General features: G+C 69.2%; 44 protein-coding genes and 4 pseudogenes. 18 read left to right on the forward strand and 30 right to left on the reverse strand.

Annotated elements, in window-relative coordinates:
- From VJT49_RS21775 to VJT49_RS21790, 4 genes are all read left to right on the forward strand, one after another.
- Positions 1–923 (forward strand): hypothetical protein (locus tag VJT49_RS21775; protein WP_324166734.1); only part of this gene is annotated, 923 nt, incomplete at its 5' end.
- 26 nt (positions 924–949) lie between these two features.
- Positions 950–1,294, forward strand: coding sequence for a hypothetical protein (locus VJT49_RS21780; protein ID WP_324166735.1), 345 nt, complete (start codon positions 950–952; stop codon positions 1,292–1,294).
- Positions 1,295–1,498: 204 nt separating this feature from the next.
- The gene (locus tag VJT49_RS21785) at positions 1,499–2,818 is read left to right on the forward strand and encodes an MFS transporter (protein WP_324166779.1); all 1,320 of its coding nucleotides are present in this window, start codon (positions 1,499–1,501) and stop codon (positions 2,816–2,818) included.
- A gap of 4 nt (positions 2,819–2,822) precedes the next feature.
- On the forward strand, positions 2,823–5,150 hold the full coding sequence (locus VJT49_RS21790) for an FdhF/YdeP family oxidoreductase (RefSeq protein WP_324166736.1): 2,328 nt from the start codon (positions 2,823–2,825) through the stop codon (positions 5,148–5,150).
- A gap of 148 nt (positions 5,151–5,298) precedes the next feature.
- Here the strand turns inward: VJT49_RS21790 and VJT49_RS21795 are convergent.
- The 7 genes and pseudogenes from VJT49_RS21795 to VJT49_RS21820 all read right to left on the reverse strand — a co-directional run.
- Positions 5,299–5,586: pseudogene (locus VJT49_RS21795) on the reverse strand (MarR family transcriptional regulator); the annotation flags it as partial.
- Positions 5,528–5,686, reverse strand: a complete 159-nt coding sequence (locus VJT49_RS21800) for a hypothetical protein (RefSeq protein WP_324166737.1) — start codon at positions 5,684–5,686, stop codon at positions 5,528–5,530. The gene VJT49_RS21800 and the pseudogene VJT49_RS21795, both read right to left, overlap by 59 nt.
- A 12-nt stretch (positions 5,687–5,698) precedes the next feature.
- Complete coding sequence (gene menC / locus VJT49_RS21805; protein WP_324166738.1) at positions 5,699–6,805, reverse strand: o-succinylbenzoate synthase; 1,107 nt, start codon at positions 6,803–6,805, stop codon at positions 5,699–5,701.
- Positions 6,802–7,629: a GNAT family N-acetyltransferase gene (locus tag VJT49_RS21810; RefSeq protein ID WP_324166739.1), complete on the reverse strand. Its 828-nt coding sequence runs from the start codon at positions 7,627–7,629 to the stop codon at positions 6,802–6,804. Before VJT49_RS21810 ends, menC begins: the two co-directional genes overlap by 4 nt.
- Positions 7,626–8,735 carry a M20 family metallopeptidase gene (locus tag VJT49_RS21815; protein ID WP_324166780.1) on the reverse strand — a complete coding sequence of 370 codons (1,110 nt, stop codon included), beginning with the start codon at positions 8,733–8,735 and terminating at the stop codon, positions 7,626–7,628. Before VJT49_RS21815 ends, VJT49_RS21810 begins: the two co-directional genes overlap by 4 nt.
- Positions 8,736–8,754: 19 nt before the next feature.
- Entirely contained in the window at positions 8,755–8,862 is a 108-nt protein-coding gene (locus tag VJT49_RS35385; RefSeq protein ID WP_414636056.1) for an MFS transporter small subunit, read from the reverse strand.
- Between the two features lie 55 nt (positions 8,863–8,917).
- Entirely contained in the window at positions 8,918–10,276 is a 1,359-nt protein-coding gene (locus VJT49_RS21820; RefSeq protein WP_324166740.1) for an L-lactate MFS transporter, read from the reverse strand.
- A gap of 128 nt (positions 10,277–10,404) precedes the next feature.
- Here VJT49_RS21820 and fdhD point away from each other — a divergent pair, with 128 nt between their 5' ends.
- Positions 10,405–11,259 carry a formate dehydrogenase accessory sulfurtransferase FdhD gene (gene fdhD, locus VJT49_RS21825; protein WP_324166741.1) on the forward strand — a complete coding sequence of 285 codons (855 nt, stop codon included), beginning with the start codon at positions 10,405–10,407 and terminating at the stop codon, positions 11,257–11,259.
- Between the two features lie 53 nt (positions 11,260–11,312).
- Complete coding sequence (locus tag VJT49_RS21830) at positions 11,313–12,251, forward strand: alpha/beta hydrolase-fold protein (RefSeq protein WP_324166742.1); 939 nt, start codon at positions 11,313–11,315, stop codon at positions 12,249–12,251.
- 31 nt (positions 12,252–12,282) lie between these two features.
- Here the strand turns inward: VJT49_RS21830 and VJT49_RS21835 are convergent, their stop codons facing one another.
- The 5 genes from VJT49_RS21835 to tig all read right to left on the reverse strand — a co-directional run bounded on the left by VJT49_RS21835 (position 12,283) and on the right by tig (position 17,105).
- Complete coding sequence (locus tag VJT49_RS21835) at positions 12,283–12,675, reverse strand: hypothetical protein (protein WP_324166744.1); 393 nt, start codon at positions 12,673–12,675, stop codon at positions 12,283–12,285.
- 62 nt (positions 12,676–12,737) lie between these two features.
- Complete coding sequence (gene clpX / locus VJT49_RS21840; RefSeq protein WP_324166745.1) at positions 12,738–14,033, reverse strand: ATP-dependent Clp protease ATP-binding subunit ClpX; 1,296 nt, start codon at positions 14,031–14,033, stop codon at positions 12,738–12,740.
- A gap of 210 nt (positions 14,034–14,243) precedes the next feature.
- Positions 14,244–14,873, reverse strand: a complete 630-nt coding sequence (locus tag VJT49_RS21845) for an ATP-dependent Clp protease proteolytic subunit (RefSeq protein ID WP_324166746.1) — start codon at positions 14,871–14,873, stop codon at positions 14,244–14,246.
- Between the two features lie 26 nt (positions 14,874–14,899).
- Positions 14,900–15,514, reverse strand: coding sequence for an ATP-dependent Clp protease proteolytic subunit (locus tag VJT49_RS21850; protein ID WP_324166747.1), 615 nt, complete (start codon positions 15,512–15,514; stop codon positions 14,900–14,902).
- Positions 15,515–15,689: 175 nt separating this feature from the next.
- A complete protein-coding gene (gene tig / locus VJT49_RS21855; protein WP_324166748.1) occupies positions 15,690–17,105 on the reverse strand; it encodes a trigger factor in 1,416 nt (471 codons plus the stop codon).
- Between the two features lie 418 nt (positions 17,106–17,523).
- On the opposite strand from tig, the gene VJT49_RS21860 reads away from it, so the two are divergent.
- Together VJT49_RS21860 and VJT49_RS21865 are read left to right on the forward strand one after the other, a co-directional pair.
- Positions 17,524–19,074 carry an FAD-binding oxidoreductase gene (locus tag VJT49_RS21860; RefSeq protein WP_324166749.1) on the forward strand — a complete coding sequence of 517 codons (1,551 nt, stop codon included), beginning with the start codon at positions 17,524–17,526 and terminating at the stop codon, positions 19,072–19,074.
- 178 nt (positions 19,075–19,252) lie between these two features.
- Complete coding sequence (locus tag VJT49_RS21865; RefSeq protein WP_324166750.1) at positions 19,253–20,764, forward strand: HAMP domain-containing sensor histidine kinase; 1,512 nt, start codon at positions 19,253–19,255, stop codon at positions 20,762–20,764.
- 151 nt (positions 20,765–20,915) lie between these two features.
- Here the strand turns inward: VJT49_RS21865 and VJT49_RS21870 are convergent, their stop codons facing one another.
- The gene (locus VJT49_RS21870) at positions 20,916–21,308 is read right to left on the reverse strand and encodes an alpha/beta hydrolase (protein ID WP_324166751.1); all 393 of its coding nucleotides are present in this window, start codon (positions 21,306–21,308) and stop codon (positions 20,916–20,918) included.
- On the opposite strand from VJT49_RS21870, the gene VJT49_RS21875 reads away from it, so the two are divergent.
- Positions 21,274–21,777: a multicopper oxidase domain-containing protein gene (locus tag VJT49_RS21875; protein ID WP_324166781.1), complete on the forward strand. Its 504-nt coding sequence runs from the start codon at positions 21,274–21,276 to the stop codon at positions 21,775–21,777. The two genes, VJT49_RS21870 and VJT49_RS21875, sit on opposite strands and share 35 nt — an antisense overlap.
- Before the next feature lie 35 nt (positions 21,778–21,812).
- On the opposite strand, the gene VJT49_RS21880 is transcribed toward VJT49_RS21875, so the two are convergent.
- Genes VJT49_RS21880 through VJT49_RS21895 form a run of 4 tightly spaced genes read right to left on the reverse strand, consistent with a single transcriptional unit; the run spans position 21,813 to position 26,350 of the window.
- Positions 21,813–23,246 (reverse strand): GH1 family beta-glucosidase, encoded by a 1,434-nt coding sequence (locus VJT49_RS21880; RefSeq protein ID WP_324166752.1) that lies wholly within the window; start codon positions 23,244–23,246, stop codon positions 21,813–21,815.
- Between the two features lie 7 nt (positions 23,247–23,253).
- On the reverse strand, positions 23,254–24,081 hold the full coding sequence (locus tag VJT49_RS21885; protein WP_324166753.1) for a carbohydrate ABC transporter permease: 828 nt from the start codon (positions 24,079–24,081) through the stop codon (positions 23,254–23,256).
- Positions 24,078–25,046, reverse strand: coding sequence for a sugar ABC transporter permease (locus VJT49_RS21890; RefSeq protein ID WP_324166754.1), 969 nt, complete (start codon positions 25,044–25,046; stop codon positions 24,078–24,080). Before VJT49_RS21890 ends, VJT49_RS21885 begins: the two co-directional genes overlap by 4 nt.
- Positions 25,047–25,066: 20 nt before the next feature.
- Entirely contained in the window at positions 25,067–26,350 is a 1,284-nt protein-coding gene (locus VJT49_RS21895; protein ID WP_324166755.1) for an ABC transporter substrate-binding protein, read from the reverse strand.
- A gap of 93 nt (positions 26,351–26,443) precedes the next feature.
- Here VJT49_RS21895 and VJT49_RS21900 point away from each other — a divergent pair, with 93 nt between their 5' ends.
- The 3 genes from VJT49_RS21900 (at position 26,444) to VJT49_RS21910 (ending at position 31,986) form a co-directional block, all read left to right on the forward strand.
- The gene (locus VJT49_RS21900) at positions 26,444–27,514 is read left to right on the forward strand and encodes a LacI family DNA-binding transcriptional regulator (RefSeq protein WP_324166756.1); all 1,071 of its coding nucleotides are present in this window, start codon (positions 26,444–26,446) and stop codon (positions 27,512–27,514) included.
- Positions 27,515–28,494: 980 nt separating this feature from the next.
- The gene (locus VJT49_RS21905) at positions 28,495–30,735 is read left to right on the forward strand and encodes a hypothetical protein (RefSeq protein WP_414636057.1); all 2,241 of its coding nucleotides are present in this window, start codon (positions 28,495–28,497) and stop codon (positions 30,733–30,735) included.
- Positions 30,736–30,891: 156 nt separating this feature from the next.
- Complete coding sequence (locus VJT49_RS21910) at positions 30,892–31,986, forward strand: CaiB/BaiF CoA-transferase family protein (RefSeq protein WP_324166758.1); 1,095 nt, start codon at positions 30,892–30,894, stop codon at positions 31,984–31,986.
- A gap of 1 nt (position 31,987) precedes the next feature.
- On the opposite strand, the gene VJT49_RS21915 is transcribed toward VJT49_RS21910, so the two are convergent.
- The 5 genes from VJT49_RS21915 to htpG form a co-directional block, all read right to left on the reverse strand.
- A complete protein-coding gene (locus VJT49_RS21915) occupies positions 31,988–34,093 on the reverse strand; it encodes a (Fe-S)-binding protein (RefSeq protein ID WP_324166759.1) in 2,106 nt (701 codons plus the stop codon).
- A 130-nt stretch (positions 34,094–34,223) separates the two neighbouring features.
- Complete coding sequence (locus VJT49_RS21920) at positions 34,224–34,619, reverse strand: hypothetical protein (protein WP_324166760.1); 396 nt, start codon at positions 34,617–34,619, stop codon at positions 34,224–34,226.
- Between the two features lie 57 nt (positions 34,620–34,676).
- Positions 34,677–35,678, reverse strand: a complete 1,002-nt coding sequence (gene pip / locus VJT49_RS21925) for a prolyl aminopeptidase (RefSeq protein ID WP_324166761.1) — start codon at positions 35,676–35,678, stop codon at positions 34,677–34,679.
- Entirely contained in the window at positions 35,675–37,912 is a 2,238-nt protein-coding gene (helR, locus tag VJT49_RS21930; RefSeq protein WP_324166762.1) for an RNA polymerase recycling motor ATPase HelR, read from the reverse strand. Before helR ends, pip begins: the two co-directional genes overlap by 4 nt.
- 530 nt (positions 37,913–38,442) lie before the next feature.
- Positions 38,443–40,323 carry a molecular chaperone HtpG gene (gene htpG, locus VJT49_RS21935; RefSeq protein WP_324166763.1) on the reverse strand — a complete coding sequence of 627 codons (1,881 nt, stop codon included), beginning with the start codon at positions 40,321–40,323 and terminating at the stop codon, positions 38,443–38,445.
- 935 nt (positions 40,324–41,258) lie between these two features.
- Here htpG and VJT49_RS21940 point away from each other — a divergent pair.
- Positions 41,259–42,281, forward strand: coding sequence for a LacI family DNA-binding transcriptional regulator (locus VJT49_RS21940; protein ID WP_324166764.1), 1,023 nt, complete (start codon positions 41,259–41,261; stop codon positions 42,279–42,281).
- A gap of 4 nt (positions 42,282–42,285) precedes the next feature.
- On the opposite strand, the gene VJT49_RS21945 is transcribed toward VJT49_RS21940, so the two are convergent.
- The gene (locus VJT49_RS21945) at positions 42,286–43,023 is read right to left on the reverse strand and encodes a sugar phosphate isomerase/epimerase family protein (protein ID WP_324166765.1); all 738 of its coding nucleotides are present in this window, start codon (positions 43,021–43,023) and stop codon (positions 42,286–42,288) included.
- Between the two features lie 131 nt (positions 43,024–43,154).
- Between VJT49_RS21945 and VJT49_RS21950 the strand changes: the two genes are divergently transcribed.
- The 3 genes from VJT49_RS21950 (at position 43,155) to VJT49_RS21960 (ending at position 46,361) form a co-directional block, all read left to right on the forward strand.
- Positions 43,155–44,306 (forward strand): Gfo/Idh/MocA family oxidoreductase, encoded by a 1,152-nt coding sequence (locus tag VJT49_RS21950; RefSeq protein ID WP_324166767.1) that lies wholly within the window; start codon positions 43,155–43,157, stop codon positions 44,304–44,306.
- A 103-nt stretch (positions 44,307–44,409) separates the two neighbouring features.
- On the forward strand, positions 44,410–45,573 hold the full coding sequence (locus VJT49_RS21955; RefSeq protein ID WP_324166768.1) for a dihydrodipicolinate synthase family protein: 1,164 nt from the start codon (positions 44,410–44,412) through the stop codon (positions 45,571–45,573).
- Positions 45,573–46,361 carry a sugar phosphate isomerase/epimerase family protein gene (locus tag VJT49_RS21960; RefSeq protein WP_324166770.1) on the forward strand — a complete coding sequence of 263 codons (789 nt, stop codon included), beginning with the start codon at positions 45,573–45,575 and terminating at the stop codon, positions 46,359–46,361. The genes VJT49_RS21955 and VJT49_RS21960 overlap by 1 nt, the downstream gene beginning before the upstream one ends.
- Positions 46,362–46,488: 127 nt before the next feature.
- On the opposite strand, the gene VJT49_RS21965 is transcribed toward VJT49_RS21960, so the two are convergent.
- From VJT49_RS21965 to VJT49_RS21980, 5 genes and pseudogenes are all read right to left on the reverse strand, one after another.
- The gene (locus VJT49_RS21965; protein ID WP_324166771.1) at positions 46,489–48,786 is read right to left on the reverse strand and encodes an ATP-binding protein; all 2,298 of its coding nucleotides are present in this window, start codon (positions 48,784–48,786) and stop codon (positions 46,489–46,491) included.
- A gap of 345 nt (positions 48,787–49,131) precedes the next feature.
- Positions 49,132–49,251: pseudogene (locus tag VJT49_RS35390) on the reverse strand (hypothetical protein); the annotation flags it as partial.
- Positions 49,252–49,422: 171 nt separating this feature from the next.
- Complete coding sequence (locus VJT49_RS21970; RefSeq protein WP_324166772.1) at positions 49,423–50,205, reverse strand: FAD:protein FMN transferase; 783 nt, start codon at positions 50,203–50,205, stop codon at positions 49,423–49,425.
- Positions 50,202–50,669, reverse strand: a complete 468-nt coding sequence (locus VJT49_RS21975; protein WP_324166774.1) for an FMN-binding protein — start codon at positions 50,667–50,669, stop codon at positions 50,202–50,204. The genes VJT49_RS21970 and VJT49_RS21975 overlap by 4 nt, the downstream gene beginning before the upstream one ends.
- A 3-nt stretch (positions 50,670–50,672) precedes the next feature.
- Positions 50,673–52,088 (reverse strand): ferredoxin reductase family protein, encoded by a 1,416-nt coding sequence (locus VJT49_RS21980; RefSeq protein WP_324166775.1) that lies wholly within the window; start codon positions 52,086–52,088, stop codon positions 50,673–50,675.
- A 941-nt stretch (positions 52,089–53,029) separates the two neighbouring features.
- On the opposite strand from VJT49_RS21980, the pseudogene VJT49_RS21985 reads away from it, so the two are divergent.
- Positions 53,030–53,347 (forward strand): annotated as a pseudogene (locus tag VJT49_RS21985) (DUF6623 family protein); the annotation flags it as partial.
- A gap of 208 nt (positions 53,348–53,555) precedes the next feature.
- Here VJT49_RS21985 and VJT49_RS21990 read toward each other — a convergent pair.
- Together VJT49_RS21990 and dnaK are read right to left on the reverse strand one after the other, a co-directional pair.
- A pseudogene (locus tag VJT49_RS21990) lies at positions 53,556–54,304 on the reverse strand (hydantoinase/oxoprolinase N-terminal domain-containing protein).
- A gap of 141 nt (positions 54,305–54,445) precedes the next feature.
- Positions 54,446–56,305: a molecular chaperone DnaK gene (gene dnaK, locus VJT49_RS21995; RefSeq protein WP_324166777.1), complete on the reverse strand. Its 1,860-nt coding sequence runs from the start codon at positions 56,303–56,305 to the stop codon at positions 54,446–54,448.
- A gap of 275 nt (positions 56,306–56,580) precedes the next feature.
- Here dnaK and VJT49_RS22000 point away from each other — a divergent pair, with 275 nt between their 5' ends.
- Entirely contained in the window at positions 56,581–56,850 is a 270-nt protein-coding gene (locus tag VJT49_RS22000; protein WP_324166778.1) for a GntR family transcriptional regulator, read from the forward strand.
- The last annotated feature ends 821 nt before the right edge of the window (positions 56,851–57,671 follow it).

Raw genomic sequence — 57,671 nt, forward strand, 5'->3', positions numbered from 1 at the left:
GCCGGAAGCGCCGCCGGGCCAGGCGGGGCAAGCGGCTCGCGTGGACCGCCGTCGTGCTGGTCGCCCTGCTCGGGGCCGGTTTCGCCGTCTACCGCTGGGGAAAGGCGACCTCCGAGCACTACGACGCGGACGCTCCGGCGACCACAACGACCCCGTCGGCGCCCACCGTGCTGCCGGAGATCGCGCGCGTCGATCTGTCCAAGCCCTTCGACAACACCCCGGCGCAGGCGTGGGGCGACAGCGTGGACGGGCTGTCCGAGCTCCCGGCGCAGAAGATCGGCGGCTTCTCCGCGGCCCAGGTCCAGGACACCCACAACAAGGTCAAGGACGTGATCCACGCCTCGCGCCTGGACCGGCGGATGCTGGAAGGCCATGACACCTCGGCCTATCTCGTGCTGCTGGCCCCGAACGAGCAGAACCGGCTGCGGCCGATCCTCGCGGACCGGGGCAAAACCGATTTCTCGAGCTATGTCACGATGTTCGCCGACGGTTTCCACCTCCTGCCCGCGGTGCCGCCGAGGATCACCGGCAGGCTGAGCGCCCGGGTCGATGATCGCGACGAGCTGATCGTGCACGCTGAATACCTGGTCGGCTACGCCTTCGATCCGGGAAGTTACGGCCCGATCACCAGACCCGCGGACATCGAATCCTTCGAACGGCTCGACGAAGAGTTCGTGATCCGCACGAGCCACCTACCGGAAAAACGATGTCGGACCGGGGCTCGGTGGCGGCACGGGCTTCACCTATTCGATGGCCTGCGGCCCGGACAAGGCGGGCTATCTCGCGCCGACCTACCGCGAACAGTCGACGGGGGGCGCCCCGGATTCCGACGAGGCCGCGATGTTCGACGTGAACAAGCCGATGCCGACCGGTCCAGGCACTTGCTGACCTGGTGGCTGGTCGCGGGGGTGCCGCCCGGCTAGCGTGGTTCGGGGAGGTACCGGGACCGATGAGCGAGAACGATCCGCACGTCCACGTCGAGCGGCAGGTGTTGCTTGCCGGCGCCGCCGCCCGCGACGCGGTCGCGTCGCTGCTGGGCGTCGTGACCGATCTACCGAGCGTCGTCACCACCGCTTGCGGGCTCCGGGTCCCGTATGCGATGACCTCCCCGCGCCCGGAGAGCGTCACCTGCCTGCCCTGCCGGGAGCACGCTCACCAGGAATGCCTGCGCTACGTGGAGCAGGTCGACAGCCTGAGCCGGATGCCTGGCATGAACATCACCAGCGACCAGGCGGCCAAGGCCGCGGAACGGGTCCGGGACCTCGCGAAGAGATTCGCGGGCCAGACCGACTAGCGGCTGGACCGCGATGGTCCGGCGCCCCAGGCCCAGCTCGCGGCGGCACTCGCGGCCGAGTTCACCGAGGAGGAACGCCGGGGCGCTGCCGCTTTCGCGAAGGCCGGCGAACTGGGACACCACAGGAGGTTGAGCACCACGAGCACCACGAGCACCGCGACCACCACCCGGACCACCTTCGGCCCCCGGCTGGTCACCCCGCTGGTGGCCAGTGCGGTACTCAACCCGATCAACTCCACGCTCATCGCGGTCGCCCTCGTCCCCATCGGGCAGACCTTCGGCGCCGGCCCCGCGCAGACCGCCTGGCTGGTCACCTCGCTCTACCTCGCCACCGCCGTCGGGCAGCCGGTCGTCGGGCTGTTCGTGGACCGCTTCGGCGCGCGCCGCGTCCTGCTGACCGGCGCCCTGCTGGTGATGACCGCCGGAATCGCGGGCATGTTCGCGTTCTCCCTCGGCTGGCTGACCGCCGTGCGCGCGTTGCTCGGCATCGGCACCTGCGCGGGGTTCCCGGCGGCGATGGCGGTGTTGCGCGGCCGGGCGGACGCCGCGGGGCAGGGCGTGCCGAGCCGCGTGCTCTCGGTCCTCGCGATGTCCGCGCAGACCGTCATGGTGATCGGCCCGACGCTCGGCGGCGCCCTGATCGGGCTGTCCGGCTGGCCCGCCATCTTCGCGGTGAACGTCCCCATGGCGGCGGTCGCCCTGGTGCTGGCGCTGCGCTGGCTGCCCGAGGACCGGCCGGAAGGCTCCGCGGGCCGGATCGACGTGCTCGGGATCGTGCTGTTCTCCGGGATGCTCCTGGCCGTGCTGCTGTTCGTGATGAACCCGGCCGTGGGCGACGCCTACCTGCTCGCGGTGGCGGCGGTGGCGGCCGCCGGATTCGTGTGGGCGGAAACGCGGTCGGCGAGCCCCTTCATCGATTTGCGGATGCTCGCCGGGAACGGCCCGCTGCTGCGCACCTACCTGCGGCAGGCACTGGCCTTCCTGATCGTCTACTCGATCATGTTCGGGTACGTGCAATGGCTCGAGTCGGCGCGTGGCCTGAGCGAGTCGGGTGCCGGCGCGCTGCTGCTGCCGATGTCGGTGGTCGCGGTCGTCGCCGCGGGTGTCTCCGGCAGGCCGACCGGCGTCAAGGCCCGGTTGATCGGCAACTCGCTCGCCCTCTCCGCGGGCTCGGCGCTGCTGCTGTTCACCGGCGTTTCGACCCCGCTCGCCGCGCTCGTGGGGCTCGCCGCGGTGTTCGGCGTGGGCCAGGGACTGGCGAGTGTGACGAATCAGACCGCGCTCTACGGCCAGGCTCCCGCCGCGTGGATGGGCACCGCGAGCGGACTGTTCCGCACCGCCCAGTATCTCGGCGCGATCGGCGCATCGGCGCTGATAGCGCTGTGTTTCGGCGCGCACGCGACCTCCGCGGGGCTGCACACGCTGGCCTGGATCCAGCTCGGCGTGGGCGCACTGCTGTTCACGGTGACGATCTTCGACCGGGCCCTGGGGTCTCGCGGAGAATCCGTTGCGCAGGCAGGATAAGCGGGTGACTCGCTCCGCTCCCAGGGAAGACATCGACGAGGCCGGTCTCGAAGTCCACCGGCCCAAGCAGTGGGCGGCCGGCGTGCCCGGGGTCGCGGTGTCGCTGCTGCGCAGCGTCGAGCAGATGGGCACCGGCCGTACCGTCCGCACGCTGCGCCTGCTCAACCAGCGCGAGGGCTTCGACTGCCCCGGCTGCGCCTGGCCGGAAGCGCAAGCCGCGGACGGTGAACACCGCAAGCTCGTCGAGTTCTGCGAGAACGGCGCGAAGGCGGTCGCGGAGGAGGCCACCAGGCGCCGGGTCGGGCCGGAGTTCTTCGCCGCGCATCCGGTCGCCGACCTGGCCGGCAGGACCGGCTACTGGCTCGGGCAGCAGGGCAGGCTGACCCATCCGATGGTGCTGTGTCAGGGTGCCACCCACTACGAACCGATCTCCTGGGACGGCGCGTTCACGCTCATCGCGGACAAGCTGCGCGAACTGTCCGATCCCGACCGAGCGCTCTTCTACACCTCGGGCCGCACGAGCAACGAGGCCGCGTTCCTCTACCAGTTGCTGGCCCGTTCGTTCGGCACCAACAACCTGCCGGACTGCTCGAACATGTGCCACGAGTCCTCGGGTGCCGCGCTGTCCGAGGCGACCGGCATCGGCAAGGGCTCGGTGAGCCTGGCCGACCTCCACCACGCCGACCTGATCGTGGTCGTCGGCCAGAATCCCGGGACCAACCATCCCCGGATGCTGTCCGCGCTGGAACGGGCCAAGGCGAGTGGCGCGCGGATCATCGCGGTGAACCCGTTGCCGGAGGCCGGGTTGATGCGGTTCAAGAACCCGCAGACGCCCGGCGGCGTGCTCGGCAAGGGCACCGCGCTGGCCGACGAGTTCGCGCAGATCCGCCTCGGCGGTGATCTCGCGCTGTTCCAGGCGATCGGGCATCTGCTGCTGTCCTGGGAGCAGGCCGCCCCGGGCACCGTGCTGGACCACGAATTCGTCGGCGGTTCGACACACGGCTTCGACGACTACGCGAAGAGCCTGCGCGAACTGGACTGGACAGCCGTCGACGCGGCGACCGGGCTGTCCCGCACGCAGATCGTGAAGATCGCGCGGATGATCGCCGAGTCGGAGCGCACGGTGTACTGCTGGGCGATGGGCGTCACCCAGCACCGGCACGCGGTCCCGACCATCCAGGAGATCACGAACGTCGCGCTGCTGCGCGGCATGATCGGCAAGCCGGGCGCGGGCCTGTGCCCGGTGCGCGGGCACTCGAACGTGCAGGGCGACCGGACGATGGGCGTCTGGGAGAAGATGCCGGATTCGTTCCTGACCGCGCTGGAAGCGGAGTTCGGCGTCGAGGTTCCGCGAAAGCACGGTCTGGACACCGTGGACGCGATCCGCGCCATGCGGGACGGCCGCGGCAAGGTGTTCGTCGGCATGGGCGGCAACTTCGCCGCCGCCACCCCGGATTCGGCGCTCACCGAGCGGGCCCTGGCCTCGTGCGAGTTGACCGTGCACGTGTCCACGAAACTCAACCGTTCCCACGTGGTGCACGGGAAGACGGCGCTGATCCTGCCGACGCTCGGGCGTACCGAACGGGACGTACAGGCCGGCGGCGAACAGTTCGTCACCGTCGAAGACTCGATGTCCTGCGTGCACGCCTCGCGCGGGCGGCTGCGTCCGGCGGGTGAGCACCTGCTGTCCGAGGTGGCGATCATCTGCCGGCTGGCGCGGGCGCTGCTGGGCGAGGACCACGTGGTGCCGTGGCACGAGTTCGAACGTGACTACGACCGCATCCGGGACCGGATCGCCCGGGTCGTTTTGGGCTGCGAGAACTACAACGCGCGGGTGCGCGAACCCGACGGCTTCGTGCTTCCCCACGCTCCCCGCGACTCGCGCCGATTCGACGGGACGGCGACCGGGAAGGCGCACTTCACCACCAGTGTCCTGGAGTTCCCGGAGGTCCCGCCCGGCCGTCTGCTGCTGCAGACCCTGCGCAGCCATGACCAGTACAACACCACGATCTACGGCCTGTCCGACCGTTACCGTGGCATCGAGAACGCCCGGCGGGTGGTCCTGGTACACGCCGATGACCTGGCGGAACTCGACTTCGCGGACGGGGATCTGGTGGATCTGGTCTCTGAATGGAACGGCCCGGGTCACCCGCGAGGTACCGTCGAGCGGCGCGCGGAGAAGTTCCGGGCAGTGGCCTACCCGACGGCACGCGGCTGTGCGGCGGCCTACTTCCCCGAGGCGAACTCACTGGTGCCCTTGGATTCGGTGGCGCGGAAGTCCAACACCCCGGTCTCCAAGGCGATCGTCGTCCGTCTCGAGCCCGCTGGCTGACCTTCCGGAGGATCCGGGCCAGCTCACGACGGTCCTTTTCGGACAGAGCCGGGTAGCGATCCGCCACGCCGCCCGCGAATTCGGTACGGAGCTTGTCGCGCAGTACCTGCCCTCCGGCGGTGAGCACCACCCGGCTGACCCGCCGGTCGCGCGGATCGGGCTGCCTGGCCGGCAGTCCGCGCCGCTCCAGGCGATCCACCATGCCGGTCACGTTGGTCTTGTCGCAGCCGAGCGACGCGGCGAGCTCACCGAACGCCGGCTCTTCGACAACATGCACAGCAACTGCTCTGCCGGCCGGTGAGCCCCCGAACTCACGCGCGATCTTGCCGTAGAGCGCGCCGGCCTCCCGGTGCAGCGCCGCCAGCGCGGCGGCGAGGTCACGCCTGCAAGCCGCCGCGCAGACTCCACTGGGTCGCATGGGTGAGCCGGAGGACATCGCCGACGTCGTCGGCTTCGCGGACATACATCTCTCGGACGACGCTCGCTGGATCACCGGCCAGACCGTGCGCGCGGGCGACGGCCTGTTCTGGCGACAACGGCGAAATGACCTACACCGGCAGCCATTCCGTTCCGGTGGTGACCGCGTCCAACCGGTCCGGATCGGGAGTCACGCCGAGCCCGGGCGCCGTCGGCACCGGCAGATGTCCGTTCTCGAGCACGAACGGGGCGGTGATGTCCGTCCGGTAGTACCGGTCCGACGCGGACGTGTCGCCGGGCAGGACGAATCCGGGTAGTGCGGCGAGCGCGACGTTCGCGGCGCGGCCCAATCCCGTCTCCAGCATGCCGCCGCACCACACCGGCACGCCGTGTGCCACGCACACGTCGTGGATGCGGCGCGCTTCGAGGTAGCCACCGGCGCGTCCGGGCTTGATGTTCACGACCTGGCAGGCGCCGAGGGCGATCGCGTCGGCGGCCGCGCGCGCCGAGGTGATCGATTCGTCCAGGCAGATCGGGGTGGCGACGATCTTCGCCAGCTCCGCGTGGCCTCGCACGTTCTCCTCGTCGAGCGGCTGCTCGATGAGGAGCAGGTCGAACGGGTCGAGCCGGGCGAGGTGGCGGGCGTCGGCTTGCGTGTACGCGGTGTTGGCGTCGACCTGCAGCAGGACGTCGTCGCCGAACCGCTCGCGCACCGCCCGCACCGGCTCGACGTCCCAGCCCGGCTCGATCTTCAGCTTGATGCGGACATACCCGGCATCGAGATAACCGCCGACAGCGTCCAGCAGTTCCCCGATCGAGTCCATGATCCCGACGGACACGCCACAAGGGACGCGGTCGCGCACGGCACCGAGTTCGCGGGCGAAAGACCGTCCCAGCGCCCGCAGTTCCGCGTCGAGCACGGCCATCTCCAGCGCGGCCTTGGCCATCCGATGCCCTTTGAAGGGAGCGAGCGCGGGGCCCACCGCGTTGCCGTCGAGACTCCTGTGCCCGGCGAGCGCGGGAATCAGGAACCGGCGCAGCACATCGGCGGCGGCGTCGACGTATTCCGGGGAGTACAGCGGGTCGGACATGGCCACGCACTCGCCCCAGCCCTCCGCGTCGTCGGTGACCACCCGGAGCAGCAGGACGTCGCGTTCCGTCTCGGTGCCGAACGAGGTCCGGAACGGCGCCACGAGCGGCATGCCGATCCGGCGCAGTTCCACTCCGGCCAGCTTCATCGGGTTTCCCTTCTCGTGACGACGTACCAGCCGGACTTGTCGAACCCGGTGACCCGGGCCCCATCGCCGAGCAGCTTCCCCAGCACCTCGCGGACGGCCAGGCGCCATTCCCTCGCGCCGCCGGGATCGCTGACGCGTTGCCGCTCGATGTCCGCCGGAGCCGCCACCAGCAGCGTCTCCCCGGCCAGGGAACCCAGGACCGGTAATCCCCCCGCCGACCGGTCCAGGGCGACCACCGCGCCCCCCGCGGCGCCGGGACGCGGCGTTCCCGCGCAAGCGGCCACGACCTCGGGCGCGGCGAGGTCCCAGCGGATCAGCAACCGGTCCGTCTCGCCGCTGCCGTTGAGGTCGTCGTAGACGCGGCCGTAGAAGTCGGGCAGGTACTCGACCGCGGAGGCGCCCAACTTCACCAGGTTGAAGTAGGCGTTACGGGCCACCAGGGGGTCGAAGGTCCACTTGATCGCCGACGCACCGCGCTCCATCGCCCACGCACGTTGATGCAGTTTCAGCGCGAACCCGACGCCACACCCCGATCCGGCCACACCGGCGATGTGGCTGTGCAGCGTCGCGTCGGCGGGCGCCCCGAAGAAGCCGGTACTGGCTCCGACCAGCCTGGCGCCGTTGAACGCGCCGCCGACGTAGTTTCCGGCCTTGGAAAGCGCGCGTAACAGTTCGGTCGTCGCCAGCGGGTTTTCCGGGTCGGGGCGCCAGATTTCGGCGAAGAGCCGGCAGACGGCGTCGAATTCGCGAAGCTCGGCGATCTCCCGGGTCGTGACTCCGGCCGCCCGGGCGGCGGCGTCCGCGGCCACGACCGCGGTGTTCAATCGTTCCCCGTCGGCAGCAGGTCCCCGATGAGCGCCGTGAGCAGTGCGGCCCGCGGCGGCAGCTCGCCGACGAGGACGTGTTCGGTGTCCGCGTGGGCACCGCCGCCGACCGCGCCCAGCCCGTCCAGCGTGGGCGTGCCGATCGCGGCCGTGAAGTTCCCGTCCGAGCCGCCGCCGACCGCCACCCCGGTCAGCGGCGCCAGCCCAAGCCCGGCCGCGAGTCCCGACGCTCGCGCGAACAGGTCCGCGGAGGCCTCCTCGGACATCGGCGGCCGGTTCGGCCCGCCCGCCACCCGCAGGCCGGAGCCGTCCACTATGGACATCAGGGCACGCATACCGGCGTCGACCCGGTTCTGCTCACCGGCATCGCGGACCCGGACGTCCACCGCGAACTCCCCCGCCGCCGGCACGGTGTTGGCCGAGGTGCCCGCCGACGCCACGGTCGGGGTCACCGTCGTGCCGAGTGCGCGGTCGGCGAGCGCGCTCACCGCGAGCACCTGATGGGCCAGTTCTATCGTCGCGTTGACGCCGCGCTCCGGTTCGAGCCCGGCGTGCGCGGCCCGGCCGGACACGCGCACCTCGTACCGCGAAACACCCTTGCGCGCGATCTTGAGCGCACCACCGTCGGCGGATGCCTCGAGGACCAGCGCCGCGGCGCGGCCCGCGGCCTCCTCCTCGATCAGCGCCCGCGAACTCGGCGACCCGATCTCCTCGTCGCCGGTGACCAGGATCGTCACCCCGGTGCGGTCCGCGAGCGCGGCCACCGCGTGGATCGCCATCGCCAGGCCCGCCTTCATGTCGAAGCAACCCGGCCCGCGCAGCACTTCACCGTCCACTGTGTACGGATGGGTGGCGAGCGAGCCGAACGGCCACACCGTGTCGTGATGGCCGAGCAGCAGTACCCCGGCCGGGGCGTCCCCGAACCTCCAGCGCAGGTGGGTCCGGCCGGCGAGGACGATCCGTTCCGGCGGCACGCCCAGCCGCCGCGTGCCGACCCGGGCCACGACGTCCGCACTGCGCGCGACCGCGGCCAAGTCCGCGGAGGGCGACTCGCACGTCACCAGTTCCTCGATGTCGGCGAGCAGCTCCGGCAACCGGGCCCGCATCCGGGCGACGAGGTCCACATCAGCCGCCGAACAGCTGGATGACCTTCAGCACGAGCTGGTAGAGCCCGTAGGCGAAAGGAAGGCCCACCCACAGCCAGGCCACCGTCATCAGCACCCGCCGGTTCATGCGGCCGTCCTCTCCACGACGTTGCCTGGCGGCCGCGGCCTTGACACTACGTGTTTCAAGCGGCTTTCCTTTCCTGAGCCACGCCGGCCACCGGCTCGTGGTACCTGGAATTCACCGGGCGCACCAGCTCGTTGGCGATGAACGCGACGACGAGCAGCGCGATCATGATGTAGAACGAATCCGTGTAGAGGTCCGGACCTTGCTTGCCGATCGCCTTCTCGTGGTCGGCGATGCCGTCGATGATCATCGGGCCGAGCACGCCGGCCACCGACCAGGCGGTCAGCAGCCTGCCGTGGATCGCGCCGACCTGGAAGGTGCCGAACAGGTCCCGCAGATACGCCGGGATGGTGGCGAACCCACCGCCGTAGAAGGACAGGATCACCATGGCGCACAGCACGAACAGGAGCTTCGACGAGTTCCCCACCAGCGAGAGGACCAGGTAGAGCACCGCGCCCACGCCCAGGTAGATCCGGTAGATGTTCTTGCGGCCCACGACGTCCGAAGTGGACGACCAGGCGAACCGGCCGAGCATGTTGGTCAGGGAAAGCAGCGCGACGAACCCGGCGGAGGCCGCGGCGCCCACCGGGACCGGCGTGCCCTTGAAGAAGTCCACGATCATCGGCGCGGCCTTCTCCAGGATGCCGATCCCGGCCGTCACGTTGAAGCACAGCACAACCCACAGGCACCAGAACTGCGGCGTCTTGATCGCGTTGGCCGCCGACACCCGCGCCGAGGTGATCATCGCGTTGCCCTCGACCGCGCGCGGCCGGTAGCCCTCCGGGCGCCAGTCCGACGGAGGCACCCGGACCAGGAACACGCCCATCGACATGAACACGGCGTAGACCAGCCCGTGCACCAGGAAGGCCGCGGCGACCCCGCCCGTGGTGCCACCGAAGGACTGCAGCATCTGGGCCGACCACGGGGAGGCGATCAGCGCTCCCCCGCCGAAACCGGTGATCGCGATGCCGGTGGCCATCCCCGGCCGGTCGGGAAACCACTTGATCAGCGTGGACACCGGGGAGATGTAGCCGATGCCGAGGCCGACCCCGCCGATCACCCCGTAGCCGAGCACCACCAGCCAGAACTGTGAGGTCACCGCGCCCAGCGCGGCCACACAGAACCCGGAGGAGAAGCAGACCGTGGAAACGAACATGGCCCAGCGCGGCCCGTTCCGCTCGACCAGGGTGCCGCCGAACGCGGCGGAGAGCCCGAGCATCACGATGGCCAGCTGGAAGGGCACCCCGCTCAGCGTGCCGGACAGCCCCAAAGACTTCTCCAGCGGCGTCTTGAACACGCTCCACGCGTAGGCCTGCCCGATCGCCAGGTGCACCGACAGCGCCGCGGGCGGGACGAGCCAGCGGCTCCAGTTCGTGGGAGCTACGGCACGGGACGGGGTCAAAAACGTGACGGCCACGGTCAGGCTCCCCTAGGCTGGATGATCGAGAGACACCGAAACCGCAATGTAGTGGTTAGCGCCCACACCGCGCATCAACTTCACCACCAAAACTTTGTTGATGCGGAAAGGAAAGGAGGTGAGGACCGATGGGCCGGGTCACCGTGCGACGCGTGGTCCGCATGCTGTCCCCGGACGGGCAGCGGAGGCGGCCGGACGCCCTTGCCGCCGAGGAACCGCTCGAGATCCGGGTCGGCGGGAAAGCGCTGGCCGTCACCATGCGCACGCCCGGTCACGATGTCGAACTCGCGCACGGTTTCCTGTTGTCGGAGGGCGTGATCGCCTCGACCGAAGACGTTCACACGGCCCGCTACTGCGACAGCGTCGACGACACCGGGCGCAACACCTACAACGTCCTCGACCTCGCGCTCGCCGCGGGCGTCCCACCGCCGGACACCGGCGTCGAGCGGAACTTCTACACCACGTCGTCGTGCGGGGTGTGCGGCAAGGCGGCACTCGACGCGGTCAAACTGAAAACCCGCTTCGGACCGGGAAGTTCGGCCTTCACCGTCACCCCGGAGGTGCTGGCCGGGTTGCCGGACGCCCTGCGCGCCCGGCAGCGGGTCTTCGCCAGCACCGGCGGCCTGCACGCGGCGGGGTTGTTCACCTCGGACGGGACCCTGCTGGCCGTGCGGGAGGACGTGGGCAGGCACAACGCGGTGGACAAGGTGCTCGGCTGGGCGCTGCTCGACAACCGGGTCCCGCTGTCCGGCGCCGGGCTGCTGGTGTCCGGGCGGGCGTCGTTCGAGCTCGTGCAGAAGGCCGCGATGGCCGGGATCGGGTTGCTGGCCGCGGTTTCCGCGCCGTCCTCGCTGGCCGTCGAACTGGCCGAGGAGAACGGGATGACACTGGTCGGGTTCCTGCGCGGCGCCAGCATGAACCTCTACACCGGTGAGCACCGCGTGCTCGACAGCTCGCACCTCAGTGGTGCGGGGCGCCGCTGATCGCCCCGCAGGAACGGGCAAAGCAGGCCGTGACCGGCGTTTCCCGTGGTTGAATGGTCGCGGTGGAACGTGACGAAGGGGCGGGTCAGCCCGGTGGAAGGCGGCGGGTCTGGCCCAGCCGCCGCTCGGTGCTGATCGCGGGAGCCTCGGGCCTCGGGATCGCCGCGTTCGCCACCGGCACCGCGACCGGAACCCTGCCGTTCAGCACAGCGGTTCAGCGCGCCCTGGGCGTCGCCTCGCCGTCACCGATCACGCAGCCGGGGGTCGCGAAGGTCGAGCGGGTGTGGTCGCAGGCCCGGCACCGCGAGGTCGACCTCGTCACCCTGCTGCCGAGCCGGACCATGCCCCAGTGGCTGCCGATGTCGCTGCTGCTGCACGGTCTGCACGGCACAGCCCGCGTGGCCGCGCCGACGGGCACCCTGGCGGAGCTGTCCAGCCAGGTCGCGCGCGGTGCCGTACCCGCGTTCGGGCTCATCGCCGTGGACGGCGGGGACAACTACTGGCACGAGAACCGCCCCGGCGACGATCCGATGGGGATGCTGCTGAACGAAATACCGCAATGGCTGCACCGGCGCGGACTGGGCGGCACGAACGGGTTGCCGTTCGCCTGCATGGGCATGTCGATGGGCGGCTTCGGCGCGCTCCTCTACGCCCGCCGCCGCGCCGAACGCCGCCAGCCGGTGGAGGCCCTGGCCCTGCTCGCCCCCGCGCTGATCACGTCGTGGACCGAAATGAGCAAGCGGAACGCCTTCCACAATGCGGCCGACTGGGCGTCGATGGACCCGCTGCTACACGCCGATGCGACCCAGGCGGTGACCACCGGGGTGTGGTGCGGCACCGAGGACCCGTTCATCACCGGTGTCCGGCAGTTCATCTCCGAAACCCGCCCCGCCGTCGCCTACACCGCCCGGGGCAAGCACGGCGACTCCTTCAATCGCACCGTCGTCCCGAACGTCGTGGGCTTCCTCGGCAAGCACGTTCCCGTTGCCTGACCCTTGTTCCGGGCAGGGGAAACGATCGTGGTCAGCTGACCCAGCGACCCATCACGGACATCAGCCAGAACCCGATCGCGGCCGCGGCGAAGCAGAGCGACGACCAGACGAGCAACGAGCGGTCGCCGCCCGCCGAACGGACCCGGCGCAGCGCGTAACCGGCCACCGCGAACAGCGGGATCGGGACCAGCGGCAGCGCGGAGAGCCGGACGCCGGTGGCGAGCACGCACACGCCCGCGAGCGCGACCAGGACGATGAAACCGACCCGGTGCAGGGTGGCGTGCCGCAAGAACGGGGTGATGATCCGGTAAATGAGATCGCTGATCCCGTGTACGTCCCCGTTGCTGGCTGGGACGACGTTGTCCGAACCGGCCGGACTGCCGGCTTCGGCATCCTGACGGGGCCCCGCCCCCTCCGTGCTCATTCCGGAAGTTTATCCGGTGTCGGTTCAGCGGCCCGCGCCGCGCGGCACCTTTACCAAAGGGCTCAGGCGGTCTTCTCACCACGCTCAGTGCTGCGCCGCCGCGACGGCTGCCGCGACACGATCGTGGGGTTGACGTTCTCCCGCACGGTCTGCTCGGTGATGACGACCTTGGCGACGTCGTTGCGGCTCGGGATGTCGTACATCACCGGCTGCAACACCTCCTCCATGATCGCGCGCAGCCCGCGGGCGCCGGTCCCGCGCAGCACCGCCTGGTCGGCGATCGCCTCCAGCGCGGTCTTGGTGAACTCCAGCTCCACGTTGTCCATCTCGAAGAGCTTCTTGTACTGCTTCACCAGCGCGTTGCGGGGCTGGGTGAGGATCTGCACCAGCGACGGCTTGTCCAGGTGGGTGACGCTGGCGACCACGGGGAGCCGGCCGATGAACTCCGGGATCAGCCCGAACTTGATCAGGTCCTCGGGCATCGTCTCGGAGAAGATGTCGCTCTCCTCGATCTCGGCCTTGCTGCGGATCTCCGCGCCGAAGCCGAGCCCGCGCCGGCCGATCCGGTCGTTGATGATCTTCTCCAGGCCGGCGAACGCGCCCGCGACGATGAACAGCACGTTCGTGGTGTCGATCTGGATGAACTCCTGGTGCGGATGCTTGCGCCCGCCCTGCGGTGGCACCGAGGCGGTGGTGCCCTCGAGGATCTTCAGCAGCGCCTGCTGCACGCCCTCACCGGAAACGTCACGGGTGATCGACGGGTTTTCCGACTTCCGGGCGATCTTGTCGACCTCGTCGATGTAGATGATGCCGGTCTCGGCGCGCTTGACGTCGTAGTCGGCGGCCTGGATCAGCTTGAGGAGAATGTTCTCCACGTCCTCGCCCACGTACCCGGCCTCGGTCAGCGCGGTGGCGTCGGCGATGGCGAACGGGACGTTGAGCAGCTTCGCCAGGGTCTGCGCGAGATAGGTCTTGCCGCAGCCGGTCGGGCCGAGCAGCAGGATGTTCGACTTGGCCAGCTCGACCGGCTCGTCCTTGGCGTCCTTGGGACCGGTCTTGTCGTCGGACTGGATCCGCTTGTAGTGGTTGTACACCGCCACCGCGAGCGTCCGCTTGGCCTCGGTCTGGCCGATGATGTACTGGTCGAGGAACTCGTGGATGTCGTACGGCTTCGGCAGTTCGTCGAGCTTGACTTCGCCCGCCTCGGCCAGTTCCTCTTCGATGATCTCGTTGCACAGGTCGATGCACTCATCGCAGATGTACACGCCTGGGCCGGCGATGAGCTTTTTCACCTGTTTCTGGCTCTTCCCGCAGAAAGAACACTTCAGCAGGTCTCCGCCGTCGCCGATCCGTGCCATGACCGTTGACCTGTCCCCTCCGGTGCACCGGCCGGCGCACCTGATTGCCGCGTTGCCTCTGACGGTACCCGCCCGAAGCCTCGGACGGGAGGACCGACCCCAGGGGAGTGTCCCCGCGTGCGCACCCGTTTCCGGCGCGCCTCGCCGACGTCACACCCTAGGGCAGGACGCCGGCGCGTGCCGGGGTACGACACACGCCGGCCTGGTCGATCAACCCTCCGAGGATGCCTTGCGGTAGGGCAGCACCTCGTCGATGATGCCGTACTCCTTGGCCTGCTCGGCGGTGAGAATCTTGTCGCGCTCGATGTCCAGGCGGATCTCGTCGGGCGTCTTGTTGGTGTGATGGGCCAGCGTGGACTCCATCAGCCGGCGCACGCGCTGGATCTCGTTGGCCTGGATCTCCAAATCGGAGACCTGCCCGTAGGTGCCCTCCGTGGCCGGCTGGTGGATCAGCACGCGGGCGTTCGGCAGCGCCAGCCGCTTGCCCTTGGTGCCCGCCGCCAGCAGCACCGCCGCCGCCGACGCGGCCTGGCCCAGCGCCACCGTGCTGATGTCCGGGCGGACGTACTGCATGGTGTCGTAGATGGCCATCAGCGAGGTGAACGAACCGCCGGGCGAGTTGATGTAGATGGTGATGTCCCGGTCGGGGTCCTCGTGCTCCAGGTGCAGCAGCTGAGCCATCACGTCGTTGGCCGACGCGTCGTCCACCTGGACGCCGAGGAAGATGACCCGCTCCTCGTAGAGCTTGTTGTACGGGTTGGACTCCTTGACCCCGTAGCTGGTGCGCTCGACGTACGACGGGAGCACGTACCGGGATTGCGGAAGCTGAAAGTGACTCATGGCTGGTTTCTCCTCGTTGCGCCCGGTCAGCGACTGCCGTTGGCCGAGGGGAGCTGGTTCTCCCGCGTCAGGACGTGGTCGACGAAGCCGTAGGCACGCGCCTCCTCGGCGGTGAACCAGCGGTCGCGATCCGCGTCACGGGTGATCTGCTCGACGGACTGGCCGGTCTGGTTGGCGGTGATCCCGGCCAGCTCCTGCTTCCACTTGCCGAACACCTCGGCCTGGATCGCGATGTCGGAGGCGGTGCCAGCGACACCGGCGGAGGGCTGGTGCATCATGATCCGCGCGTGCGGCAGTGAGTACCGCTTGCCGCGGGCGCCCGAGGAGAGCAGGAACTGCCCCATCGAGGCGGCCAGGCCCATCGCGTAGGTCGCCACGTCGGGCTCGATCAGCTGCATGGTGTCGTAGATGGCGAAGCCCGCCGTGACCGAGCCACCCGGCGAGTTGATGTAGAACCGGATCTCGGACTCGGAGTCCTCCGCGGCCAGCAGCAGCAGCTGCGCCGTGATCCGGTTCGCCACGTCGTCGTTGACCTCGGACCCGAGGACGACGATGCGCTCCTGGAGCAACCGCTCGTACACCGAGTCGGTCAGATTGAGCCCCGCGGTGCTGGTCCGCGCCTCAGGCTTGTGCTGTGTCACGTCTGCCTGCCTTTTCACCACAACAGTTCAAGATCTCGCGTCGCCATCCGGAAGGTGGACTCGGCGCTCGCCGTGCCAGCACCGGTTCACCCGTTTCGAATGACTTTCCTGTGATCGACCCTAACGAACCCGGGCGGCCTGGCATGCCCAGCACCGCCCGAGTTCGCTCAGAGCTTTACTTTTCGGCCGGGTTTTCGGCGGGGGTCTCTTCGGTGGCCCCTGTTGGAACGGGTGTCTCGGGTGTCTCGGGTGTCTCGGCCTCGGCGGAGTCCTCCCTGCCGAACAGCTCGTCGAGGTCGACCTCGGCGCCCGAAGCGGTGGTCACCGTGGCCCGGCGCACCACCGAGGCGAGCGCCTTCCCGCGGCGGACGTCGGCGAAGATCGCGGTCAGCTGGCCCGACTCCTGGGCCCGGCGCACATACTCGTCCGGGCTGACGCCGTAACGCTGCGCCTGGTAGACGATCCGCTCGGTCAGCTCGGCGTCGTCGACGGTAATCTTCTCCGCCTCGGCGATCGCATCGAGCAGGAGCTGGGTCCGCACCGCCTTCTCCGACTCGGTCTGCAACTCGGAGTTGAACTCCTCGATGCTCGTGCCCTGGGTCTCCAGCAACTTGGCCAGGGCCTCCTCACTGTGGTCGAGATCGTGGACCGCGTCGTGCCTGCGGCTGGAGACCTCGGCCTCGACGACCTTCTCCGGCAGCGGCACCTCGACCGACTCCAGCAGCGCGTCCAGGATCTTGTCCCGGGCCTGCACGCCCTGCTGCACCTTCTTCATCCTGGCCAGCTGCTCGCGCAGGTTGGCCGTGAACTCCTCGATCGTGTCGAACTCACTGGCGAGCTGGGCGAAGTCGTCGTCGGCCTCCGGCAGCTCGCGCTCCTTGACGCTGTTGACGGTGACCTTCACGTCGGCGTCGCGGCCCACGTACTTCCCGGCGACCAGCTTCGTGGTGAAGGTCCTGGTCTCGCCGGCGCTCGCGCCGACCACCGCCTCGTCGATGCCGTCGACCAGCTGACCCGAGCCGATCTCGTAGGACAAGCCGGTGGTCGCGGCCTCCTCGACCTCCTCGCCGTCCACGGTCGCGGCCAGGTCGATGGACAGGAAGTCACCGTCCTGAGCGGGCCGGTCGACGCCCTTGAGGGTGCCGAACCGGGTCCGGACGCTCTCGAGCTCCTGCTCGACCTCCTCGTCGGTCACCTCGACCTCGTCCACCGTCACGGACAGGCCGGCGAAGTCCGGCAGCGCGATCTCCGGCCGGACGTCGACCTCCGCGGTGAACTCCAGCACCTCGCGGTCCTCGAGCTTGGTGACCTCGAAGTCGGGCTGGCCGAGGGTGCGCACCTCGCCGGCGCGGACCGCCTCCAGGTACTTGACCGGGATGGCCTCGTTGACGACCTCATCGAGCACCGGCTCGCGGCCGATCCGGCTTTCCAGGACGCGAGCGGGCGCCTTGCCGGGACGGAAGCCCGGGATGCGCACCTGCTGGGCGATCTTGCGGTAGGCGCGGTCGAAGTTCGGTTTGAGTTCGTCGAACGGCACCTCGACATTGATCTTCACTCGCGTCGGGCTCAGCTGCTCGACGGTGCTCTTCAACGTATTCTCCTCGAGCCTTACAGGGATGTGGATTGTGGGCACACCGGTGCCTCGACCGAGTCTAGGCCAGTGACCTTGCGGCGCCGCCCTGGGCCTGTGCAGGGGGTCTGGGGGCTTGCCCCCAGCGGGGGTGTGGGGGCCGTGCCCCCACAAAACACAGTGGTCTGGGGGCTTGCCCCCAGCGGGGGTGTGGGGGCCGTGCCCCCACAAAACACAGTGGTCTGGGGGCCTGACCCCAGCCAGGGTGTGAGGGCCATGCCCCCACAAAACACAGTGGTCTGCGGGCCTGACCCCAGCCGAGGGTGTGGAGGCCGTGCCCCCGCCCGAACATACTGGTCCGAGTTTAAACTGTTTACATTTCAACGGCGCTTGTCTACCTTCTTCCAGACCAGCAGGTCCCCCCGTACAGGAGCCGGTCGTGACAGCCGACGTCGGAGTCCACGCCGTCCATGCCCTTCCGCGCCTACCGAACGTACGGATGCGGCTGCCGATCGTGGCGGTTCCGACCCTCCTGGTGTTCACCGGCTCGCTGGCCCTGGGCGGGTTCGCGGCCTGGCTGTCACTGGCCGGACTCGCGCCGGCGTGGGCCACGGTCCCCCTGCACACCGCCGCCATCGTCGGCATGTTCGTCGTGCTGCACGAGTGCACCCATCACACGGCGGGGCGGCTGACCTGGGTCAACTCCACCCTCGGCCGGCTGGCCATGCCGTTCGTGTCCTTCTTGGGCGCGTTCCCGTCGGCCCGCCACCTGCATCTGGCACAGCATCGGGAGGGCACCGCGCACCTGACGCCGTGGGACGTGCGGGGACCCGGGTGGCAGCTGCCGTTGCGGTGGCTGGTGGTGGACGTCTGGCACCTCCTCGCCTACCTGCGGCGCACCGCCCGGCGGCCACAACTGGAGGTCGCCGAGACACTGGTGATGCTGGCCCTGCTGCCCGGTGTGCTGGTGGCGCTCGCCGGCCTGGGCCACGGCTGGCGGCTGGTCGTCGTCTACCTGCTGTCCCAGCGGCTCGCACTCGGGCTGGTCGCGTGGTGGCACGACTGGCGTCCGCGGAGTCTCCGGCCCGGCGCGCACAGCTACCAGCAGGCGCACAGCACGTCCCCGGGTTTGCCGTTCTACCGCTATCTCCAGGCGTGGCGGGCCCCGGAAGACGAGACGGAGCCGGCGCCCGCCGACCGGGCCGGCGAGTTCCGTCGCCTCACCGTCACGGAGGTATGGCCACTCACCGACAAGGCCGTGCTGGTGACTTTCGACGTGCCGCACGAACTGCGCACGGGTTTCGCATTCCAGCCAGGACAGCACGTGGAGCTTCGCACCGTGGTGGGTGGCGAGGAACTGCGGCGCCGTTACATGATCTGCTCATGGCCCGGCGCCGACGGCCTGCGGGTCGCGATCAAGCGCAACGGGCCGTTCTCCTCGTACGCCACCACCTCGCTGCGCCCCGGGGACCAGATCGACGTGCGGCCGCCGGCGGGGCGGCCCACGCTCGCGCCGGGCGTCAAGCACGTCGTCGGGCTCGCCGCCGGGGCGGGAATCGTCCAGGTGCTGCCGATGTTGGTGCACGGAATGGCCACCGCGCCGCGGTTCCGGGCGACCCTGCTGTATGTGAACCGGTCCGGCGACGACACGATGTTCGCCGCCGAACTCAAGGAGCTCACCCGCCGGTTCGACGGCAGGCTCCAGATCCTGCACTTCCGGACCGACGAACGCGACCCGGACCTGTGGGCGCCGCGGCCCGGCCGCCGGCCGTTCGAGAGCATCGCGGAGGCACTCGCGATTTCCGACGAGCGGTACTACCGGGGCGGGCTGGATGCCGGGCGGTTCCGGCAGTTGCTTGACTCGCGGCTCCATCCGGCGAAGGTCGACGAGTGGCTCCTGTCGGCGCCGCCCGGCCTGGCCGGCCTCGCCCAGGCGATCCTCGCCGAGCACCACGTCCCCACCTCGACCGTCCACATCGAACGCTTCTAGACGCGGCGCACGGCGCGTTCGGCGTGCTTGGCCGAAGCCGGGCTGATCCCCGCTTCCCGTGCGCCGTGCCGCCGCAATCACACAGCTTTCACACAGGAATCCCACAACGCGGACACACCATCGGGGCCGATCGTCGAACCATGAAGATGCCGGCTCCTGCCCACGTCGAGGGACAATGATGTCCGTCACGCTCCGTGCCGCGTCACCACGCCGCGTGCGGCCGCTGCGCACGAAGCTGACCCTCGCACTGGTGACGCTGCTCGCCGTAGTGTGCTTGATCGTCAGCGTGGTCGGCGAGTTCACGCTGAAGCAGTTGCTCACCAGGCAGATCGACGGCCAGCTGGCCGACACGGTCCACCGCTCGCAGCAGTCCAACCAGGTCAACGGCGGAAACCACGGCGACGAGATCGGCGCGGCCGGAAACCAGGAAGGCACCCTCTACGCGCGGCTTCAGGACGGGCAGGTCGTGCACGCCCAGACGCTGGCCATGCCACCCGGCGGCGGGCAGGTCCGCCCGCGGAACCTCGACCCGGGCGACATCCCCGCCCTGCGCACGGTGGCCGTCGACGGCCAGGGGCACAACCTCGCGCTGTCCGAAGGGGCCTATCGCGTCGTCGCCGTGAAGTCCGGCGACGGTGTCGACGTGTTCGGTCTGCCGAACGTCGACGAAACCCTGGTGACGCTCGGATTCCTCCTGTCCGGGATCGCCGCGGCCGCCCTGGTCGGCGCCGCGATCGTGGGCGCCTACGTGGTGCGGCGCACGCTGCGGCCACTGGACCGGGTCGCGGCGGCGGCGGCCAAGGTCACCGAGCTGCCGCTGGACCGCGGGGAGGCGGCGCTGCCGGTGCGGGTGCCGGTCACCGACACCGACCCCGCGACGGAGATCGGCCAGGTCGGGTCCGCGCTCAACCGCATGCTCGGGCACATCGACAACGCGCTCGATGCGCGACACGGCAGCGAAATGCGGGTTCGCCGGTTCGTCGCCGACGCCGGCCACGAACTCCGCACTCCGCTGGCCGCCATCCGCGGCTACGCCGAGCTCACGCGAAGATCCGGCGACCGGGTACCGCCCGGAATCGCGCACGCGATGAGCCGCGTGGAGTCCGAGGCGTCCCGGATGACCGTCCTGGTCAACGACCTGCTGCTACTCGCCCGGCTCGACGAGGGCCGCCCGCTGGAACGCGCCGAGGTGGATTTCACCCGGCTGGTCGCCGACGCGGTCGGCGACGCGCACGTTTCCGGGCCCGGACACCGGTGGCGGCTGGACCTTCCCGATCACCCGGTCATCGTGACCGGGGACGCGCAGCGGCTGCACCAGGTCCTGGTGAACCTGCTGGCGAACGGCCGCACGCACACACCGCCGGGCACCACCGTCAGCACGCGGCTGGCCGTGTCGCCGGACGGCAGCGCGGTGCTCACCGTCACCGACAGCGGGCCGGGGATCCCGCCCGAAGTCCTGCCCCACGTGTTCGAGCGGTTCGCGCGCGGCGACTCGTCGCGGTCACGGGCGCAGGGCGACACCGGGCTCGGAATGGCCATCGTCGCCGCGGTCGTGGCCGCCCACCACGGCACGGTGGGCGTGCGCAGCAGTCCAGGCCGCACCGAGTTCGAGGTGCGCTTCCCGCACACAGCGGTCGAACAGCGGATTCACGACAACGGCCAAGATCTGCCCGCGACAGTGAAGCTGTGACGAAGCATGACCGTGCTTGCCGAGCACCGGTGCGGTGCTGGGTTCGCCGTTGCTGTCGGCACGGGTTCGAGTCGCTGGAGGAGGCGCGGCTGTCGCTGTGCCTGGACTTCGCCGCTCTCCCTCATGGTCGATCTCGTCGCGACCTGGCCCGTCAGCCGCTGAGGCGGCCCCGGAGGAATTCGGCGATTTCCGCCCGCGCGGCTTTGGTCCGCGCCACCACGCCTGGCATGGTGAGGAACGCGTGCGTCGCTCCGGGATGCTCGGTGAGCCGCGCGGGGGTCCCTGACTCACGCCACCGTTCGGCGTAAGGGCGGCCGTGATCGGCGACGGGGTCGAGGGTCGGCACCACCACGAGTGCCGGGGCCAGCCCGCTCGGGTCGTCGGCATGCAGCGGCGACCGCGCGCGAGAATCCGTTCCCGGCGGGACGGCCAACCGGTGGAACAGCCACATCCGCGCCACGGTCAGGGCCGGGCTGTGGGCGTGCCGGGCGATCGAGGCGTGGTCGAACATCGTCCCGGTCAGCTCGACAGCCGGGTCGACCAACACCTGCGCCCGCAGGAGCGGGCCACCGGATGAACTTCACCGGCCCGCAGGTCCACAAAGGACTCGCCGGCTTCCACCTGGTGCGCGACGACGAACCGCGGCCGAAGGGCGAGGTGCCGCTCATGATCGCCGACCGGTCCTTCACCGCGGACGGCTCCTTCCGTGGACGGTCAACGACGAGATGTTCGGCCCCGGCCACCTCTCCGCCGAGCCCGCGCTCGGTACGGTGGAGCAGTGGACCCTGCGCGCGCCAAACGTGCCCCACCCCATCCACATCCAGCTGGCGCCGTTCCAGGTGCAGAACACGGGCCGGGACGCCTCCGGCTGGAAGGACACCGTCGACCTGGCCCGTGGCGACAAGGCGACGGTGCTCATCCGGTTCGACGGCTACCGCGGCAAGTACCTCCTGCACCGCCACAATCCCGAGCACGAGGACATGGCGATGATGGCCAACTTCGGTGTTAGGTAACGGGGGCTGTTCGCGTTGCGGCAGGTTCGCGTTGTCTAGCCCAAGCCGTTGCGGGCGACGACCTCGGAGTAGAAGCGCGCGCTCTGCTTGGGCGTGCGGCGCTGGGTCTGGTAGTCGACGTGCACGAGGCCGAAGCGCTTGCCGTAGCCCTCCGCCCACTCGAAGTTGTCCAGCAATGACCAGTAGAAGTACCCGCGCAGGTCCGCACCTTGCTCGATGGCCGCATGCGCGGCCCGTAGGTGATCGGCGAGGAAGGCCACCCGGTCGGCGTCGGCGATCTCGCCGTCCTCACCGAGGGAATCCGGATAGGCGGCGCCGTTTTCGGTGACGTACAAAGAAACAGCGGGATAGGTCCGGTCGATCTGGACCAGGGTCTCGGTCAGCCCGTCCGGTTCCACCTGCCAGCCCGAGTGCGTCAGCGACCGGGTGGGGTCCGGCACGAAACCGACGTCGCTCGAGCCGATCCACTCCAGCCCGGCGGGCACGGCGGGCACCGCGGGCCGCCCGGTGACCCGGTAGCCCCGGTAGTAGTTGATCCCCAGCTGGTCGATCGGCGCGGAGATGAGTTCCAGGTCGCCGTCGCACACCAGGTCGGCGAAGCCGAACGGCGCCAGGTCGTCGAGCAGGTCTTCGGGATACCGGCCGAGCAGCACGGGGTCGAAGAACAGCCGGTTCTGCAGGTTGTCGATCCGCCGGGCCGCGTCGCGGTCCTCGGGCGAATCCGGGTCGACCGGATGCACCGGATAGGGGTTGAGCGTGATCCCGGCCTGGGCGGTCGGCGCGTACCGGCGGATCTCCGCCAGGCCGAGGCCGTGCGCCAGCAGGAGGTGGTGGGCGGCGGCAGCGGCGGCCTCCGGTTCCTGGCGGCCGGGCGCGTGCACCCCGGACGCGTACCCGAGGAACGCCGAGCACCACGGCTCGTTGAGGGTGCTCCAGAACGGCACCCGGTCGCCGAGCCGCTCGGCCGCCGACTCGGCGAAACCGGCGAAGCGGTAGGCGGTGTCCCGGTTCTTCCAGCCGCCACGCTCTTCCAGCGCCTGCGGCAGGTCGAAGTGGTACAGCGTCGCCCACGGGGTGATCCCGTTGGCCAGCAGTTCGTCCACGAGCCGGTCGTAGAAGTCGAGTCCGGGCGGGTTGAGCCCGCCGCCGCCGGGGCGGACCCGCGACCAGGCGATGGAGAACCGGTACGCGCCCAGGCCCAGTTGCCGGACCAGCCCGACGTCCTCGGCGAAGCGGTGGTAGTGGTCCGCGGCCGGCTCTCCGGTGTCACCCCCGGCGATCGCGCCCGGCCTGCGGCCGAACGCGTCCCAGATACAGTCGGTGCGACCGTCCACTCTGGTCGCACCTTCGATCTGGAACGCGGCGGTGCTGGCTCCCCAGACGAAACCGTCCGGGAACTTGAGGCCCGCTTTCGGCTGGGCACGTCCGGCGACGGCCTCCGCACCACAGTTCCGCTGCTGCTCCGCCATGGAAAACCTAACCTTTCACCGCGCCTTGCATGATGCCGGACACGATCTGCCGGCCGAGAAGGAGGAAAACGATCAGAATGGGAATGGTGGCCAGTGTCGTCCCGGCGAGCACCAGCGAGTAGTCGATGTAGTAGCCGCTCTGCAACCGTTCCAGCGCCAGCTGGACGGTGGGGTTGTCCGCATCGAGCACGATCAGCGGCCACAGGAAGTCGTTCCACGACATCATGAACGTGAACATGGCCAGCACCGCCGCGGCGGGCCGGACCGCCGGCAGGCACACGTTGGCGAAGATCCGGACGACGCTGCACCCGTCCACCCTCGCCGCCTCGATCAGCTCGTACGGCAGGGCATCCATTGTGTACTGTCGCATCCAGAACACACCGAACGCGGTGACCAGGTTGGGCACGATCACCGCCTGCAGGTGCCCCGCCCAGCCGAACTCCGCCATCATGATGAACAGCGGGATCACGCCCAGCTGGGTGGGCACGGCCAGGGTCACCACGATGAACACGAACAGCGGGTTGCTGCCCCGGAACCGCAGTTTGGCGAACGCGAATCCGGCGAGCGAGGAGAACAGCACCGTGGTGAGCGTGACCGTGCCCGCCACGATGACGCTGTTGAGCAGCCCTTTCCAGAAGGCGACGGACTCGAACACCCGGCCCGCGTTTCGGAAGAAGTTCCCGCCCGGCAGCAACGGCGGGATGGCGTCGCCCAGCATCGAGGTGTCCCGGCTGGCCACCAGGAACTGCCAGTAGAACGGGAACAACGAGCCGAGCACGAACACGGCCAGGGTCACGTGGACCAGGAGGTTCGGCCTGCCGATCCGGGCGTTCATTTCGCCAACCGCCTTGTCAGCACGTAGTTCAGCACTGCGATGATCACGATCAGCACGAACAGCAGCCAGGCGATCGCCGAGGCATAGCCGAGGTCGAACCCTTCGAAGGCCGACTGGTACAGATACAGCGTCACGGTCTGGAACTGGTGCTGGGAACCGCCGTTGTTCGAACCGGGCATGGCGTCGAACAGCTTGGGTTCGGTGAAGATCTGCAGCCCGCCGATCGTGGAGGTGATCACCACGAAGATCAGCGTCGGCCGCAGCATCGGCAGGGTCACGCTGACGAACCGGCGGATCGCGCCCGCGCCGTCCACCACCGCGGCTTCCATCACGTCCGTGGGCAGTGCCCGCATCGCGGCCAGCACGATCAGCGCGTTGTAGCCGGTCCACCGCCAGTTCACCATCGCGGCGATCGCGAGGTGGCTGGCGATCCGGTTGGACTGCCATTCGACGCGGTCGAGACCGACCGCCTCCAGCACCGAATTCACCAGGCCGTAGCGAGGTCCGAACAGGTTGGAGAAGATGATGCCGATGGCGACCAGGCTGGCCGCGTACGGCATCAGGACCCCGACCCGCCAGCCGACGGGCGAGCGAAGCCGGGTGTTGAACGCCGCGGCCAGCAGCACGGCGATCACGATCTGCGGCCCGCTGGAGAGCACGAAGATCGACAAAGTGTTCCCCACGGCGTGCCAGAACTGCCCGTCACCGAACAGCTCCCGGTAGTTGTCCAGCCCGAGGAACTTCGGGTGGTCGTCGCCCACCTCCCAGTGGAACAGGGACACGTAGGCCGTGTAGAGCAGGGGAAACAGGCCGGTGATGCCGAACACCACGAAGAACGGCGCGATGTAGACGTAGGGCGAAACCTTGATGTCCCAGCGCGCCAGGCGTTCCCGGAGACTCGGTTTGACCGGCGCCCCGTGCGGGGGCTTCGGCGGCCGGGTCCGGCCGGCCAGGGTGACGCTCATCGACCTGTTTCCCCCGCCCCTTACTTGACGATCTTCTTCGCGCCGTCGACCACCTGCTGCCACGCCTGGGCGGCCGGTGCGCCCTGCTCGACGGCCTGCAGCGCGGGGCTGGTCACGTTCTCCTGGATCTGCCCGTCACCGGGTCCCTTGTACTGCGCCTTGGCGACCTTGCGGGACTGCTCGGCGTAGAGCTGGCCCACCTTGGCGTCGCCGAAGTAGGGGTCGGTCTTGCTGAGCAGGTCCGGCGAACTCAGCGCCTGCACCTGGCTGGGGAAGTTCCCCGCCGCGGCAAACGCCTCGAGCTGCTGCTCCGGCGCGGTCAGCCAGGCCGCCAGTTCCGCGGCCTGGTTCGGGTGCTTGCTCTGCTTGGGCACGGTCAGGTACGAACCGCCCCAGTTGCCCCCGCCGTTGGGGAAGGCCGCGGTGACCGCCCACTTGCCCGCGTTGTCCGCGCCGGCATCCTCTTTGATCACCCCGAGCATCCATGATGGACAGACGGTGGTCGCGAAGGCGCCCTGCTGGAAACCGGTCTTCCACTCGTTGCCGAACGCGACGAGCTTGGCGGACTGTCCCTGGCCGATCGCGGTGGTGATCCGGTCCCACGCCGCCTTGATGCCCGGATTGGTCTCGATGGTCAGCTTGTCGTTGCGGTCGAGGTAACCGGTGTCGAGCTGGTTGATCATCGAGTTGTACAGCTGGGAAGACGCGTCGAACCAGGGTTTCCTGGTCTTGTCGACGTAGGTCTGGCCGGTGGAGAAATAGGAATCCCAGGTCGCGAAGAGGGATTTGACGCCTTCGGGATCCGAGGGCAGTCCCGCCGCGGCGAGCAGGTCCTTGCGGTAGCACATCGCCAGCGGGCCGATGTCGGTGCCGTAGCCGATCAGCCTGCCGTCCTTGTCCTTGCCCGCGTCGTACTTCCAGGGCAGCCACCGGCTCGCGGTGACGTCCTTCGGCCCGATCTCGTTGAGGTCGTTGAACTTGCCGGACTTGTCGATGATGTCGGAGAAGTGCCCCTCCTCCACCGCGACCACGTCCTCCAGGCCCGAGTTCGCGGCGAGCTTGGTGATCAGGTTCTGGTGGTAGGGACCGCCCTCACCGGTCTTGTGGTGGGTGATCTTGATGTTCGGGTGCAGCCGCTCGTACTCCGTGATCAGGTTGTCGTAACCGAAGTTGGTGAAGGTGCCGATGGTCAGCTCGAGCTGCCCGTCGGAACTCGTCGAGCCACCGCCTCCGCACGCCGCCAGGCTCGCGCCCAGCAACGTGAGTCCGATCGCGAAGCTCACGCCCTTGTGAAGATGTCGCACGTCAAGCCCCTTGCAGATGTCCCGGTTTCCGTGGGAGCGCTCCCAGAACGGTTCAGAGTCCGTCCCCTGTCATCGGCCATGTCAAATTACGTTATGATTGAGAGCGCTCCCAACAACGCGGAGGGGAACCACGTGGTGACGCAGAACGACCGGCCGACGCTCGAGGATGTGGCCGCCTTCGCCGGGGTCTCCCGGTCCACGGCGTCCCGCGCCCTCAACGGCGACCCGAACGTCAGCCGTCAGGCGCGGGAGGCGGTAACCGCCGCCGCGCGCGACCTGGGCTACTCGCCGAATCAGGCCGCGCGGTCACTTGTGACCCGGCGCACCGGGGCCGTCGGCGTCGTGCTGTCCGAGCCCGAGGAACTCGTGCTCGCCGACCCCTACCGGACGAGCGTGATGCGGTCGGCGTATCGCGAACTCGCCGACCTCGGCAGCCAGATGGTGTTGATGTTCTGCGACGGCCGTGAAGACGTGGCCAGAACCGTGCGCTTTCTCGACGGCGGGCACGTCGACGGCGCGCTCGTCTTCGCCCCGCACCGGGCCGACCCGCTGCCCCGCGCCCTGCGGCCGCTCCGGCCGCCCGTGGTGTTCGGCGGCCCGGCCGGAAACCTCTCGCGCGGCGTCCACGTGGTCGACTTCGACAACGAGTCCGGCGCCCGGCTCGCCGTGGAGTACCTGTTGCGCCACGGTCGCGAGCGCATCGCGACCGTGGCGGGCCCGCAGGACCAGACGGCGGCGAGGCACCGGTTGTCCGGTTGGCGGAAAACCCTTTCGGCGGCGGGATTCGACTCCACGGACCTCACGGACCTCGCCGAGGAAGCGGACTTCACCCTCGACGGCGGCCGTGCCGCGATGGACCGGTTGCTCGCCCGCAGGCCCGATTTGGACGCGGTGTTCGTGGCCAGCGACCTGATGGCCGCCGGCGCGCTCCGCGCGTTGCACGACGCCGGGCGGCGGGTGCCCGGCGACGTCGCCGTCGTCGGCTTCGACGACCACCCCGCGCTCGCCACGGCGATGAACCCGCCGCTGACCACGGTGCACCAGAATCCGGCCGACCAGGTCCGGCACATGGTCGCCACGCTCATGGCATTGCTGGCGGGCGAACCGATCCGCCCGCACCGGAAGGTGCTCGAGGTACTGATGAAGGTCCGCGGGTCCGCGTAGGTTGCCGCGGGCACCAAAGGCCCTACCATCGAGCACTTGAGCGTGAATTTCGCCGCCGTCTCGGGGAAATGACGGGGAGCCATGCACGATACTGCGTACGTGAATACGTGGCGTGACGCGCTCACGAATTCTTTGCCAGCACATTTTCGGGGCAACGAAAAGCTTGCACTCGGCCAGCCGGTCACCAGGAGGAAACCGCAGGTGAGGGCCGGCATCAACGACTGGGAATCCGCACGGCGCATTGGCCCGTCAGTGGCACGAACTCGCGTGATCCGGTCGCGGACCGGATTCGCCGGAGGCCCGGGCTGGCACGATCGACATTCGTTTCCACGCGATCCGGAGAGCAGACTGGGTACCGTCCCAGCTTTTGGGCACCGCGAGCCCTGACGCGAAGTGACCTGGAGTCGATTCCCGATGACGACCGCCGCTACGAGCTGGTGGAGGGGGCGCTGCTGATGAGCCCGTCGCCCCGCCCGCTGCACCAGCGCGTCCTCGCGGCGGTTTCCCGGCACTGCCCGCGCGACGGTGAGAGGCGCTGCCCGCGCCGGTGGACGTGGTACTGGCCGACGACACCGTGCTGATCCCGGACGTCGTGGCCGCCGCCGCGACTACACCGAACGGGTCCTGGTCGGCACCCCGGTCGTGGCGATCGAAGTGATCTCGCCGTCGAGCCGGCTGATCGACACGCGGCTCGAGCGCGGCTCGCCCTCGCCGCTTGCCCGCACTGCTGGGTCATCGACCCCCTACCGGCCGAGCGCACTCTGCCTCACCCTCCGCGAAGAGCGTCTACGTCACGCCGCCGAGGCCGTCAAGGACGACTCGATCACCCTGACCGAGCCGTACTCGGTGACCCGGCCGACCTTGTCTCGGAATACTGAACACGGTGTCCTTCGATACAGGATCGGCGCGTCTTTCCTTACCACTCTTTCCTTACCACCACACCGCCCTCACGCCCTGGCCTGACGTTCTCGATACGTAGGATGCTCCGGGTGCGAAGACAAGGCCTGTTCACCGGGGTGGGCGTCTGCGCGGTAGTGGCCGTTCTGGCTCAGCTGCCGCTGATCGGGAACCGGATCTTCTACTACTGGGACGACAGCGCGGCCCAGTTCCTGCCGATGTGGTACCACCTCGGGAAACTGGTCTCCAGCGGCCACTGGCCGACCCTGCTCGACCTGCACACGTGGCTGGGCGGAAACATCGCCGGGGAAGCGCTTTTCGGCGTCTACAACCCGCTCAACGTGGCCAATTTCCTGCTCGTCGCCGCGTTGCCGGACCTCGCGGTCGCCGCCGCGGTGGTGAAGACCGAGTTCCTGGTCCTGCTGGCACTGGGCACGTACCTTGTGTGCCGGGAGTACCGCGCGACCCGGGTCGCTTCGGCGGCGGTCGCGATCGCGCTGCCGTTCTCCGGGTTCCTTCTCTATTTCGACACGGCCAGTTGGGCCTCGGGCCTGATTTCCTTCACCTACGTGCCTTTTGTCTGGTGGTCGGCACGGCGGGCGGCCCGCGGCGCGCTGAACCCGTTCTGGGCCTTCCTGATCGGCGCGCTCGCGATCACCGTGGGCAACCCGTACGGAGTACTCGGCGTGGCTGTCGTCATGGCGGGCCTGCTGGTCGAATTCGGGTTCCGGAGGCGGTGGCGCGGCCTCCGGGTGACCCTCCTGCTGAGCGTGTGCGTGGGGCTGGTGGTGCCGCTGGTGTTCGTGCCGCTGACGGCGGTCGCCCCGTTGACCTGGCGCGTCGGCTCGGGCGTGCTGAACAACGCGTTCCTGGTGCCCAGCGGTACCGACCTGCTGAGCATGAGCGTGCCGAGCTACCTGCCCTACATCCGGTCCTTCGACGACATCGACGGCCTTCGCGTGCCCGCCGCCTACTTCGCCTGGTTCGTGCTGCCGCTGGCGCCATGGTTCGACTGGCGGTCGTTGCGCGGCAAACGCCGGCTCGCCTCGGTCGGCGTGATCACGCTGGTGTTCGCGGCGCTCACGCTCGGCCCGTCGAGCCTGTGGATGTTCCGCTGGCCCCTGCGGCTCATCGAGTACTGCTACCTGGGCCTGGGTGTGTTGGTGGCGGTGGTCGTCTCGGCCGGCCTCCGCACCGACCGTGCCCGGCCGCGAACCCTTTACAGCGCGGGCATTCTGCTCGGCGGCACCTACCTCGCCTGGGCGATTACACCGGCGAAACTGGCGTGGCATCTGGCCGGTCTCGCCGTGGTCGCCGCACTCACCGCGGCGGCGGTCCGGGCCTACCGGCGCGGTCCCCGCACGTTCGGCGCCGTCCTGGCCGGGGGCACGGCGGTCGTGCTGGGGCTCCAGCTCGCCGCGTTCCCGGGCAACTACAACATCAAGGCCTACAACTACCCGCACTCGGTCAAGACGCTCCAGGACACGTTCGCCTCGCGATACCAGGGCGAAACCCTGCAGATCGCCTCGATCAAGACGGCGGCGGAGACCGTGGGGCTGCGACCGGACGGGGCCTGGCGGTACTTCCTGTTCGGCTACGCCTATCAGGTCGCCGGGGTCGACGCGGTCAACTCCTACACCGGCATGGGTCTCAGCGCCTTCGCCGACACCTTCTGTCTCGACGGCTTCAGTTCTTCGTGCGCCCAGGCCTACCCGAACCTGTGGAAGCCGACCACCGCGGGCGGGGCGCCCATGGCAGACCTCATCCGCCTGCGGACGGTCGTCGTGCAGAACGCGCTGGTCCCGGACATCACCGTGCCGGCGGGCTGGCAGGTCGTGGAGCACGACCAGGTGGTGACGGTGCTGCGCCGCACCGGTCCCCTCCCCTGGCCGCAGGGCACCGTTTCGTGGTCGGCGCCGGGCGTCACCGTCGCCGCCGACGAGTCGGACTCCTCCGCCCGAGAATCGGTCCGCTTCACGGCCACCGGCCCGGGTTCGCGGCAACTGGTGTTCGCACGGCTGGCCTGGCCTGGCTACCGCGCGCAAGTCAATGGCCAGGACGTCGCCGTCGGCACCGGACCGTCGGGCCTGCTCACGGTCGACCTGCCGCCCGGCGTGACCAGCGGGGAACTGACACTCGACTGGACCCCGCCCGGATTCTGGCCCGGCATCGGCCTCGTCCTGGCCGGCCTGCTCGGCGCGCTCGCCCTGGGAGTGGCGGCCCGCCGCCGGTCCCAGGGCGACGGTCACCCGGCCTCCCCCGCCGGCCTCGATCCCCCGATCGAACGCTTCACCCCCGCCCCCGCCAACCAAGGCCCCGCCTGACGGCCGGACTCGGGCAACGCGAAAGCCGGACTCGCGGGTCACGAAAGCCCGACTCGCGGGTCACGAAAGCCCGACTCGCGGGTCACCGGTCGCTCACTCGGTTCCGGCGCGCCCGCGGGTAAGTTGAGGTCCCGGAGGAGACGTGAGGAGGCGGTTTTGTCCGGTCCGCTCAATGGGTTACGGGTCGTGGAGCTGGCGGGGATCGGTCCCGGCCCGCACGCCGCGATGGTGCTCGCCGATCTCGGTGCCGACGTGGTGCGCGTCGAACGGCCGTCCGGCGGCCTCGAGATCACCGCCGGCAAGCCCGATCACCTGCTGCGCGGACGGCGATCGGTGGCCGCGAACCTCAAGACCGACGAGGGCCGCCAGACCGTGCTGCGCCTGGCGGCCAAGGCGGACGTGCTCCTGGAGGGGCTCCGGCCCGGGGTGGCCGAGCGGCTCGGCGTCGGGCCCGAACAGTGCCACGCGGTGAACCCGGCGCTGGTCTACGGCCGGATGACCGGCTGGGGAGGGGACGGTCCGCTGGCCCAGCGAGCCGGGCACGACATCAACTACATCTCGCTCACCGGCGCGCTGCACGCGCTCGGCCGGGCCGGCGAACGGCCGACGGCGCCGCTCAACCTCGTCGGTGATTTCGGCGGCGGCTCGATGTTCCTGGTGACGGGGGTGCTCGCGGCACTGTGGGAGCGGGAGCGGTCCGGCCGGGGCCAGGTCGTGGACGCCGCGATGGTGGACGGCACGAGCGTGCTGCTGCAGATGATCTGGGCCTTCCGCGGGGCGGGCAGCTGGACCGACGAGCGGGGCGCCAACCTCCTCGACTCGGGCGCCCCCTTCTACGACACCTACACCTGCGCGGACGGGAAATGGGTCGCGGTCGGCGCGCTCGAGCCCCAGTTCTACGCCGCGCTCCTGGCCGGGCTCGGGCTCGACGGCGAAGATCTGCCCGCGCAGCTGGACCGGTCGGGCTGGCCCCGGCTGCGCGCGCGGTTCACGGAGGTGTTCGTCAGCAAGACGCGTGACGAGTGGGCCGGGATCTTCGCGGGAACGGACGCCTGCGTGACACCCGTGCTTGCCTTCGACGAGGTGGCCACGCATCCGCATCTGGCGGCGCGCGGCACGATCGTCGACATCGACGGGGTTCCCCAGGCCGCCCCGGCGCCGCGCTTCTCCCGTACTGTCACGACGATTCCCCAGCCACCGCCCATCCCCGGTGCCGACACGGAGGCCGTTCTCGCCGGCTGGGAGGCGTGACTCAGGTCGAGGTGGGCTCCGGGGATTTCGTGCCGCGCCGGACGGATTCCAGCAGCAGCTGAGAGACATCGCGGACGTCCATGCGCTCACCGACGTTCTCGCTCTGCCGCTGGGTGAGCCCGTCGGAGATCATCACCTTGCAGAACGGGCAGCCGGTGACGATCGTGCTCGCCTCGGTCGCGATCGCCTCGTCCACCCGCTCGAGGTTGATCCGCTTCCCGATGTTCTCCTCCATCCACATCCGCGCTCCGCCCGCGCCGCAGCACAGCGCGCGGTCGGCGTGCCGGGGCATTTCCGTGAGCGTGGCGCCGGCGGCACCGACCAGTTCCCGCGGCGGCGAGTACACCTTGTTGTGCCGGCCCAGGTAGCACGGGTCGTGGTAGGTGACCGGGGTGCCGCCGACCGGGGCGACCGGGGTGAGCTGCCCGTCCCGCACCAGCCGGTTCAGCAACCGGGTGTGGTGCACGACCTCGTAGTGCCCCTCCAACTGCGGGTACTCGCGGCCCAGCGTGTTCATGCAGTGCGGGCAGGTCGTGACGATCTTGCGGCGGGCGGGCTCGCGGCCGCCGAACACCGCGTTGAGGTTTTCCTTGGTCTCCTGGGCCAGCATCTGGAACAGGAACTCGTTGCCCGAGCGGCGGGCCGGGTCACCCGTGCAGGTCTCCCCCGTGCCGAGCACCGCGTACCGCACGCCGGCCAGGTGCAGCAGTTCCGCCGTGGCGCGCACGGTCTTGCGCGCGTTGTCGTCGAACGCCCCGGCGCAGCCGACCCAGAACAGGTACTCGACGTCGTCGGCCAGTTCGCCTTCGCAGACCGGGACCTCGAAGTCCAGGTCCTTGGCCCAGTCCAGGCGTTGCGAGTTGTTCTGGCCCCACGGGTTGCCCTTGTTCTCCAGGTTCTTGAACAGGGTGCCCAGTTCGGTCGGGAACGCCGATTCGATCATCACCTGGTAACGCCGCATATCGACGATGTGGTCCACGTGCTCGATGTCCACCGGGCACTGCTCCACGCAGGCGCCACAGGTGGTGCACGACCAGAGCACGTCCGGATCGATCACCCCGCCGTCCGCTTCGGGACCGACCAGCGGGACCTCCGGGCGGTCTTCCTTGCCCTCGATGAGGTACGGCGCGGTGGCGAACAGATGGTCCCGCAGGTCCATGATCACCAGCTTGGGCGACAACGGTTTCCCGGTGTTCCAGGCCGGGCACTGGCTCTGGCACCGCCCGCATTCGGTGCAGGTGGCGAAGTCGAGCATGCCCTTCCAGGTGAAGTCCTCGATCTTGCCGCGGCCGAAGATGTCGTCCTCGCCAGGATCCTCGAAGTCGATGGGCTTGCCGCCGGACTCCATCGGCAGCAGTGGCCCGAGCCCGTCGGGCATCCGCTTGACGGTGACGTTCACCGGCGCCAGGAAGATGTGCAGGTGCTTCGAGTGCAGCACGATGATCAGGAACGACAGCATGACGCCGATGTGCAGCAGCAGGCCGACCGTTTCGAGCGTCTGGGTGGTCCCCGGGCCGAGCGGGCTGAGCAGGTGACCGACGCCCAGCGAGACGTACGCGCCCGAGTCGTAGGGGAAGTTGCCCGACGCGGCGGACGCGCCCCGGAACAGGAACATCGTCCAGACCACGTTGAAGATCATCAGCAGGATCAGCCACGCGCCACCCAGGTGCGAGCCGTAGAACCGGGACGCCCTGGCCTTGCGTTCGGGCGCCTGGCGGAGGCGGATGACCGCGAAGACGATCAGCGAGACGAACACGGCGACCGCGATGAAGTCCTGCAGGAAGCCGAGCACCGGCCACCGGCCGATGAGCGGGATGTGGAAGTCCTCGTCGAACAGGGCGCCGTAGGCCTCCAGGTACACCGACGCGAGGATGACGAAGCCCCAGAACGTGAAGAAGTGGGCGAGCCCGGGAACCGACCATTTCAGCAGCTTGCGCTGGCCGAACACCTCCACCAGATGCGTGCGGACGCGCTCGCCGGCTCCTTCGGTGCGCCCGTGCGCCGGCTGGCCGCTGTGGATGAGCCGGCAGAGCCACCAGACCCGGCGGGCGGCGAAGGCCAGTCCCGCCACGGTGATCGCCAGACCGAGAATCAGCCGAACTACCACGAGTCCTCCGCTGGGGTTGTCGCGATCCGCGCACGCGCTGCACCCATGGTTCATCGCCTCCGCGTCACGCTCGTCGTCGGGCTGTGACCGGAGATCACGCTACCGCTTGGTAGTTAGGCTGTGAAGTATGTCACCCGGAGTAGTAGTTGTAGGCCCGAGAGGCGCAGCGCATCTTCCGGATCTGCCAGTACTTGCGGTAGAGACCGAGCGTGCGGACGCGGCTGGGGTGCAGTCCGAGCCGCTCGTAGTGCCGCGTGCCGTACCGCCGTTCGCACCGGCTCGCCTCGAACTGGTCGGTCGCCCAGCCGAGCCAGGCGCGGCGCAGGATGCGGCCGCCGTCGGGTCGCCTGGTCTGCGAAACGCGGTTGCAGAACCGGTGCAGTACGCCGAGATTGGGCAGGCCGTCGCCCCGGGGCCGGGTGAACGTCAACTGGTCGACGACCACGTATCCCGGATGCCGGTGGTCTCCGGCCAGCCGGACCGGCAGGCCACAGTAGGAGCAGGCGAACCCGACGAGCCGCACCACGAGCGAACCTCCCTGGTCCCCACCGACCCCAAGCGTCGCCAGTGTGACGTGTGGCACTCATGGGCCGGAAGGGCCAAACGGTCGAACCGGGGGGTCGAAGGTCCGCGATCGTCCTCGACGGGCGAACTTGGCGAGGGCGGCGGCGATGGCCTCGCGCTTGGTGTCGGTGTTCTTGTGCCCGGAATCGTCGAGGACGACGAGTTCCGCGTCGGGCCAGGCGTGGGCGAGTTCCCACGCGGTGTCCACCGGGCAGCTGAGGTCGAGCCGTCCGTGGATCAGCACACCGGGAATCCCCGCGAGGCGCCCGGCGTCGCGCAGCAGGGCGCCGTCCGGCAGAAACGCGCCCTTGCCGTAGTAACGCGAACAAATGCGCACCAGCGCCAGCATCGCCTTCAGGGGCCGGTCACGGAACGGGTTCGGCTTGCCGCCGGGCTCCAGCGAAAGGACCGTGTCCTCCCAGGTGCACCAATCGTTCGCGGCCTTCGACCGAACCTCGAAATCAGCGCTTTCCATCAGGCGCGCGTAGCCATCGACGACATTTTCGTCGCCGGCCCCGGCACGGAATTCTTCCCATTGCTCGGGGAAGAAACGCGCGACGCCCCGGTAAAGCCAGTCGATCTCGGAACGCCGCGCGGTGGTGATGCCGACCGCCACAATTTCCGATACGCGGTGTGGGTATCGCTGGGCGTAGGCGAGGCTCAGGGTGGATCCCCACGAACCGCCGTAGGTCAGCCAGCGCTCGATGCCGAGATGCTCCCGCAACCGTTCCAGGTCGGACAGGAGATGCTCGGTGGTGTTGGTGCTCATGTCCGTGGCGGGATCGCTCGCGTGGGGCGTGCTGCGCCCGCAGCCGCGCTGGTCGAAGAGCACCACCCGCCAGCGGGCCGGGTCGAACCGCCGCCGGATACCCGTCGAACACCCCGAACCCGGTCCCCCGTGCACCACCACGACGGGTTTGCCGTCCGGACTGCCGCAGGTCTCCCAGTACACGAGATTCCCGTCGCCGACGTCGAGCATTCCGTGGTCGTACGGCTCGATCGGCGGGTACAGGTTGCTCACCCGGAGATCACAATGCTGTCCGGGGCGGGTGTCCTGGCTTCGGCGAGTCCGGTCAGGGCCCGCGGCAGTGGGCCCTGGTGCAGGACGCCGAGGCGTTGAGTGGCGCGGGTGAGGGCGACGTAGAGCTCGGCCGCACCGCGTGGGCCGTCCGCGAGGATCCTCATCGGTTCCACGACCAGGACGGCGTCGAACTCCAGGCCCTTCGTCTCCGACGCCATCGCCGCGCCCGGCACACCCGGTGGCCCGATCACGACGCTGGTGCCTTCACGACTGGCTTCGTCCCGTACGAATTCCTCGATGGCAGCGGGAAGTTCGTCCTTGGTGACCTGCCTGGACCATGGCCGGACGCCACACGCGCGGACCGACTCCGGCGGCTGGACGCCGGGTGCGAACTCGGCGAGCAGCGCGGCGGCGACGGTCATGATCTCCGCCGGGGTGCGGTAGTTCACCGACAGCGACCGGTGGACCCAGCGGCCGGGCACGTACGGCTCCAGCACCTCCTCCCACGATGTCGCGCCGGCCACCGACCGGCGCTGGGCGAGGTCGCCGACCACCGTGAAGGATCGGTTCGGGCAGCGCCGTACCAGCACCCGCCAGTCCATTTCGGACAGTTCTTGGGCCTCGTCGACCACGACGTGCCGGTAGGTCCAGTCCCGGTCCGCGGCGGCGCGTTCGACGAGTTCACGGGTGTCGCGTTCGACGAAGCGGCCGGCCAGGTCCTCGGCGTAGAGCAGGTCCTGGGCGAGCAGGTGGTCCTCGTCGTCCATCAGGTCCTGGCGTTCGGTCTCGAGGATCTCCAGCACGCCGGCGGCGTACTCCGCCTCGTCCTTCCGTTCCCGCTCGGCGGCCCGGGCGGCCGAGCGGTCAGCCGCCTTGTCACTGCCCAGGAGGTCGACCAGTTCGTCGAGCAGCGGCACGTCCGACACCGTCCAGGCATGGCCGTCGATGCCGTCGGCGGGACGCAAGAGCGCTTGGTCGGCGCCTGCCGCTCGCAGCCGTTCGGGGGAGGTGTACAGCTGTGCCAACAGTGTTTCGGGCGTCAGGATCGGCCAGAGTTCGTCGAGCGCGGCGGTGAACCTGTCGTCACCCGCGAGCTCCTTCAGCAGGTCCGCCCGCATCTGCTCCCATGCTTCGCGGTCCTCCCGCGTCAGCCAGCCCCGGCCGATCCGGGCGATCGCCCGTTCGGTCAGCACGTACGTGACGATCTCGGTGAACACCGCGCGGGCCTCGTTGTGCGGCAGCCCGCTCGCGCGCGCCTCCTGGATGGCCCACTCCGCGGTCTCGGCGTCGATCCGCACCGTGACGTCCGCCAGTTCGATCGGCAGCGGATGCTCCGGCAGCCGCTGCCGGTCGGCGACCGCCGCCGCGAGCACGTCCAGGATCTTCAGCGACCCCTTGAGCCGCGCGGCTTCCGGGGTGTCCTCGGCGGTGACGCGCAGGCCGGGCACGAGGTCGCCGGTGGTCATGAACACCACGTCGGACTCGCCCAGCGACGGTAGAACGCGGCCGATATGGTTCAAAAACGCCGGATTCGGCCCGACCACGAGCACACCGTGGCGTTCCATCCGCGCCCGCTGGGTGTAGAGCAGGTACGCGACGCGGTGCAGCGCCACGACGGTCTTCCCGGTGCCCGGGCCACCCTCGATCACCAGCACCCCCGGATGATCGAGCCGGATGATCTCGTCCTGCTCGGCCTGGATCGTCGCCACGATGTCGCGCATCCCGTCACCTCGCGGCGCGTTGACCGCCGCGAGCAGGGCCGAATCTCCTCGGCCACCTCGCTCCGCACCGCCGGGGCGGCCGAGCACCTCGTCGGTGAAATCGACCACTTGACGCCCGCGTGTGTGGAACTGGCGGCGCCGACGCATGTTTTCCGGGCTCGCCGCGGTGGCCACGTAGAACGCGCGCGACGCGGGCGCCCGCCAATCGAGCAACACCGGTTCGTACTCGTTCTCTTCGTCGAAGAGGCCGATCCGGCCGATATACGAATGCTCGCCCGACAGCGTGTCCAACCGACCGAAACACAGCCCGTTGTCCACCGCGTCCAGCCGCTTCACCTCCTTGGCCAGCGCGCGCAGCTCGACATCCCGTTCCATGGGCGTCCCGCCGTTTCCCCGCGACGCCGCGTTGTACTCACCCTTCACTCGCGCGCGCTCGGCGTCGAGCCGCGCGTAGAGCCCGGCCACGTAACTCCGCTCGGACCGCAATTCGTCTTCGTACCCCTGGCTTGACACATGCCCCTCACAGCAAATAGACTGACACTAGGTTCGGCGGCTTATCCATAGGTTTATGGAAGGCACGCCGATTTTTTATTGTCCATTGCTTGTCAAGCCCCCTCGGGCCTTGTTCCGTTTGCGGCACTTTCCCCCGGCCAGGCGATTCCGCATGGTTCACGCGGGAACCGGCGGCATTTCCGGCTGGCTCCGGCGATGTCCGGCCGGCCGATCAGGAGTAGCCGATCGATGGTCGGCACTGTCGTTTCAAGGGGTGGTCCGACCACTGTCGCGGATCCGGCTGTGCGCGCCGCCGGTGCCCACCAGGTATCGGCCGGTGACCCGGTGGTCCGAACGACCACCGGATCCGGCCACCGCCGCGCCGATCATCAGACCCGGTCATCGTCAACGTCAGCAGCGGAATGGGCTCGCCGGTCCACGACCTGTCGCGGGCCGAGTCCTCAGCGCCGCTCCGCACCGCCTCGAAGGCCCGCGATACACCGTGCTCGGCGGCGCCGGCCGCGAGGCCGCCGGTGCTGAACGGCCGTGTGTCAGATCGTCCGGGCGAGGTGATCGGTGAGCAGGCGGGTGAAGCGCGCCGGGTCGGGCAGCTCGCCGCCCTCGGCCAGCAGTGCCATGCCGTAGAGCAGTTCGACGGTCTCGGCCAGGTCGGCGTGTTCGGACCGCTCCCCGTACGCGCTGTGCAGCTTGGTCACCAGTGGATGGGCCGGGTTGAGCTCGAGGATCCGCTTGATCGGCGGCAACTGCTGGCCCATCGCCCGGTACATCTTCTCCAGCGTCGGGCTGAGGTCGTTGGTTTCGCCGACGATGCAGGCGGGCGAGGTGGTCAGCCGCGAGGACAGCCGCACCTCCTTGACCTGCTCCTCCAGTGTCTTCGTCATCCACCCCAGCAGGTCGGCGAAGTCCTTCCGACGTTCCTGCGCCGCCTTCTTCTCCTCCTCGGTGTCGAGGTCGACCTGTCCCTTGGCGATCGACTGGAACTGCTTCCCACCGAAGGAAGGCACCGCGTCGACCCACATCTCGTCGACCGGATCGGTGAGGATGAGGACCTCGAACCCCTTGGCCCGGAAGGCTTCCAGGTGCGGCGAGTTCTCGATGACGGCCCGCGACTCGCCGGTGGAGTAGTAGATGTGTTCCTGGCCGTCCTTCATCCGCTCGACGTACTGCGCGAGCGTGGCCGGCTTCTCCGCGTCATGGGTCGAGTCGAACGAGGCGATCTCGAGAATGGCGTCGCGGTTTTCGAAGTCGTCGAGCAGCCCCTCCTTGACCGCACGGCCGAACTCGCGCCAGAACGTCGCGTAGTCGTCGGGCTTTTCGGTCATCATCGTCTTGACCGTGGACAGCACCCGCTTCACCAGCCGGCGGCGCATCAGCTGGATGTGCCGGTCCTGCTGGAGGATTTCGCGCGAGACGTTGAGCGACAGGTCCTGCGCGTCGACCACGCCCTTGACGAACCGGAGGTACTCCGGCATCAGCTCTTCGCAGTCGTCCATCACGAACACGCGCTTGACGTAGAGTTGCACCCCGCGCTTGCGCTCCCGCATGAACAGGTCCAGCGGCGCGCGGGACGGGAGGAACAGCAGCGCCTGGTACTCGAAGGTGCCCTCCGCCTGCATGCGGATGGTTTCCAGCGGCGGGCTCCAGTCGTGGCTGAGGTGCCGGTAGAACTCGGTGTACTCGTCCTCGGTGACCTCGCTGGCCGGGCGGGCCCACAGCGCCTTCCGCGAGTTGATCGTCTCGGGTTCGCCCCCGTCCTCGCCCGCCATCCGGACCGGCCAGGTGATGAAGTCCGAGTACCGCTTGATGACCTCGGTGAGCTTCGCCCGCGACGTGTAGTCGTGCAGGTGCTCCTCTTCGTCGGCGGGCTTGAGGTGCAACGTGACCGAGGTGCCCTGCGGGGCGTCGGCGACCGGTTCGATCGTGTAGGTGCTCTCCCCGGTGGACTCCCACCGGACCCCTTCGTCCGTGCCCGCGCGGCGGGTCACGAGAGTGACCTTGTCGGCCACCATGAAGCTGGAGTAGAAGCCGATACCGAAGCGGCCGATGAGCTCCTGCGAGCCGGCCGCGTCCTGGGACTCCTTGAGCCTGCGCAGGAACTCCGCGGTGCCCGACTTGGCGATCGTGCCGATCAGGCCGACCACCTCGTCCCTGGTCATGCCGATGCCGTTGTCCCGGATGGTGAGCGCGCGCTCGTCCTCGCCGACCTCGATCGCGATGTGCAGGTCCGAGGTGTCGACCTTCAGGTCCTTGTCCCGGAACGCCTCCAGCCGCAGCTTGTCGAGCGCGTCCGAGGCGTTCGACACCAGCTCCCGCAGGAAGGTGTCCTTGTTCGAGTAGATCGAGTGGATGACCAGCTGCAGCAGCTGACGTGCCTCGGACTGGAACTGGAGAGTCTCCGCCTGCGCGGCCATGTGTATCCCCCTTAACCGTCAACCCGACAATCAGCCCAGCATCGTACCGAAACCCCGCTGGGCCGGATCACGACACCACTCGATAGTGGCCGCGAAGCCGCCGCCCCGCCGAGGGTGTCTCCCCGTGCCCAGTTCCCACGTGCGCGGCGGCTTCGCGGGAGCGGACGCCTACCGGGAAGCGACCTGCCCGACCTGCCGTCCCCGCCGAGCGCGGTCTTCGTCCGCCCGGGGCCGCCTGGCGCTTGGCGCGTGCCGGGCGCCAGGCGAAGGCGAAGTTCGGGTGCCCACGGAGGTCAGCGTGGCCGGTTCCGACGATCTGCCGGAAGTTCGCTGGATCACCCCCGCGCGCCCAGCGGCTCGATCGGATCGCCACCGCCGTGGAGATCCGGGTCGGCCTCGTCCCAGTACGGGGTCGCAGGCCCGCCGCTGCTGGTGCACGCCAAGCGCCTCGCGCACGCGGCGACACCGCGCGGAGTCCGAAGCGTCCCCGTGCCCGCCGAGACGCACGCGCGAGTATGTCGCCGATCAGTGAGGCTCGTCGACACCGAGCCACCGCCGGTGTACGCGGGGTCCATTTCGGACTGACGTCCGGCCGGGCGCATCCGCTGGGAAACGCCGTCGACATGTCGCTCGCCCGCGTTGTCAGCCTTCCCTCATCGCTCGGCGCGATCTCGACAACCGGAAGGGCGGACCGGCACAACCCCGCCAGGTCCCCGGGGGACTCGCCGTCTCCCGGGGACCGCGAGCGGCCGCGGTGGCGTGTCCGGTTCGTGGACAAGGCTCGGCGACCTCGAGCGCAGCGCATCCTCGTGGTCGGCCGAGGCGCCGGGAAAGGTTCGCCGGTGAAACGCGCCGGAATCTCCGGGCTGGGCGCTTTCCCCCATGGTCCGTGCGGCGGCGTATAGGCTGGCCTCCTCTTCGATTCGGGAGACGCGATGAAGCACAGTGCAACGGTCACGCTGTCCGAGGTCGCCGCGGCGGCCGGGGTCTCGCTGGCCACGGCTTCCCGCGCGCTCAACGGCAGCGTGCGGCGGGTCCGCGAGGACCTGAAAGAGCGCGTGCTGGACGCCGCGAAACGGCTGGACTATTCGGCGAACGCGCAGGCGCAGGCGATGGCCAGGGGTTTCACGAACGTGGTCGGGCTGGTCGTGCACGACATCGCCGATCCCTATTTCTCGTCGATCGCCGCGGGCGTGACGCACGCCGCGGAGGGGCACGACCTGCTGGTCACCCTGGGCAGCACGGCGCGCAATCCGGAACGGGAGCTCGACTACCTCACGATGTTGCGCAGGCAGCGCAGCCGTGCGGCCATTCTCGCCGGCAGCCGGGTCGGCGACAAGGAGCTCACCGACGCACTGCGCCGTGAGGTCGTGGCGTTCCAGGAAGCGGGCGGGCACGTCGTGGCGATCAGCCAGGCCCGGCTTCCGGTCGACACGGTCGTGGTGGAAAACCGCGCGTCGGCACGGTTGCTCGCCCGCGAGCTGGCCAAGCTGGGCTATCGCCGGTTCGCCGTGCTGGCGGGCGCGCCGGAACTGCTGACCGCGCGGGATCGCGTGCAGGGCTTCAAGGACGGCCTGGCCGAGTCCCCGGCGCGGCTGGTCGCGTCGATCGATGGCGCGTTCACCCGCGACGGTGGCTACGCGGCCATGACCGAACTGCTCGCCACCAAGTCCAAGGTGGACTGTGTGTTCGCGGTCAACGACGTGATGGCGGTCGGCGCGATGGCGGCCTGTCGCGACCACGGCATCGCCCTCCCGGGTGATCTGGCCATCGCCGGGTTCGACGACATCACCACGCTGCGGGACGTGACGCCGTCGCTGACCACGGTCCGGCTGCCGCTGGACCAGATCGGCGCGACGGCCCTGGACCTGGTGATCACGGCGGAGCCCGGCGCGAAGCCCCGCATCCGCCGGGTCAAGGGCAGCGCCGTCCTGCGGGCCAGCACCCCGGCCCGCTGACCCCTCAGCCCACTTCCTTCACCCACCGGAGCAGCGTCTTCGCTTCCCGTGCCAGCGCACCGGGATCGTCGTCCGGCACGAACTCCAGCAGCAGGTCGACCGGCCGCCCCGCGACCACTTCGAGCGCGGAAAGCCACAGTCGTGCACGATCGGCGAGCGGAATCCGGTTCTCGTCCGGCCACCATGAGAAGACGTGGACCGCGCTGACCCGGTCGGCGATCGCGCGCAGGCCCTCGACCGCGCTCCCGGCCGGCTCGCCGGCCGGCGGCTGCCAGTAAGTGGAAAGTGCCTCCATCCCGACCTCGTCGAGCAACCGCAGCGCCGCCGCGGGAGTGTCGGCCAGGGTCCGGGAATGGAATTCCAGTGCCACCGAAAGTCCGTTTTCGACGGCGATTTCGGTGGCCTCCCGCAGCGCGCCGACCACCCGCGAGCGGGTTCGCGCGGACGCGTCCGCCGAGCCTTCGGTGCCCGCCCACACCCTGATCCGGGGCGCGCCCAGCACGACGGCGGCCCGGGCCACTTCGGTGAAATCACTGTCCGCACGCCAGTAGGAGCCGTAGGAGCACGTTCGCAAACCGGCGGTAGCGGTTTGCTCACGCACCTCCTCCAGCGCACCGCCGGGCGGCGCGTGGACGTCGCCGCCCCATTCGATCACCCGCAGGCCGGCCGCCGCGGCGAGTTCGGCCACCTCGCCGGCGGCGAGGGCGCGAAGGGTGACCGAGCACAAGCCGATCCGGTCCATTCCCGGCCTTTCGCTGGTAAGCGCTTACCAGGCGAGCCTAGAGCAGGCGCGGATCACCGGGCAAGCAGAGTTGCCAGGAGCGGTAAACGAGCCATACCCTTCTCGGGAAGCGCTTTCCAAGGAGGCATGCAATGGCGCCACGGGCTCTGGGCGTGATCATGAACGGTGTCACCGGGCGGATGGGATACCGGCAGCATCTGGTTCGCTCGGTGCTCGCCATCAACGCCGACGACGGCGTCGAACTCTCCGACGGCTCCAGGGTCCGGCTCGACCCCGTGCTGGTCGGGCGCGACAGCGGCAAGCTGGCCGAAATCGCCGAGCGGCACGGAATCACCCGGTGGACCACCGACCTGGACGCGGCCCTCGGCGACGAGGACTGCCCCATCTACTTCGATTCACTGCTCACCGCGGTTCGCGAAAAGTCCCTCATCCGGGCGATCGACGCGGGGAAGCACATCTACACCGAAAAGCCGGTCGCCGAATCGGTGGAAGCCGCGTTGACGCTGGCGCGGAAGGCGCGCGAGAAGGGCGTCAAGAACGGCGTGGTGCACGACAAGCTGTACCTGCCGGGGTTGCGCAAACTCAAACGCCTGGTCGACAGCGGGTTCTTCGGCCGCATCCTGTCGGTTCGGGGCGAGTTCGGGTACTGGGTGTTCGAGGGCGACTGGCAGCGGGCCCAGCGGCCGAGCTGGAACTACCGCAGCGAGGACGGCGGCGGTATCACCGTCGACATGTTCTGCCACTGGAACTACGTGCTGGAGAACCTGTTCGGCGCGGTCGAGGCGGTGACGGCGAAGGCCGTGACACATGTTCCCAGCCGCGTCGACGAACACGGCAACCGTTACCAGGCCACGGCCGACGACGCCGCCTACGCCATCTTCGAACTCGAAGGCGGTGTGATAGCGCAGCTCAATTCCTCGTGGTGCGTCCGGGTACACCGCGACGAGCTGGTCGAGTTCCAAGTGGACGGAACGAAGGGCAGCGCCGTCGCCGGGCTGCACAAGTGCGTCATCCAACCGCGCGAAACCACCCCGCGTCCGGTGTGGAATCCCGATCTGCGGGAGACCGAGTCCTATCGCGCGCAGTGGCAGGAAGTGCCGGACAACGCGGAGTTCGAGAACGGCTTCCGAGCCCAGTGGGAACAGTTCATCCGCCACGTCGTGGAAGACGGGCCGCATCCCTTCGACTTCATGTCCGGTGCCCGGGGAATCCGGCTCGCCGAAGCCGGTCTCGAATCGTCGCGGACGCAGCGCCGCGTCGAACTGGCGGAGTTGCGGCCATGACGACCAAGTCGACCCGCGGCCGCCAAGCCGAAGACCGGGCGCGCCTTCGCCCGCCCCCCGCCGACACGATCGCGGTCGCGCGCGGACTCGCGGAGGAACAGCCGTGACCGCCGTGACGCTGCCCGAGGCGGACGGGACGCTACGCCGCCACGAGCTGGGTGAGCCGCGGGCCTGGTCACGTCCTGCCGGGCCGCTGCGCGCACGGGTCGCCTTCGCCGCCGCGCACGTGGTGGCCGACCCGCTGGGCGACAACCGTCCCGGAGCGCCTGCCGCCGTCGACTGGGACCACACCCTGGCCTTCCGGCGGCATCTCTGGTCCTACGGGCTCGGTGTCGCCGAGGCGATGGACACCGCGCAGCGCGGTATGGGCCTGGACTGGAAGGCGACGCGGGAGCTGATCCTGCACAGCTGCGCGGCGGCGAAGGAGGACGACTTCCGGATCGCGGCGGGCGCCGGCACCGACCACGTGCCGGAAGCGTCCAGACTGGACGAAGTGCTGGCCGCCTATACCGAGCAGCTCGAATTCGTCCAGTCGGCCGGTGCCCAGGTGATCGTCATGGCCAGCCGGCAACTCGCCGGTCTCGCCCGGGGTGTCGCGGATTATCGCCGGGTCTACGACCGGTTGCTGCCGCAGGCGGACGAACCGGTGATCCTGCACTGGCTCGGCCCCATGTTCGACCCGGCACTGGCCGGCTACTGGGGTTCGGGCGACACGGCGGAGGCGACCACGCACTTCCTCCAGTTGCTGCACGACCACGCGAAAAAGATCGACGGCGTCAAGGTGTCGCTGCTGGACGCCGACCACGAAAAGAAGCTGCGCACCGAACTGCCTCCGGGCGTCCGGCTCTACACCGGGGACGATTTCAACTACCCCGAGCTGATCAAGGGCGACGGCACCTACCACAGTGACGCCCTGCTGGGCATCTTCGCCGCGATCGCCCCGGCGGCGTCCCAGGCGCTGCAGGCGCTGGAGACCGGTGACGAAGCCGCCTACGACAGGTACGACGCCGCCTTCGCGCCGACGCTGCCGTTGGCCCGGCACGTGTTCGGCGCCCCGACCTTCTACTACAAGACCGGGATCGCGTTCCTCGCCTGGCTTTCCGGCCTGCAGCCGGGGTTCGCGATGGTCGGCGGCCTGCAGAGCGCCCGCGGCCTGCCCCATTTGGTCCAGACCTTCGTGCTGGCCGACCGGGCGCGCCTGCTACCCGATCCGGAACTCGCCGCGGACCGGATGGCCGCCCTGCTCAAGGTCTACGGGGTGGGCTGATGCTTTCGCTGAACCAGAAGACCGTCGACTCGTGGTCGCTGCCGGAGGCCGTGCGGGGTTGTGTGCGGGCCGGAATCGGCTCCATCGGCGTGTGGCGGGAGCCTCTCCACGAGGTCGGGGTGGCCCGTGGCGCGGAACTGATCGCGGAAGCCGGGTTGCGGGTTTCTTCGCTGTGCCGTGGCGGGTTCTTCACCACGGCCGACGATCTCGACGACAACCGCCGGGCGATCGACGAAGCGGCCACGCTGAACGCGGACTGTCTCGTGCTCGTGGTCGGCGGCCTGCCCCCCGGTTCGCGTGACCTGGCCGCGGCACGCCGTCGCGTCGCCGAGTCCATCGGCGAGCTGGCGCCCTACGCGCGCGAGCGATCGGTGCGGCTGTCGCTCGAACCGATGCATCCGGTCTACTGCGCGGACCGCGGGGTGCTGTCCACCCTGCGTCAGGCGCTCGACCTCGCGGAGCCGTTCGACCCGGCCGTGGTGGGCGTGGTCGTGGACACCTTCCATGTGTGGTGGGACCCGGAACTGGAGGCACAGATCGCACGGGCGGCCGGGCGGATCGCCGGCTTCCAGGTGTGCGACTGGATCACGCCACTGCCCGCCGACACGCTGCTCGCGCGGGGCATGATGGGCGACGGCCACATCGACTTCCGGCACATCCGGGCGCTGGTGGAAAAGGCGGGCTACACCGGCGACATCGAAGTGGAGATCTTCAACGCCGACCTGTGGCGCCGCGACCCCGACGAGGTGCTTTCCCTGATGGCGCGAAGGTTCGCCGAGCATGTCTGAGTTGCCACGCAATCGGTCAGTGGCGGTCTTCCTGCGGACGTCACCTACTTCGACTACGTGGTGGACGAGGCTTGAGCGCGAACGTGGAACTCGCGCGACGGGAAAGGGGGACTCGCGCGTTGGCGGGTCAACTTGTCCGGGTGGTCCAGGCGGCTACCTGCGTCCGTGAGGTGAAGCCGAGCTTGGCCAGCATGTTCTCGAGATGGCTATCCACGGTGCGCCGGGACACCACCAGTTTCTCGGCGATCTGCCGGTTGCTGAGTCCCTGCGCCACCAGTTCGGCGACCTGCCACTCTCGCGCCGTCAGCACCGCGTGCGTCTTGTTCGCAGGCTGTGCCGACGGCTCCTGCCCGTCGAGCGCGTAGGCGATGGCCTGGTCGTACTCCAGGCGCTCTCCCCTGGCCAGCTCGGCGTTGAGCACCCGCGGCGGCAGGGCGGCCGCGACCGTCTCCTCGCAGGCGGTGTGCTGCTCGGCGAGGTGCGGGCCGAACGCGCCGATCGAGGTGCCGATCCGGCGCCAGATCGACCGGATCGCGCCGAGCAGCACCGCGGCGTTGCGGTGCTCGCCCCCGGCGGCCGCGATCCACGTCAACAGTTCGATCATCAGCGCCGTGCCGACGTGGTCGTTGAACCCGCGCTGGATTTCCAGGCCGGAACGGGCATAGGCGGCCGCGGTGGGAAGCTCGCCGTGCACCCTGGCGTCGAACCCGAGCGCCCACAGCGCGTAGGACTTGCTCCATCGCTCGCCGTGCTGGTCCGCGAGCGCGATCGCCCGCCGCGCCGTCGTGCTCGCCCATTCGTCGCCCGCGTGGGCCTGCGCGATCGCGAGCTGGCACAGTGCCATCCCGACCAGATCGTCCTCGCCGGGATGGTTTTCGATGGCCCGCAGAGAGGTTTCGATCGCCTCGGCCAGCTGTCCCCGGAGCATGGCCGAAGTGGCGTGAAAGCCGGTCGCCCAGCCACGCGAGCGTTGGTCCCCCACCAGCCTCGCGAGGAGCCCGCAAACCTGGAGTGCCACACCCGCCGGCTCCTGGTCACCCTGCAACAGCATCACCCACGCCGACACCCACAACGCGCGGATCCGCTCGGTCGTGCAGTCACTCCGGCCCTCGGCCACCTTCAGCGCGCGGTCGATCCAGCGCCGTCCTTCGCTGACGAAGCCGTCGGCACACCAGTGGTAGCGCAGCGCGGCGACCAGCGCCAGCGCCTTCCGGGCGCCATCCCGCCTGCTGGTGGACCATTCCAGCGCGACCTGGAGGTTGCCGTGATCGGTGCGGAGCCTCGCCAGTGCCGCCTCCTGCCCCGGCCCGTTCCAGCCGCTCGCGATCCGTTCGGCCAGCTCGACGTGGTAGTCGCGATGCCGGTCCTTCAGGCGCGTGGCTTCGCCGTGTTCGGCCAGTCTTCGCCACCCGTATTCGCGGATGATCTCCAACATCCGGTACCGCGGCGGGCCCTCGGCCGGGGCCGGCAGCACGACGGACTGGGCGACCAGGCGGTCGATCGAGTCCATTATGGATATTTCCAGCAGGTCGGGCCCACCACAGACCCCCTCCGCGGCCTCGAGCGTGAACCCGCCCGCGAACACCGACAGCCGGGCCCACAGCAGCCTTTCCTCCGCCGAGCACAGCTCGTAACTCCAGTCGATCAGCGTACGAAGGGTGCGCTCGCGCGGAAGGCTTGTCCTGGCCCCGCCGGTCGACCGGTCTTCCAGCCGTTCGAGGATCTCTTCGAGGGACAGCGACCGCAGGTGTGAGGCGGCGAGTTCGATCGCGAGGGGAATCCCGTCCAGCCGTTCGCACAGCTTCACCACGGCTTCCCGGGTTTCCTCCGTCAAGGGGCGATCCACCCCTACCGCACGCGCGCGCTCGATCAGAAGGGCCGGGGCGTCGTGCTCGGCTGACGAAGGCGCCTCGGCCGAGCTGGGCAGGGATAGCGGCATGACCGGGTAGACGTGCTCGCCGGGACCACCCAGCAGCTCACGGCTGGTGGTCACGATCTTCAGCCGCGCGCAGGTCCGCAGCAGGCGGTCGCACAACGCCGCGCACGCGTCGAGCAGGTGCTCGCAGTTGTCCAGCACGACCAGGACCTGCCGGCCGGCGAGGTGATCGACCAGCTGCTCCTCGGCCGCCCGCGTGGACTGGTCCAGCATGCCCAGGCTGCTCACCACCGCCCGCGCCACCAGGCCCGGATCCCGCACGGAGGCCAGATCGACCAGCCACACCCCATCGGCGAACGACCGGCCCGAGGCGGCCGCCACCTCTTCCGCCAGGCGCGTCTTGCCCACCCCCTCGACGCCCGTCAGCGTGACCAGACGGGCTACCGAGAGCAGCCGGCGGACCTCGCTGATCTCCCGCCGCCGCCCCACGAAACTGGTCACGGCGGCAGGCAGGTTCCCCGCCGGGTGAGCGGGCGTACGGTGCCGCATGAACTCGGGATGGTAGCCGGAATCCGCTCTGTTGCCGCCGTACCACCACAAAAGGCGTCGGCAAGCGGATGCGCTCATCTTTCGTGAGCACCACCATCCTTCGCCACCAGCGCGGGCGAGCCAGTCGACATCCGCGACCGTCCCGTCCTTCGGAATGCCGTAGACCTCGGCCAAGGTGCGCAGCCGCGGTCCCGCGGCCCCTAACAAGTCCGGGACCTGGCGCCGTCCGAGGCCGCGGTCGACGAACAGCCCAGGCAAACCCGCGGGGTGCCTCCCGGGCAAGTCAGGCCGCGGTCCGCGTAGCGATGCGGACGGCATCCTCAAGATGATCGCGCGGTATGCCGTTGTCAAGACCGCGCGTTCCGCCAACCCGATGAACGGGATCACGGGCCCCCGCGGAAGCGTCGTGAGGATCGGCGAGCCCACGACCTCACGGCGGCCGGGCGGGTGGTTGCGGTATCCCTGTGCCCAGGGGTGCTCTCGCGAACGTCGAGATGACGAGCGGCCTCGCGCACCGTGTACAACGCGGTGGAGAACCGATCCACATCGGCTCGTTCGTCGACAGCGGTCACCAACAAGTCGCCCTCCTCGCGGCGCTCCGGTCGCAACGCCGAGATCGCCGAGTTGGGCGCGCGGCTACACACTCCGCCGGCCCTCGATCACGGTGGTCGAGCCGTCGGCCCAGACGACCAGGCCGCTGCGCCCGGAGCGGGTCCGAAGCCAGCGGGCGGCGTCCTCGCCCTGGGCGTAGGCGGCGGTGGCGTCGATGTCGGCCCAGGTCAGTGAGCCCGCCACCACCGTCACCGACGCCACGCCGGACGGCGGCAGCCCGGTACGGGCGTCGACGAGGTGGTCGCCCCGGTGCGCGGTGCCCGAAGTGGCCACCGCGCCGGTGAACACCGGTACCACCGCGATGACCCGTTCCGGGTCGTGCGGGTGCTCCACGCCGATCCGCCAGGGGCCGGCACCCGGATCGAGCGTCCGGCAGAGGAGGTCACCGCCGGCCGAGAGGCAGAAATCGGTGGCCGGCAGGGCGCGCAGGTGATCGGCCGCGCGTTCGGCGGCCCAGCCTTTCACCACCCCGCTGGGATCGAACACCGTCACTCCCCCGGGACCCGCGCGTTCGATCCGGAACGCACCACCCGAGGCGTGCTCGGCCCGCTCCCCCAGCGCCAGCACCTCCGCGACCTCGGGCGGGCAGTCCGCGAGGTCGATCTCGCCCCGGCCCAGGCGGGAAACGACCGAATCCGGCCGATAGGTGCTGAACACGTCATCGACCTCGGCCAGCGTGGCCATGGCTCCGGCCCATGCCGTGCGTGCGGCGTCATCGGTGGTGTGGCGGCCACGCAGGGCCAGGCTGATCGGCATGCCCATCACGTGTTCGACGTAGCGGGCCGGGCCCGTGACCGCCTGCCTCACAACCCCGCCTTGTCCAGCGCGCCCTGCAAGGACTGGACGTAGCCCTCGCTGGTCACCGTGGCCCCGCTGACCATGTCGACGTTCGCGCTCTGCGTGTTCAGCGTGTCCTGCACCAGGATCGGCAACGCGGTGGCGTTGATCTCCCGGTCCCGGGAGTTCCCGCTGGGACACTGCACCACGGAAACGTTGGTGATCTTGCCGTTCTGCACGGTCAGCTGGACCTGAACCGGCCCCCAGCGGGTCTGCGCCACCGGTCCCGTCACCGTCTTGACGTCCTGGGAACCGGAGCCGCCGGAATCACCCGTGGTGGCGCTGGGAGCGGCGCTTCCCGGACCCGGGAGGCCCGGCGAGGGCGCGACCACATCCGAACTTGTCGCGAGCGCGCCCGAGGTCGAGGTGTGATAGCCGAAGAGCAGCACCAGCACGGTGATGGTGCTGAGGACCCACATGACAATGCGTTTCATGATTCACCACTTGAAGTTCTCGATGTGGAGCCGCTCGGCGGGAACACCGGCGGCCTCGGCGGAGCGGCGCACCGCGGCCGTCCACTGCTCGGGTCCGCACACATAGACGTCGCGTTCGGCGATGTCGGGGACCCAGAAGGTGAGCGCCGTCAGATCATCGACACCGTTCACGTTCACGCCGTCGCCGAGCCAGGAGTCCGGATGGCGGCGCCTGCCGGGCAACCGGAGGAGCTTCAGCCCCCGCTCACGGGCCAGCACCAGGAACTCGCGTTCGAACAGGGGGCGATCGGTGAACCGGTGCAGCAGGACGGCTTCGCCGGGCGCGTAACCGAGGCCCTCGGCCAAGGCGCGCAACGGAGTGATGCCGACACCGGCGCCGATCAGGGCGACCTTGGGGCTGTTCCGCGCACGCCCGGTGAGCCGGCCGTAGGGCCCCTCGAAGAAGACCCGCGTGCCGGGGCCCAGCGCCGCGACCCGGGCGCTGTTGTCCCCGAGCTCCTTGACCGTGATGCGCAGGCTCCGCCCGTCCGGGGCGGCCGACAGCGAGTACGGATTGCCGCGCGTCCAGCCCTTCCGGTTCAGGAACCGCCAGGTGAAGAACTGCCCGGCCTCCGCCCGCAGGCGGCCGAGGTGACGGCCGGTCAGGTAGACGGAGAACACCCCGTCGCCCTCGGGCGCCACCGCGGCGACCCGGAGCCGGTGCCAAAGGTTCCGCCCCAGCGGCACGGCGACGCGCCAGAACAGGACCGCCCCCGCGGCCGCGGCCCAGACGGTCCACCAGAACACCGTCGCGCCGGGCGAGGCGAGGAATTCCTGACCGGTCCACAGCTGGTGCGGCAACGCCAGCCCGACACCGAGATAGGCGTACAGGTGCAGCAGGTGCCAGGACTCGTACCGAATCTTGCGCCGGGCCGCCTTGACGCTGGTGACCACGACCATCGTGAGGGCCACGGTGCCGGCCAGCGCGAGCAACATGCCCGGGTAGTCGGTGGTGAGGTCCCAGATCGTGGCCGGTGTCGCGCCGAGCTCACCCGCGGCGTAGCCCCAGGTGATCAGCACGATGTGCGCGATCATCAGGTTGAACGAGGTGAACCCGACGAGACGGTGGTGCCGGATCAACTGGTCCTGGCCGAAGGCCCGCTCGAGCACCGGCACCCGCGCCATCAGGAGCACCTGCGCGAGGAGCAGGTCCGACGCCAGCAGGCCGGTGAGCCGGCCGGCCGAGGTCAGCCCGGTCTCCCACCCGGTCATCGCCTGGAAGCCGCCGCCGGCCGCCCACCAGTACGCGACCAGCAGGAGGCTCAGCCAGAGCGCGGAGCCCGCGACCAGGCGCACCCCGCCGTCGAACTTCGCGCGCCCATCGGCCGGAGCGGCGATCACGGGTACCGCGACGGCGCGGCGGTCCGGTATGGCGGTCACACGCGCCTCCCACCGTCGGTACGGAAGGGTTCCCAGCGTGACCTGTGGTGTGCTGCTTTTTGCATGGCAATCCTTCTGGTCCGGGTCAACAAATGGTCGCCGATCCGGCTGAGAGCAAGATAAGGAAATGCCTGTGTTTTCACTGGGAAACACTACCGGCGAAAAGGGTGACGGAAACAACACGGAAGCAACTGGGGCGGGAATCCGGATTCGTCACCGATCCGCATCGTCACCGGCGAGTTCGGCTTTTCGCGACGCGGAAGGCTCACCGAGAGAGGTTCGAATCCTGTCCTCCCGCCACACGCAGGATCTTCGACCCGGAGCAAGACTCGTCCCAGTACGGCCGGACGTATTCGGCCGAACCGCGCGTCAAGTACGGATGTTGCGCGTCATGGTTTGGTGATGCGGGGGTGACGCTGGGCGGGTTGCCGGGCGACCCGAACCCCCGGCTTGCCCTGTTCATCAGACACGCGCCGAGCCTCTGATCTGACAACGAACCCAGCCACACAACAGTGACGTGCGTGACAAACCTTCCGCCTGACGACTCGCTAGACGTCGTGCTTTGCACTTGTTTCCGGCATTACATTCCCAAAACTGCGTTGGAGCGCATCCATGGTCCCGCGCTCGTGGTCTTCGCGAATCGCCTCGATTCGCTGCACCAAGAGGCGCACCTTATCGCCAGAAGAATATTCTACCAGTCAGTGCGGCGGTACGCCCGGAAGCAGTCCTACGAGGTAGGGCACCACGCTCAGGTGCGGTACGAGCACACCTGAGCCGATCGGAGGAGTGATGGACGTGGCGAAAATGTTCTCGTCGTGGATCGCGGCACACGGTATCTCGGTCGAGCATCCACCCGACTCCTTCGTCCGCAAAGGTAACGGGGTCACCAGCTCCGTGGGGGGCACCGGGACCGGCAGTGCCCGTTCAGCAACTACTTCCACGTCGCGATACCGACGCCGGTCATCGTTGAGGACCGGCGGGCGACCCTGCATGCCGTGCACTATCTGTTCGATACCCGAGGCACGGCCAGGCTGACCGAGGTGCACGTATTCGACGGCCCTTCGGAGATAGGCACGTCTCACACGCAAATGAACATAACGGGCAATCACTCCGGCGGCCTCGACGCGTTCAACGGCATCGAGGTGAACCGGGACGGCATAGCGTGGGGAATCGGACTGACGCTCAAGTTCGAGGCGAGCGACAGACAGTCGGAAATCTTCTTCGCTGGGTTCGGCGCGGACTTCTACCACGACATCTGAGACCGAGCCGGACCGCGCAAGAAATCACGCCGAGAGGGCGGCCTGCGCGACGCCGCCCTTTGACGGTGGCCGCGCACGGCCCGAAACCGACAGCTCCGTCAACGTGATTGCCATCAACCGCGCGTCGTCGCTCTCCGATGACTCCCTGCTCCATCGACGCCGTTCTACCGGGGCGTCTTTCACTCGACAACGTTGCTTGACGAGATATCTATTCGGGTACGCCCCAGCGGCACCGGCGGTGCCACCGCTGGAGGTCATCACGGTGATCTTCGGTTCGGGCAGGCGGGACGAGAGGTTGGACAGGTAGCGGCGCATCACCGGCTCCATCGCGGCGTTTGAGCACGCAGGTGGACGCCCGCTCGAACTCGCGGAACCGCGGAAGCAGGGCACTGGACCGGCTGATCGGCACGCCCAGCCGCTCCAGCGCGGCGGTGAGCCGCCGCTCGTGCTCCGTGCCGGCGTAGGAGAACAGCAGGCTGATCGCGATGGATTCGGGATCGGCTCGCTCGACCTCGCCGACCACGCGCCCGATCTCCTCGTCGGTGAGCTCGACCACCGCGCGCCCGTCAGGGCCGGTTCGCTCGGCAACCGTAACGACCTGGTCGTGCGGCACCAGCGGCTCCGGGCGGGCCACGGACAGGTCGTACAGCGCCGGCCGGTCCGGGCGATCTGCAGCACGTCCGCGAAACCCTCGGTGGTGACCAGCACGGTGCGGGCGATCTTGCGTTCCAGCACCGCGTTGGTGGTGGTGGTGGTGCCATGCGGCAGGAGCCGGGGTGGGCCGCCCGGCCACCCCTCGTGGACGCCGTGCGCGACCCCCTCGGCCTGGTCGCCCGGGGTGGTCGGCACCTTCACCGCGCGCGGTGAGTGTCCCCCGGCGTGCACGACGACATCGGTGAACGTGCCGCCGACATCGACACCGGCGCAGGCCTCGGACCGCTTCGCCATGTCGGTCATCTCCTCGCCGCATCCCCAACCGTATCGCCGGTGTCCCGCCGATGCTCGCGGGCACTCCGGGCCCCAGATCTTGACCCCTCGTCGGCGCGACGATCACGAAAACCCCAGCGGTGTGGATGGGTCGTGGTCCACCGGCCGGGCTCAGGTGTGGTCGGTGTCCTCGTCGACGATTTCGGCGTCGACCACGTTCTCGCCCTGCGATTGGCCGGACGGGCCGGCCCCGGCGGGGCCACTGTCGCCCGGGGTCGTCCGGGCGGACGCGGACTGGGCGTAGAGGGCCTCCCCCAGGGCTTGTGCCTGGGCTGCGAGTTTGTCGGCCGCGGATTTGATGGCCGCGACGTCGCTGCCTTTGAGCGCGTTGTCGACGTTGGTGATTTCGGTCTCCACTTTCCGCCGGATGTCGGCGCCGACCTTCTCGCCGTGCTCGGCCAGTTGCTTCTGGGTCTGGTAGACGAGTGTCTCGGCCTGGTTGCGAATTTCGGCCTCCTCGCGGCGTTTGCGGTCCTCTTCGGCGTGTGCTTCGGCGTCCTTGATCATCCGGTCGATGTCTTGCTGGGGCAGCGCGGAGCCGCCGGTGATGCGGATGGACTGTTCCTTGCCGGTGCCGAGGTCTTTGGCCGAGACGTGCACGATGCCGTTGGCGTCGATGTCGAAGGTGACCTCGATCTGGGGGATGCCGCGTGGGGCCGGGGGGATGCCGGTCAGTTCGAAGCTGCCGAGTTTCTTGTTGTGCGCGGCGATTTCACGCTCGCCCTGGAACACCTGGATCTGCACCGACGGCTGGTTGTCGTCCGCGGTGGTGAAGATCTCCGATCGTTTGGTGGGGATGGTGGTGTTGCGCTCGATGAGCTTGGTGAACACGCCGCCCTTGGTCTCGATGCCCAGTGACAGCGGGGTCACGTCGAGCAGCAGAACGTCCTTGACCTCACCCTTGAGTACCCCGGCCTGCAGCGCCGCTCCTACGGCAACCACTTCGTCCGGGTTGACCCCCCTGTGCGGGTCCTTGCCGGTCAGTTCCTTCACCAGGTCGGTCACGGCCGGCATCCGGGTGGCGCCGCCCACGAGCACCACGTGATTGATGTCGCCCACACGCAGGTCGGCGTCGCGGAGCACGGCCTCGAACGGCTTACGGCAGCGGTCGAGCAGGTCGGAGGTGACCCGCTGGAACTCCGCCCGCGACAGCGTCTCGTCGAGGAACAGGGGGTTCTTGTCGGCATCGACGGTGATGTAGGGCAGGTTGATGTTGGTCTGGGAGGCGGCGGACAGCTCGATCTTCGCTTTTTCCGCGGCCTCGTTGACCCGTTGCAGTGCCATCCGGTCCTTGGTCAGGTCGATGCCGTGGGACGCCCTGAACCTGTCGATCAGCCAGTCGACGATGCGCTGGTCCCAGTCGTCACCACCCAGGTGGTTGTCACCGCTGGTCGCGCGGACCTCGACCAGCCCCTGGCTGACGTCGAGCAAGGAGACGTCGAAGGTCCCCCCGCCCAGGTCGAAGACCAGGATGGTGTGCTCTTTCTCGCCCTTGTCCAGGCCGTAGGCCAGCGCCGCCGCGGTGGGCTCGTTGACGATCCGGAGCACATCGAGGCCCGCGATCTGCCCGGCCTCCTTGGTGGCCTGCCGCTGCGCGTCCTCGAAGTAGGCGGGCACCGTGATGACGGCGTCGCTGATCTTCTCACCGAGGTAGGTCTCGGCGTCCCGCTTCAGCTTCATCAGCACCCGAGCGCTGATCTCCTGCGGAGTGTAGTGGCGCCCGTCGATTTCCGGGCTCCTCCAGTCGCTGCCCATGTGGCGCTTGACCGAGCGGATAGTGCGGTCGACGTTCGTCACGGCCTGGTTCTTGGCGGGCTGCCCCACCAGCAGCTCGCCGGTCTTGGTGAAGGCCACCACCGACGGTGTCGTGCGCGAGCCCTCCGAATTGGGGATCACTGTGGGGTCGCCACCCTCGAGGGTCGCCACCACCGAATTCGTTGTACCCAAGTCGATACCAACAGCGCGAGCCATCGTGCACTTCCTCCGATCCCGACTCGCCGCAGCCTTGTACTTGTAACTGCGCCGCCGACGCCACGTCCGCCAAGTCCATCTGCGACTGTCGCGTCGGGAGCGACCTGACTGGCCCGCGTCAGACACGCCGACGGCATTCGTCCTCGATCGACGCCGGCATTTCGGGGCAGGCGCCGACGTCGAGTTCTCAAGGCACATCCCCGTGCCCTTGCGAAGAAACCCGCCCCGAAGGGTGCGCACCTCAATCAACTGTCTTCATCTTACTGGAGGTTCAGGTGCTGTGTCGGCTCCGCGAGCGGACGGCGGCGGTCGCTGCCGGGGAGCTGGCGGTGAACCAGGTCTTGCCCGCAGAGGTGCGGCTGGCGCGGGAGTACGGCGTGTCCCTCGGGACGGCGCGGCATGCCAGCAAACTGCTTCACGACTTCGGCTTGGTGGTGACGCTCAGGGGCAAGGGGACGTTCGTGGTCCGGGTGGCCTCCGAGGACGATGCCCGGCGCATCTCGGAAGGTGAAGAGTCCCGCGAGACGTGGGAGTTCGAGCGGTGACCACCGACCAGCGATCCGGCTTGCCGGACCCGTCGCCTGCTCAGCTGGGGTTGCAAATCGACCAGGTGCGGAGCTCATGGAGCTGTTCGAGCCGGTGTTTCACGCCCTGCACGACGTGGAGGAGCAAGCGAAGGAGTCATTGCTGCTGATACCGCCCTCATTGGGGAGAGGAGATGGCGGGGTGGAGGTGGCCTGCTCACGCAGGCCGACGCCTGTGTGCGCGGGGCGGAACGGGTGGTGATGGGGCGATATTCGGTGGGAGGCTGGTCTGCGGCGCAGAGGTGTCCGCTGCCGCTGACCAATCTGGGCGATCCGTAACCTGCTTGCCCCGGCGTGCATGATGCTCCTATGCCAAAGACCGCAGCGAAGGAGCGCGAGGACGAGTTCCTGAGTTGGCGTGCGCCGCGCTGCCGAGTGGTACACGATCGCTGACCGGCCAGATCGTGCGGGCATAGCCCATGACTTGACGGTTGATGCCGTGATACGAACCGGGCTGAACGACGACGACACCACTGAGTCTGACGTTGCCGACCTGGCACGGCGGCTGTGGGTCGAACGACCGCACGGCAGCCTACCCGTGGATAGCCCCCACTCCGCCTGCGGTGGAACTGGGTTCCGACGTACACCATCTGGTCGGGATGACAGGATTTGAACCTGCGACCCTCCGCTCCCAAAGACCCGGAGATCACGTTCAGGGTCGTGTGAACGAGTACGTTTTCCCTGGTCGGAGCCATTGCTGAAACAGGTGGGGCGGTCCGTACGGGGTTGAACTGAGCCCCGATTTGAGCCCCTGCCCGCGCAGGTACGAAGCATCGGCGACG

It is taken from the genome of Amycolatopsis sp. (assembly GCF_035276945.1).
Classification (GTDB): Bacteria; Actinomycetota; Actinomycetes; order Mycobacteriales; family Pseudonocardiaceae; genus Amycolatopsis_E.

Coding starts and splice junctions, on each gene's coding strand:
- VJT49_RS21815 (WP_324166780.1), bottom strand. CDS start 8,735: ATGCGGGCCCGGTTGCCGGAGCTGCTCGCCGACATCGAGGAACTGGTG.
- VJT49_RS21885 (WP_324166753.1), bottom strand. CDS start 24,081: ATGAACGCCCGGATCGGCAGGCCGAACCTCCTGGTCCACGTGACCCTG.
- VJT49_RS21905 (WP_414636057.1), top strand. CDS start 28,495: ATGCTCCGGGTGCGAAGACAAGGCCTGTTCACCGGGGTGGGCGTCTGC.
- VJT49_RS21975 (WP_324166774.1), bottom strand. CDS start 50,669: ATGAAACGCATTGTCATGTGGGTCCTCAGCACCATCACCGTGCTGGTG.
- VJT49_RS21965 (WP_324166771.1), bottom strand. CDS start 48,786: ATGCGGCACCGTACGCCCGCTCACCCGGCGGGGAACCTGCCTGCCGCC.
- VJT49_RS21830 (WP_324166742.1), top strand. CDS start 11,313: ATGGTCGCGGTGGAACGTGACGAAGGGGCGGGTCAGCCCGGTGGAAGG.
- VJT49_RS21890 (WP_324166754.1), bottom strand. CDS start 25,046: ATGAGCGTCACCCTGGCCGGCCGGACCCGGCCGCCGAAGCCCCCGCAC.
- VJT49_RS21950 (WP_324166767.1), top strand. CDS start 43,155: ATGGCGCCACGGGCTCTGGGCGTGATCATGAACGGTGTCACCGGGCGG.
- VJT49_RS21845 (WP_324166746.1), bottom strand. CDS start 14,873: ATGAGTCACTTTCAGCTTCCGCAATCCCGGTACGTGCTCCCGTCGTAC.
- VJT49_RS21780 (WP_324166735.1), top strand. CDS start 950: ATGAGCGAGAACGATCCGCACGTCCACGTCGAGCGGCAGGTGTTGCTT.
- VJT49_RS21900 (WP_324166756.1), top strand. CDS start 26,444: ATGATTGAGAGCGCTCCCAACAACGCGGAGGGGAACCACGTGGTGACG.
- VJT49_RS35385 (WP_414636056.1), bottom strand. CDS start 8,862: ATGAACCGGCGGGTGCTGATGACGGTGGCCTGGCTGTGGGTGGGCCTT.
- VJT49_RS21865 (WP_324166750.1), top strand. CDS start 19,253: ATGTCCGTCACGCTCCGTGCCGCGTCACCACGCCGCGTGCGGCCGCTG.
- fdhD (WP_324166741.1), top strand. CDS start 10,405: ATGGGCCGGGTCACCGTGCGACGCGTGGTCCGCATGCTGTCCCCGGAC.
- dnaK (WP_324166777.1), bottom strand. CDS start 56,305: ATGGCTCGCGCTGTTGGTATCGACTTGGGTACAACGAATTCGGTGGTG.
- VJT49_RS21960 (WP_324166770.1), top strand. CDS start 45,573: ATGCTTTCGCTGAACCAGAAGACCGTCGACTCGTGGTCGCTGCCGGAG.
- clpX (WP_324166745.1), bottom strand. CDS start 14,033: ATGGCACGGATCGGCGACGGCGGAGACCTGCTGAAGTGTTCTTTCTGC.
- menC (WP_324166738.1), bottom strand. CDS start 6,805: ATGAAGCTGGCCGGAGTGGAACTGCGCCGGATCGGCATGCCGCTCGTG.
- htpG (WP_324166763.1), bottom strand. CDS start 40,323: ATGGCCGCGCAGGCGGAGACTCTCCAGTTCCAGTCCGAGGCACGTCAG.
- VJT49_RS21945 (WP_324166765.1), bottom strand. CDS start 43,023: ATGGACCGGATCGGCTTGTGCTCGGTCACCCTTCGCGCCCTCGCCGCC.
- VJT49_RS21940 (WP_324166764.1), top strand. CDS start 41,259: ATGAAGCACAGTGCAACGGTCACGCTGTCCGAGGTCGCCGCGGCGGCC.
- VJT49_RS21880 (WP_324166752.1), bottom strand. CDS start 23,246: ATGGCGGAGCAGCAGCGGAACTGTGGTGCGGAGGCCGTCGCCGGACGT.
- VJT49_RS21835 (WP_324166744.1), bottom strand. CDS start 12,675: ATGAGCACGGAGGGGGCGGGGCCCCGTCAGGATGCCGAAGCCGGCAGT.